The organism is Prevotella sp. P5-92 (assembly GCF_002251245.1).
GTDB lineage: Bacteria > Bacteroidota > Bacteroidia > Bacteroidales > Bacteroidaceae > Prevotella.
In genome coordinates this window covers 1-47,000 of record NZ_NPJG01000115.1, presented here as the reverse complement: position 1 = coordinate 47,000, position 47,000 = coordinate 1, and the positions used below count along the sequence as shown (strand labels likewise).

General features: G+C 50.6%; 42 protein-coding genes, 1 tRNA gene, 2 pseudogenes and 1 riboswitch. Of the genes and pseudogenes, 17 read left to right on the top strand and 28 right to left on the bottom strand.

Annotated elements, in window-relative coordinates; all coding sequences use genetic code 11:
* Both CIK99_RS15450 and CIK99_RS15445 read left to right on the top strand, forming a co-directional pair.
* Positions 1–224 (top strand): annotated as a pseudogene (locus tag CIK99_RS15450) (DNA-binding protein); the annotation flags it as partial.
* Between the two features lie 123 nt (positions 225–347).
* Positions 348–470 (top strand): smalltalk protein, encoded by a 123-nt coding sequence (locus CIK99_RS15445; protein WP_158215874.1) that lies wholly within the window; start codon positions 348–350, stop codon positions 468–470.
* A 260-nt stretch (positions 471–730) separates the two neighbouring features.
* On the opposite strand, the gene CIK99_RS11925 is transcribed toward CIK99_RS15445, so the two are convergent.
* From CIK99_RS11925 to CIK99_RS11840, 19 genes are all read right to left on the bottom strand, one after another.
* Positions 731–3,163, bottom strand: a complete 2,433-nt coding sequence (locus tag CIK99_RS11925) for a DUF4982 domain-containing protein (protein ID WP_094381729.1) — start codon at positions 3,161–3,163, stop codon at positions 731–733.
* A gap of 181 nt (positions 3,164–3,344) precedes the next feature.
* The gene (locus CIK99_RS11920; protein WP_094381723.1) at positions 3,345–5,891 is read right to left on the bottom strand and encodes a transglycosylase domain-containing protein; all 2,547 of its coding nucleotides are present in this window, start codon (positions 5,889–5,891) and stop codon (positions 3,345–3,347) included.
* Positions 5,888–6,793 (bottom strand): tRNA (adenosine(37)-N6)-dimethylallyltransferase MiaA, encoded by a 906-nt coding sequence (gene miaA, locus CIK99_RS11915; protein WP_094381722.1) that lies wholly within the window; start codon positions 6,791–6,793, stop codon positions 5,888–5,890. Before miaA ends, CIK99_RS11920 begins: the two co-directional genes overlap by 4 nt.
* 47 nt (positions 6,794–6,840) lie before the next feature.
* Entirely contained in the window at positions 6,841–7,611 is a 771-nt protein-coding gene (gene lpxA / locus CIK99_RS11910; RefSeq protein WP_094381721.1) for an acyl-ACP--UDP-N-acetylglucosamine O-acyltransferase, read from the bottom strand.
* A gap of 30 nt (positions 7,612–7,641) precedes the next feature.
* Positions 7,642–9,027, bottom strand: coding sequence for a bifunctional UDP-3-O-[3-hydroxymyristoyl] N-acetylglucosamine deacetylase/3-hydroxyacyl-ACP dehydratase (locus tag CIK99_RS11905; RefSeq protein ID WP_094381720.1), 1,386 nt, complete (start codon positions 9,025–9,027; stop codon positions 7,642–7,644).
* A gap of 3 nt (positions 9,028–9,030) precedes the next feature.
* Positions 9,031–10,062 carry a UDP-3-O-(3-hydroxymyristoyl)glucosamine N-acyltransferase gene (gene lpxD / locus CIK99_RS11900; RefSeq protein WP_094381719.1) on the bottom strand — a complete coding sequence of 344 codons (1,032 nt, stop codon included), beginning with the start codon at positions 10,060–10,062 and terminating at the stop codon, positions 9,031–9,033.
* Positions 10,063–10,089: 27 nt separating this feature from the next.
* Positions 10,090–10,917, bottom strand: coding sequence for an orotidine-5'-phosphate decarboxylase (gene pyrF / locus CIK99_RS11895; RefSeq protein WP_094381718.1), 828 nt, complete (start codon positions 10,915–10,917; stop codon positions 10,090–10,092).
* A gap of 1 nt (position 10,918) precedes the next feature.
* The gene (locus CIK99_RS15540) at positions 10,919–11,065 is read right to left on the bottom strand and encodes a hypothetical protein (RefSeq protein ID WP_173805363.1); all 147 of its coding nucleotides are present in this window, start codon (positions 11,063–11,065) and stop codon (positions 10,919–10,921) included.
* Between the two features lie 9 nt (positions 11,066–11,074).
* A complete protein-coding gene (gene prfA, locus CIK99_RS11890; RefSeq protein ID WP_094381717.1) occupies positions 11,075–12,187 on the bottom strand; it encodes a peptide chain release factor 1 in 1,113 nt (370 codons plus the stop codon).
* 50 nt (positions 12,188–12,237) lie between these two features.
* Positions 12,238–13,407 (bottom strand): AIR synthase-related protein, encoded by a 1,170-nt coding sequence (locus CIK99_RS11885; RefSeq protein WP_094381716.1) that lies wholly within the window; start codon positions 13,405–13,407, stop codon positions 12,238–12,240.
* Between the two features lie 107 nt (positions 13,408–13,514).
* Entirely contained in the window at positions 13,515–14,252 is a 738-nt protein-coding gene (locus CIK99_RS11880; protein WP_094381715.1) for a shikimate dehydrogenase, read from the bottom strand.
* Between the two features lie 18 nt (positions 14,253–14,270).
* The gene (ubiE, locus tag CIK99_RS11875) at positions 14,271–15,005 is read right to left on the bottom strand and encodes a bifunctional demethylmenaquinone methyltransferase/2-methoxy-6-polyprenyl-1,4-benzoquinol methylase UbiE (protein WP_094381714.1); all 735 of its coding nucleotides are present in this window, start codon (positions 15,003–15,005) and stop codon (positions 14,271–14,273) included.
* Positions 15,006–15,124: 119 nt separating this feature from the next.
* Entirely contained in the window at positions 15,125–15,898 is a 774-nt protein-coding gene (gene trmB, locus CIK99_RS11870) for a tRNA (guanosine(46)-N7)-methyltransferase TrmB (RefSeq protein ID WP_094381713.1), read from the bottom strand.
* Between the two features lie 59 nt (positions 15,899–15,957).
* Positions 15,958–16,476, bottom strand: a complete 519-nt coding sequence (locus tag CIK99_RS11865; RefSeq protein WP_094381712.1) for a ferritin — start codon at positions 16,474–16,476, stop codon at positions 15,958–15,960.
* A gap of 34 nt (positions 16,477–16,510) precedes the next feature.
* Positions 16,511–17,548 carry a branched-chain amino acid aminotransferase gene (locus CIK99_RS11860; RefSeq protein WP_256387406.1) on the bottom strand — a complete coding sequence of 346 codons (1,038 nt, stop codon included), beginning with the start codon at positions 17,546–17,548 and terminating at the stop codon, positions 16,511–16,513.
* Positions 17,549–17,653: 105 nt separating this feature from the next.
* Positions 17,654–17,833, bottom strand: a complete 180-nt coding sequence (gene xseB / locus CIK99_RS11855; RefSeq protein ID WP_254047799.1) for an exodeoxyribonuclease VII small subunit — start codon at positions 17,831–17,833, stop codon at positions 17,654–17,656.
* A 20-nt stretch (positions 17,834–17,853) separates the two neighbouring features.
* Positions 17,854–19,146 carry an exodeoxyribonuclease VII large subunit gene (gene xseA / locus CIK99_RS11850; RefSeq protein WP_094381709.1) on the bottom strand — a complete coding sequence of 431 codons (1,293 nt, stop codon included), beginning with the start codon at positions 19,144–19,146 and terminating at the stop codon, positions 17,854–17,856.
* Positions 19,147–19,191: 45 nt separating this feature from the next.
* Entirely contained in the window at positions 19,192–20,631 is a 1,440-nt protein-coding gene (locus CIK99_RS11845) for a S8 family serine peptidase (RefSeq protein ID WP_254047798.1), read from the bottom strand.
* 225 nt (positions 20,632–20,856) lie between these two features.
* Positions 20,857–21,071: riboswitch (cobalamin riboswitch) on the bottom strand.
* 302 nt (positions 21,072–21,373) lie between these two features.
* Positions 21,374–22,354 carry an ROK family protein gene (locus CIK99_RS11840; RefSeq protein WP_094381708.1) on the bottom strand — a complete coding sequence of 327 codons (981 nt, stop codon included), beginning with the start codon at positions 22,352–22,354 and terminating at the stop codon, positions 21,374–21,376.
* A gap of 129 nt (positions 22,355–22,483) precedes the next feature.
* Here CIK99_RS11840 and CIK99_RS11835 point away from each other — a divergent pair, with 129 nt between their 5' ends.
* The 8 genes from CIK99_RS11835 to rpe all read left to right on the top strand — a co-directional run bounded on the left by CIK99_RS11835 (position 22,484) and on the right by rpe (position 30,512).
* Entirely contained in the window at positions 22,484–23,152 is a 669-nt protein-coding gene (locus tag CIK99_RS11835) for a LysE family translocator (protein ID WP_094381707.1), read from the top strand.
* 18 nt (positions 23,153–23,170) lie between these two features.
* Positions 23,171–23,713 (top strand): DUF4924 family protein, encoded by a 543-nt coding sequence (locus tag CIK99_RS11830; RefSeq protein ID WP_094381706.1) that lies wholly within the window; start codon positions 23,171–23,173, stop codon positions 23,711–23,713.
* A 50-nt stretch (positions 23,714–23,763) separates the two neighbouring features.
* Positions 23,764–24,612, top strand: coding sequence for a dTDP-4-dehydrorhamnose reductase (rfbD, locus tag CIK99_RS11825; protein WP_094381705.1), 849 nt, complete (start codon positions 23,764–23,766; stop codon positions 24,610–24,612).
* Positions 24,613–24,705: 93 nt separating this feature from the next.
* On the top strand, positions 24,706–26,274 hold the full coding sequence (locus tag CIK99_RS11820) for a peptide chain release factor 3 (RefSeq protein WP_094381704.1): 1,569 nt from the start codon (positions 24,706–24,708) through the stop codon (positions 26,272–26,274).
* Between the two features lie 11 nt (positions 26,275–26,285).
* Entirely contained in the window at positions 26,286–26,855 is a 570-nt protein-coding gene (locus CIK99_RS11815; RefSeq protein ID WP_094381703.1) for an L-threonylcarbamoyladenylate synthase, read from the top strand.
* A gap of 2 nt (positions 26,856–26,857) precedes the next feature.
* Complete coding sequence (locus tag CIK99_RS11810; RefSeq protein ID WP_094381727.1) at positions 26,858–28,660, top strand: chloride channel protein; 1,803 nt, start codon at positions 26,858–26,860, stop codon at positions 28,658–28,660.
* A gap of 16 nt (positions 28,661–28,676) precedes the next feature.
* Entirely contained in the window at positions 28,677–29,657 is a 981-nt protein-coding gene (gene fmt, locus CIK99_RS11805) for a methionyl-tRNA formyltransferase (protein WP_094381702.1), read from the top strand.
* A 207-nt stretch (positions 29,658–29,864) separates the two neighbouring features.
* Positions 29,865–30,512 (top strand): ribulose-phosphate 3-epimerase, encoded by a 648-nt coding sequence (gene rpe, locus CIK99_RS11800; RefSeq protein ID WP_094381701.1) that lies wholly within the window; start codon positions 29,865–29,867, stop codon positions 30,510–30,512.
* 27 nt (positions 30,513–30,539) lie between these two features.
* Here the strand turns inward: rpe and CIK99_RS11795 are convergent, their stop codons facing one another.
* Entirely contained in the window at positions 30,540–31,127 is a 588-nt protein-coding gene (locus CIK99_RS11795; RefSeq protein WP_094381700.1) for an RNA polymerase sigma factor, read from the bottom strand.
* A 376-nt stretch (positions 31,128–31,503) separates the two neighbouring features.
* Here CIK99_RS11795 and CIK99_RS11790 point away from each other — a divergent pair, with 376 nt between their 5' ends.
* The 5 genes and pseudogenes from CIK99_RS11790 to CIK99_RS11770 all read left to right on the top strand — a co-directional run bounded on the left by CIK99_RS11790 (position 31,504) and on the right by CIK99_RS11770 (position 37,222).
* On the top strand, positions 31,504–32,376 hold the full coding sequence (locus tag CIK99_RS11790) for a hypothetical protein (RefSeq protein WP_094381726.1): 873 nt from the start codon (positions 31,504–31,506) through the stop codon (positions 32,374–32,376).
* A 21-nt stretch (positions 32,377–32,397) separates the two neighbouring features.
* Positions 32,398–33,844 (top strand): annotated as a pseudogene (locus CIK99_RS11785) (TolC family protein).
* Between the two features lie 5 nt (positions 33,845–33,849).
* A complete protein-coding gene (locus tag CIK99_RS11780; protein WP_094381699.1) occupies positions 33,850–34,836 on the top strand; it encodes an HlyD family secretion protein in 987 nt (328 codons plus the stop codon).
* 4 nt (positions 34,837–34,840) lie between these two features.
* Positions 34,841–36,022, top strand: coding sequence for an ABC transporter permease (locus tag CIK99_RS11775; protein WP_173805361.1), 1,182 nt, complete (start codon positions 34,841–34,843; stop codon positions 36,020–36,022).
* 18 nt (positions 36,023–36,040) lie between these two features.
* Positions 36,041–37,222 (top strand): ABC transporter permease, encoded by a 1,182-nt coding sequence (locus CIK99_RS11770; protein ID WP_094381698.1) that lies wholly within the window; start codon positions 36,041–36,043, stop codon positions 37,220–37,222.
* On the opposite strand, the gene CIK99_RS11765 is transcribed toward CIK99_RS11770, so the two are convergent.
* The 8 genes from CIK99_RS11765 to mazG form a co-directional block, all read right to left on the bottom strand.
* Positions 37,167–37,640, bottom strand: coding sequence for a hypothetical protein (locus CIK99_RS11765; RefSeq protein ID WP_254047797.1), 474 nt, complete (start codon positions 37,638–37,640; stop codon positions 37,167–37,169). The two genes, CIK99_RS11770 and CIK99_RS11765, sit on opposite strands and share 56 nt — an antisense overlap.
* A gap of 53 nt (positions 37,641–37,693) precedes the next feature.
* Entirely contained in the window at positions 37,694–38,104 is a 411-nt protein-coding gene (locus CIK99_RS11760) for a hypothetical protein (RefSeq protein ID WP_094381697.1), read from the bottom strand.
* Positions 38,105–38,147: 43 nt separating this feature from the next.
* Positions 38,148–38,708, bottom strand: coding sequence for an RNA polymerase sigma factor (locus CIK99_RS11755; protein WP_094381696.1), 561 nt, complete (start codon positions 38,706–38,708; stop codon positions 38,148–38,150).
* Positions 38,709–38,726: 18 nt separating this feature from the next.
* Positions 38,727–40,322: a L,D-transpeptidase family protein gene (locus tag CIK99_RS11750; RefSeq protein ID WP_094381695.1), complete on the bottom strand. Its 1,596-nt coding sequence runs from the start codon at positions 40,320–40,322 to the stop codon at positions 38,727–38,729.
* Positions 40,322–40,636, bottom strand: a complete 315-nt coding sequence (locus tag CIK99_RS11745) for a T9SS type A sorting domain-containing protein (protein ID WP_094381694.1) — start codon at positions 40,634–40,636, stop codon at positions 40,322–40,324. Before CIK99_RS11745 ends, CIK99_RS11750 begins: the two co-directional genes overlap by 1 nt.
* 95 nt (positions 40,637–40,731) lie before the next feature.
* On the bottom strand, positions 40,732–41,652 hold the full coding sequence (locus tag CIK99_RS11740; protein WP_094381693.1) for a ribonuclease Z: 921 nt from the start codon (positions 41,650–41,652) through the stop codon (positions 40,732–40,734).
* 9 nt (positions 41,653–41,661) lie between these two features.
* Positions 41,662–42,270, bottom strand: coding sequence for a lipocalin family protein (locus CIK99_RS11735; protein WP_158215980.1), 609 nt, complete (start codon positions 42,268–42,270; stop codon positions 41,662–41,664).
* 13 nt (positions 42,271–42,283) lie between these two features.
* Positions 42,284–43,159, bottom strand: a complete 876-nt coding sequence (mazG, locus tag CIK99_RS11730; protein WP_094381691.1) for a nucleoside triphosphate pyrophosphohydrolase — start codon at positions 43,157–43,159, stop codon at positions 42,284–42,286.
* A gap of 97 nt (positions 43,160–43,256) precedes the next feature.
* On the opposite strand from mazG, the gene CIK99_RS11725 reads away from it, so the two are divergent.
* Both CIK99_RS11725 and CIK99_RS11720 read left to right on the top strand, forming a co-directional pair.
* Positions 43,257–45,947 (top strand): valine--tRNA ligase, encoded by a 2,691-nt coding sequence (locus CIK99_RS11725; protein WP_094381690.1) that lies wholly within the window; start codon positions 43,257–43,259, stop codon positions 45,945–45,947.
* A gap of 86 nt (positions 45,948–46,033) precedes the next feature.
* Positions 46,034–46,108, top strand: a tRNA-Arg gene (locus tag CIK99_RS11720).
* Positions 46,109–47,000 lie beyond the last annotated feature (892 nt).

Genomic DNA, 47,000 nt, shown 5'->3' with positions numbered 1-47,000 from the left:
GTTCGCTCATCACCTCCCGAAAGATTGTGTTCACCCCGTCGGTGGATGTGAAGGCGGCCCTCAAGGCATCGCAGGTCACCATCACCTGCTACGACCGCAACGGCAAGGAGGTGAAGCGTGTGAACTCGAGCGATCCGGGTACGGAGAGTCCTGACGAGAGCGGAAGCGGCAGCGAGAGCGGCGGCGGAAGCGGCAATGAGGACGGCGGCGGCAGCTTGATCTAAGCTGAGGGCAGGGGTGCGCAAGCGCCCTTGCCCTAACAAAACCGGAGAGCGTCAGCAGAACCCCGCCGCAATCGGGGCGCAAATCATTAATCAATTATCATTAATCAGTAATCATTAATCATCATGAGTTCTACATCTAAATCAAGCACTTGGAAGCTGGTATTGCAGCTTATTGTGGCAGCACTGTCTGCTATTGCTACAACTCTCGGAGTGACGAGTTGTATGGGAGTGAATCAGTACGTGTGACGACAACTGGTTGAACGGAAACTAAGAGGGAGCGACGCCTTGGCGCCGCTCCCTCTTACTGATTATGGATGTTAATTTGTATTCCGCTGAAAATCGGGGTACAAATCTTCAACTATGTTATTTACTCGAGTTTCGGAAGTAATTTTGAACCACAGAGTTTAAGAGATTAAGAGTATTTATAAATCTCTTTTCCTCTTTATCTCTGTGGTTTAAATAAACCCCTTAACATTGGGAATTATCACTTCAGAAAGTTGAGTTATTTACTTTGTTGTAATGCTAATGCTGCGCTTTAGTCGGCGGAGCTTGTCGGTGGCGGTGACTTGTATGGTGCCGCTCTGGGTGGTGCTGCGCACCACGAAGACGGCCTTGCCGCTGAAGAGTTTCATTGTGGGCTGACGCATCGACTGCAGCGAGGTGGCGTCGCCATTGCATGCCGCCTCAAACACACCCTCGCCAGTGACCTCGATGGTGATGTCGTCAGAGAGGGTGGGGCAGAAGGTGCCGTTGGCGTCTTCGAGACTCACGGTGATGAAGGCAAGGTCGGCGCCGTCAGCTTTGAGTGTGGCGTGGTCAGCTTTGAGTGTGGCGCCGTCAGCTTTGAATGTGGTGTGGTCAGAGGAAGGACATTCCACGTCCATCCTCAGGGCAACTGGTTTGCCGGCTGTCAATACCTTCTGTTCGCCCATGACGCTGCCATCGGCATTATACGCCACTACACGCAGTTCGCCTGGCTGATATGTCACGTCGTTCCAGCGCAGACGGTAGCGGTCGAGACGTGAGTCCTGACGCTTGCTGATGCGGCCCTGGCTCTTGCCGTTGACAAAGAGCTCGGCTTCAGGAGCGTCGGTGTAGCAATAGACGGGGGTGAGCTCGCCTTCGCGTCCAGGCCATGTCCAGTGGGGCAGGAGATGGATGGTGTGGGTGGCGGTGTTCCAACGGCTGCGGTAGAGATAATAGCGGTCCTTGGGCAATCCGGCAAGGTCGCAGATGCCGAAATAGCTGCTTCGGCTGGGCCAGTAGGTGTCGTATGGGGTGGGCTCGCCGAGATAGTCGTAGCCAGTCCACACAAACTCGCCGATGACCCACGGATAGTCGTCCTGACAGCGCCAGTCGTCGTCGGGGAGGTTGCTCCACGAACAGTATTCGGTGTCGTAGCTCGAGCATTGTCCGTCGTCATATACGGCATTGTCGCTCACCACCACTGGAAACTTATACACGCCGCGAGAGCTGACCGTAGAGGCGGTCTCGGAACCGAGGAGGAAGCCCTGTGGCAGCTGGGCGATGTTTTTCTCATATTTATGTACACGATAGTTGAAGCCAGGCACATCCATCACCTGGGCAAAGCCCGACTTCAGTGCAGCCTCGGCACGGTCCATGCCTTGGGTGACGGGGCGCGAGGGGTCGAGACGATGGCAGAGTGACTGCAGATGGCGTGAGATCTCCACGCCCTCCTTGCTCCACTGTTCGGGTATCTCGTTGCCAATGCTCCACATGACGATCGACGGATGGTTGCGGTGATGGAGCACGAGGTTCTCGATGTCGCGGTCGGCCCACTCCTTGAAAAACTTTGCGTATCCGTTCTTGCACTTAGGATAGATCCACATGTCGAAGCTCTCGGCCATGACCATCATGCCGAGCGAGTCGCACACCTCCATCTGGAGTGTTGACGGCATGTTGTGGGCGGTGCGGATGGCATCGCAGCCCATGGCCTTCATCATCTTTATCTGACGGATGACGGCAGCCTTGTTTTCCGCCGCACCGAGCGGTCCGAGGTCGTGATGAAGGCATACGCCCTTTATCTTTCGGCTGACGCCATTAAGACGGAAGCCGCCGTCCTTGCTCACGCTGATGGTGCGTATGCCCACCTTATGGCTCTCCTCGTCCACCTTCTTTCCGCCTACAAGACGCGAGAGGGTGAGGGTGTAGAGATAAGGCGACTCTGGCGACCATAGACGCGGATTGGCCACGGCGAGCTGCAGAACAGCGTCGTTGACGTCATCCTCGCTTGCCTCTGCCACCACACGTCCGTCGTGGTCTCTCAGCACAGCAATGGTATTGCCTTTCTCGCCCTGAGCCTTTGCCACCACCTCTACGATGGCTTTCTCTGTTGATGCCGTCAAGGTGCGGATATAGGTCTGCCAAACGGGGAAGTGGTTTTCGCCGGTGAGCAGCAGGCGAACAGGGCGGTAGATGCCGCCGCCTGGATACCAGCGGCTGCTCTCCTCCACATTGTCGAGCGACACCTCAATGTCGAGTGTGTTGCCAGTCTGACTGACAGGAATATCCACATTGAACGCATTGTAGCCGTAGGGCCAGTAGGCGAGTTGCTTGCCGCCCACCTTCACGCGGGCGTTGCTCATGGCTCCGTCTATCATCAGCGTGGCTCTCGAGTAGCCGTCGGGGATGGTGACCGTGGTGCGGTAGAAGCCTTGTCCTATCCAGGGCAGTGCTCCCGAACGTCCCGACTTCTCCGACTTCTCTGTCTCGCCGTTTTGTTCTATCGCCACATACTGAAGGTCCCATTTCTTGTCGAACGGTCCGGCAATGGCCCAGTCGTGTGGTACTGATACCGATTCCCAGTGGTTGTTGTCTCTTGAAAACTGCCAGCCGTCGGTGAGGTTGATCACTCGTCGGGGCTGTGAGTTGGCGAGGGCAGCAACGGCCAGCGCCATGAGGGTCATTTTATTTCGCATAAGTATATTCTTTTTTTCGCTTCGCTCAAGGAAACTTCTTCCTTTTTTCGCTTCGCTCAAGGAAACTTCTTCCTTTTTTCGCTTCGCTCAAGGAAACTTCTTCTTTTTTTCGCTTCGCTCAAGGAAACTTCTTCCTTAACTTCTTTAACTTCTTTAACTTCTTTAACTTCTTTAACTTCCTTTATAGATACACATCCTCGTATTGAGGTTGTTTCTTCTTCTTTTTCTCAGTGGCTTCAGTCTTCTTCTTCTCAGTGGCTTCAGCCTTCTTTCCTTCCTGTTCGCCTACGGTGGGTTCGTTGCCCACAACGCCTTCCTCCGTCTCTTGGTCTTCGCCGTCGATGGTGACGGGGATGTCGGTGGCTACCTCGGTGCTATCGACGAGTGTGGAATCCTCCACCTTGTTGTGCCAGTAGCTCGAGCAGTTGTATTCCTCGTAGTCGATATCGTCTTTCGGTTTGGCGAATTTTCCGTGATACTGTTTCATGTCAGGGTCGTTGAGCACCGACTGGAAGAAATAGCCGCAGATGGGGAGAGCTGTTCGGCTGCCTTGTCCGAGAGCTCCGGTACGGAAGTGGATGCAGCGGTATTCGCCGCCTACCCATGCTCCAGCCACTAGGTTTGGACTCACGCCCACAAACCATGCGTCGGAGTGATTGTTTGACGTTCCGGTCTTGCCTCCAAACTCCGTGTCGGGATGGTTGCCGACATATCCCCACAGACTCTGGCTGGTGCCTCCCGGCTCACGCATGCCGCCCATGAGCATCTGCTGCATGAGGAATGCGCTGCGATAGGGGATGGCCTGACGCTGCTCTGTAGGGGCGGTATAGACCTCGTTGCCGTCGCTGTCGAGGATGCGAGTGACAAGCACTGCCTCATGCATCTTTCCGTCGTTGACCACGGTGCTATAGGCGTTGACCAGTTCGAGGAGGTTGACGTCGCTTGCGCCGAGAGCCAAGGCAGGCGCATTGTCGAGTTTGCTCTTGATACCCATGGCGTTAGCCGTCTCGATGATGTTGCTGATGCCCATTTCCTGTCCTAACTTCACGGCGATGGAGTTGATGCTCTGTGCGAAGGCACCTTTCAGTGGAATGGTGTCGCCGGTGAAGTATCCGTTGGCGTTGGTAGGACACCAGTTGACCTCCTTATTCTTCTGAGCGTCCCACACCTTCATGCTGATGAATTCGTCGCGACGGCGGTCGCAGGGCGAGAGGCCTTGGTTCATGGCTTCGGTATAGACGAAGAGCTTGAATGTGGAGCCTGGTTGTCTCATGGCCGTCACCTTGTCGTATTTCCACGACTTGAAGTCGATGTCGCCCACCCATGCCTTCACATGTCCGTTATGCGGGTCCATGGCACAGAAGCCACAGTGCATGAACCTCACCATATACCTTATTGAGTCCATCGACGACATCTCCATCTCCACCGAGCCTTTCTCGTAGTCGAAGAGTCGCACCTTATGCGGACGGTTCATGTAGTATTCCACCGAGTCGGGGTCGTTGGGGAAGCGCTGTTGCAGCTCCTTGTAGCAAGGCTGACGTTTGGCTATGCCCTCGATAAATCCAGCAATCTCCTGATGCTTCTCGTCCTGCCATGGGTTGGTTTTTCCCCAGTGGTTGTTGAAGTTACGCTGCACCACTTTCATCTGCTTTATGGCAGCCTCTTCGGCATATTTCTGCATGCGAGTGTCGATGGTGGTGTATATCTTCAGTCCTGAGGCGTCGAGGTCGAAGCCGTTATCCTTGCACCAGTCGTCGAGATATGCCGCCACAGCCTCGCGGAAGTATTGTGCCTGTCCGTCGTAGCGACTCTCTACGCTGTAGTTGAGCTTGATGGGTTTCTGCTTGAGCGAGTCGTATGCCTCGGCGGTGAGATGTCCTCGTGTGCGCATGTTGTTGAGCACGGTGTTGCGTCGGCGAAGGCTGTTATCGGGATTGATGCGCGGATTATAGAACGTGGTGGCCTTGAGCATTCCCACGAGGACGGCAGCCTGGTCGGTGGTCATTGCCTTGGGAGTGGTGCCGAAATAGGTCTTGCACGCTGTCTTTATGCCGAAGGCGTTTGAACCGAAGTCAACGGTGTTGGCATACATGGTGAGTATCTCTTGCTTGTCGAAGATCATCTCGAGCTTCACGGCGGTGATCCATTCCTTGCTCTTCATGATGAGGATCTTCAGTCCGGGGATGTTGCCGAGCACACCGGTGGAGTAGTTGGTGCGAACGCGGAAGAGGTTCTTCGCCAACTGCTGTGTGATGGTCGATGCGCCGCGTGCGTCGTGGTGCAGCACATAGTCTTTCAGGGCGGCAAAGAGACCGATGGGGTCGATGCCCTTATGATTGAAGAAACGCTCGTCCTCGGTGTCGATGAGGGCACGCCAAAACTCGGGGTTCACCTCCTCGTACTTCACCGGTTGGCGGTTTTCGTTGAAGAACTTTCCGAGGAGCACTCCGTCGGCGCTATATATCTCTGAAGCCTGGTTGCTGACGGGGTTCTTGATCTGCGAGAAGCCTGGCGACTTGCCGAAGAGCCATAGGAAGTTGATATCCACGGCACCGAGATACAACACCAGCATCACGATGGCCGACACCATGGCCACGGCGGTCTTGGTGTACCATTTCCTACCTTTATACATACCGATATACCACGAACCGAAACGTCGGGTCGCTCTCCATGCAGAGCTTGCCACTCGGGCTATGGCTCCTTGCTTTCTCTCTTCGTTGTTACTCATTTTACTGTATCTGAAATGAAATTCAAAATGTGTTCTCTCTCAGCGGCATCAAACCAAACGATGTCGTCGTCTTTCTTATACCATGTCTGTTGTTTGCGGGCATACCTCCGTGTGTTGCCCTTGATCCTCTCCACCGCCTCGTCGAGCGTCCATTCACCGTCGATATATTTGAACATCTCCTTGTATCCCACGGTGTTGAGTGCATTGAGATGGCGCAAAGGGTAGAGTCGTCGTGCCTCTTCTTCCAAGCCTTCAGCAATCATCATATCGACGCGGCTGTTGATGCGCTTGTAGAGGATGTCACGAGGCCTGTTGAGTGCTATCTTCACGATACGGAAAGGTCGTTGTTTCCGCTCTCTTATCCTGAATGAGGTGTAGGTTGTCCCCGTCTGTCGGCATATCTCGAGGCCGTGTACCACTCGTCGTGGATTGCATTTATCGACTATGTCGTAATACTCCGGGTCGAGAGTCTTCAGTTCGGCGAGCAGAGGGTCGAGTCCTTCCGTGGCGAGGCGGTCTTTGTAGAGCTGCCTTATGTCGTCGCGGATGGTGGGTATGTCGTCGATGCCGTTGCACACGGCGTCGATATACATCATGCTGCCTCCGGTCATCATTGCGAGGGCGTTGTCCTTACCCTCGAACATCTGTGATAGCAGAGTCATCACGTCTTGCTCATACATCGACGCATTGTAATATTCGTCGAGAGCCAAGGTGCCGACGAAATAGTGTTTCACCCTCTGCATTTGCTCAGCCGTGGGAGCGGCGGTGCCTATCGGCATGTCGCGGTAGATCTGCCTTGAGTCGGCGTTGATGACTGGTATGCCACGGCTTTCGGCAATCTCAAGACAGATGTCTGTCTTGCCCACTGCCGTCGGTCCGGTGATGACGAGGAGTGTATTCATTTATCTTAAATGATTAACTGAAGCAAAGCATGATGACACACTGACAATCAGCGCACTACGCCACGCTTTGAATCCTCGATAAACCTACATATATATTCCACTTCCTTGACGTCGGGATATTTTGAACGAGCCTCGGCGATACCGTCCTTGATGATGCCATTGGCATAGATGGTGCGGTAAGTGTCGTGGATGATGTCTATCTGTTCGTTGGTATATCCGCGGCGACGCAGGCCGATGATGTTGATGCCACAGTAGCGGGTGGGTTCTTTGCCGGCGATGATAAACGGAGGGATGTCGAGACTGAAACGGCAGCCGCCCTGAATCATCACATATCCGCCGATGCGGCAGAACTGGTGACAGAGCACCGTGGCGCTGATGATGGCGTTGTCGTCTATCTCCACCTCGCCGGCAATCTTCGTCGAGTTGCCGATGATACATCCGCTGCCAATGATACAGTCGTGGGCTATGTGCATGTTCTCCATGAGCAGGTTGTTTGAACCAACGACGGTCTTCGCACGGCTGGCGGTGCCTCGGCTGATGGTGACATTCTCGCGTATTGAGTTGTTGTCGCCAATCTCGCATGTGGTGACCTCGCCTTTGAACTTCAGGTCTTGCGGCTTGGTGCTGATGCTTGCTCCGGGAAAAAACTCATTGCCGTTGCCAATGCGTGCTCCCTGATGCAGTGTGACGCTGTTGTAGAGCTTGTTGTTGTCGCCCAGCACCACGTCGGCGTCGATATAGCAGAATGGCCCTATCTCGTTGTTGTCGCCCAACTTTGCGTCGGGATGAACGAAGGCCATAGGACTGATGTTGTTCATGTTTTCTTAATTTTTCGTTTATGTTTTTGACTACTTATTCTTCACTATCTGTGCCGTAAAGGTGGCTTCAGACACCACATGGTCGCCCACGAAGACATATCCCTTCATCGAAGAGATGCCGTGGCGGATAGGTGCGAGGAGATCGACCTTGAAGAGGAGTGTGTCGCCAGGCACCACCTTCTGACGGAACTTCACGTCGTCGATACGCAGGAAGTAAGTTGACCAGCGTTCGGGCTCTTCCACAGAGTTGAGAACGAGCAGACCGCCACACTGTGCCATGGCCTCTATCTGAAGCACGCCTGGCATGACAGGTTCCTGAGGGAAGTGGCCCTGGAAGAACGGCTCGTTGCTGGTGACGTTTTTCACGCCTACTATGCTTGTGGCACCGATGGCTATCACCTTGTCAACCAGCTGCATAGGATAGCGGTGGGGAAGGAGTTCGCGGATGCGGTTCACGTCCATCAGTGGCTCTTCGTTGGGGTCGTAGATAGGAGCTTGTATCTCATGCTTGCGTATCTCCTTGCGCATCTGACGGGCAAACTTGTTGTTGATGGTGTGACCTGGACGAGTGGCAATGATTCTGCCCTTGATGGGCTTGCCGATGAGAGCCATGTCGCCGATGACGTCGAGGAGCTTGTGGCGAGTACACTCATTTTCCCATACGAGAGGCTTGTGCTGGATATAGCCGAGGTTGTTGGCGTCTCGATGCTCAGCGTGGAGCATGTCGGCGAGTTTGTCGAGCTGTTCCTGCGAGATCTGACGCTCGTAGATCACGATGGCGTTGTCGAGGTCGCCGCCCTTGATGAGGTTGGCGTTGAGCAGCGGCTGTATGTCGCGAACGAAGACGAAGGTGCGGGCGGGAGAGATCTCCTGGCTGAAGTCTTCCATGCGTTCGAGTGTGGCAAACTGGCTGTCGATATACTTCGAGTTGAACGAACACATTGTGGTGATGCTGAACTCCTCGTCGGGGAGGATGGTGATGCACGAACCAGTGTTATTGTCCTTCACCTCTATCTTCTTCCTGATGATGTAGTAGTCTTTCGGAGCATTCTGTTCCTCGATGCCCACCTCGTTGATCTTTTCAACATATTTGATGGCGCTGCCGTCGAGGATAGGGAACTCAGGACCGTTGACCTGTATGAGACAGTTGTCGATGCCGAGGGCGTAGAGAGCAGCCAGTCCGTGTTCTACGGTAGAGATGCGGAGGTCGCCCTTGCCGAGCACTGTTCCGCGCTGTGTGTCGATGACATTCTCCGCCACGGCGTCTATCTTAGGTTCCCCTTCCATGTCGATACGTTGAATCTTATATCCATGATTCTCGGGTGCAGGATTGAAGGTCACCGTGAGACTCAGTCCTGTATGAAGTCCCTTGCCACAGAGCGAGAAACTTCCCTTTAGCGTTGTTTGCTTCGTCATATACTATTTCTTTTTTAATTCTTCTACTTGTTTCTGAAGTTCGTTGAGTTGCTTGTAGATGTCGGGCAGACGGCGGAAGATGGCCTGCGACTTGAAGTATGCCTTCGGCTCCATCGGCGGTGTGCCGATGAGCGTCTGGTCGCCCTTGATGTTGCCTGGCACTCCCGACTGTGCGCCGAGGAAGGTCTTGTCGCCGATGCTGATATGTCCGGCTATGCCTACCTGTCCGCCAAACATACACCACGACCCGATCTTAGTGCTTCCGGCGATGCCCACCTGAGCCGACATCACCGTGTTTTCGCCCACCTCCACGTTGTGAGCCACCTGAACGAGGTTGTCGAGTTTCACACCCTTGTGTATTATGGTGCTGCCCATGGTGGAACGATCGACGCAAGTGTTGGCACCTATCTCTACATTATCCTCGATCACGACGTTGCCTATCTGTGGAATCTTGTCGTAGCCCTCGGTGTTTGGGGCAAAGCCGAAGCCGTCAGCACCAATCACACAGCCGGCATGAAGAACGCAGTTGTTGCCCACCTTACAGTGGTGATACACAACGGCATTGCTGTAAATCTCGGTATTGTTGCCCACTGAAGCCTCCTCGCCGACGGTGACATGGGGATGCAGCACACAGCCGTCGCCGATGGTGACGTTAGGGCCGATGGCCACAAACGGACCGATATAGCAGTCCTTGCCCACCTTGGCTGAGGGGTGGATGAAAGCCAACGAGTCGATGCCCACCTTCTTGGGTTTCATCGAGGCATATAGCTGCAGGAGCTTTGCCACACACTCGTAGGCGTCCTTCACGCGGATGAGCGTAGCCTTCGTCTCGCGTTCGAGTTTCACGTCTTCGTTAATGAGTACTATCGACGACTCGGTGTCGTAGATATAATGCAGATATTTCAGGTTGGAGAGGAACGAGATGGCACCTTTCTTGCCTTCTTCAATCTTGGCAAAGGTGTTGACACTCGCCTGGCTGTCGCCTTCCACCTTTCCACCTACGTAGTCCGCTATCTGTTTTGCTGTAAATTCCATGATCGGATACCTTTTTTTGTGTGTGTATTACAAGTTGTGCCCCTTCAGCAGGACGTCCATCTGCTCCTTGAGCTCTTTAGCCTTCTCGCCAGCCACCTCGGCGTAGTCCTCGCCATCGCTGGCGTAGATGATGCCTCGCGAACTGTTGACAAGCAGGCCGCAGTCGTCGTTCATGCCATATTTGCATACCTCCTCGAGGCTGCCTCCCTGTGCGCCCACGCCGGGGACGAGGAGGAAGTGGCGGGGAGCGATGCGGCGTATGTCCTCAAACATCTTTCCCTGTGTGGCTCCGACGACAAACATCAGGTTCTCTTCCGTTCCCCACTGCTGGGCCTTGCGCATCACCTTCTCGTAGAGAGGCATGCCTTCGGGGTCGGTGGTGAGCTGGAAGTCGTGACTGCCCTTGTTGCTTGTCAGGGCGAGCAGGATGACCCATTTGCCCTCGTAGCCGAGGAACGGAGTCACGCTGTCCTCTCCCATATAAGGAGCTACGGTGAGCGAGTCAACGTCATATTCGCCGAAGAAAGTGCGGGCATACATTGCCGATGTATTGCCGATGTCGCCACGTTTTGCGTCGGCCACGATGAAGTGGTTGGGGTAATATTTCTTCAGGTAGTTGACGGTCTTCTCGAAAGCCATCAGTCCCTTCACGCCGAAAGCCTCGTAGAAAGCGAGGTTGGGCTTGTAAGCCACGCAGTAAGGTGCGGTGGGGTCGATGATGGCCTTGTTGAAGGTGAAGATGGGGTCTGGACCGTCGAGCAGGTGTTGTGGCACCTTTTTGAGGTCTGTATCGAGACCTACGCAGAGAAACGAGCGCTTGGTCTTAATCTGTTCTATCAGTTGTTGTCTATCCATGTTATTTCTTTATTTCTGTCTTTGGCAATTCGTTAAAAGTCTCTATCGTTTTTTGTTTCATCGAGATCATTCGATGTATGAACTCCTCAGCCTGAACGGTCTTTTCACGCTGTTCGTCGTCTTTCTTCTTGGTGTAGATGAGTCCCATAACGCACTATTACAGTTCGGCTTCTTTCATTCTCTCGGCATTCTCGGCCACGGTAAGTGCGTCGATCATGTCCTGAATGTCGCCGCCGAGGAATCCCTGCAGGTCGTGGGTAGTGTAACCTATGCGGTGGTCGGTGACGCGGCCCTGTGGGAAGTTGTAGGTGCGTATCTTTGCACTGCGGTCGCCGGTGGAGACGAGGGTCTTGCGGCGGTTGGCAATGTCATCTACATACTTCTGATGCTCTTTGTCATAAATAAAGGTACGCAGGCGTGCGAGCGCACGTTCCTTATTCTTGGGTTGGTCGCGAGTCTCGGTACACTCGATGAGTATCTCTTCGGTCTCGCCGGTATTGGGGTTCTTCCACATGTAACGCAGACGCACACCGGATTCCACCTTGTTGACGTTCTGTCCGCCAGCTCCCGACGAGCGGAAAGTGTCCCACTTTATCTCGCCCTCGTTGATGTTCACCTCAAACTTGTCTGCCTCAGGCAGTACGGCCACGGTGGCGGCGCTGGTCTGCATGCGGCCGTTGCTCTCGGTGACAGGCACTCGCTGGACGCGGTGTACTCCCGACTCATATTTCAGCACGCCATACACTCCGTCGCCGCTGACGGCAAAGTCTATCTCCTTGAATCCGCCCACAGCACCTTCGCTGACGCTGGTGATGGCGAGGTTCCAGCCTTTCGACTCGCAGAACTTCTTATACATGGCGAAGAGGTCGCCGGCAAAGAGGCAAGCCTCGTCGCCGCCAGTGCCAGCGCGGATCTCCATCTCCACGTTCTTTGCGTCTTCTGGGTCTTTCGGCACAAGGGCAATCTTTATCTCCTCTTCGATTTTCGGCTGTAGTTCTTCGTTGACAGACAGTTCCTCTCGAGCCATCTCCTTCATCTCTGGGTCGCTCTCGTTGGCGAGTATGTCCTTTGCCTCGGCGATGGCGTTAAGGCAAGCTATGTAGCGTTTGCGGGCATCGATGATGTCGCCCAGGTCTTTGTATTCGCGTGTGAGTTTCACGAAACGCTGTTGGTCGGCTATGACCGAAGGGTCGGTAATCAGTGTCGATACCTCCTCAAAACGGCTTACCAGTCCGTCGAGCTTTTGCAGTATGCTATTGTTTTCTATCATTAATTATATATTGTTCGATTTTTACTCCTCTTCCTTCCTTTCTCCTTCGTTTAATACTCAAATGTTCCGTACTCCGACTTAATGGTGAGGCTCTTCTTTCCTTCCTCGATATGTCCCACCACTTGTGCGTCGATGTTGAAGCTGCGGCTGAGCTCGATCACCTTGTCTGCATTTTCGGGGCTGACATATATCTCCATTCTGTGTCCCATATTAAACACTTTGTACATCTCTTTCCAGTCAGTGCCGCTCTCGTCGTGGATGACGCGGAAGAGTGGAGGAATAGGGAACATGTTGTCCTTCACCACGCGGCAGTTGTCGCCCACGAAGTGCAGCACCTTGGTCTGAGCTCCTCCGGTGCAGTGTACCATGCCGTGGATGTCTTTTCTCATCAGGTCGAGAAGTTGCTTTATTACCGGAGCGTAGGTTCGGGTGGGAGAGAGGACGAGTTGTCCGGCGTTGACGTTGACGCCTTCGACCGTCTGGTCGAGGCGGTAGCTGCCGCTATATACGAGGTCGTCGGGCACTGCATGGTCGAAGGTCTCGGGATATTTCTCCGCGATATACTTGTTAAACACGTCGTGGCGGGCTGAGGTCAGTCCGTTGCTGCCCATACCGCCGTTGTAGCGGTCCTCGTAGGTGGCTTGTCCGCACGACGACAGTCCGACGATGACGTCTCCCGGACGGATATTGGCATTGTCGATGACGTCGCTACGTTTCATTCGGCATGTCACTGTAGAATCGACGATGATGGTGCGGACGAGGTCGCCCACGTCTGCTGTCTCGCCGCCAGTGGCATAGATGCCGATGCCCATATCGCGCATTTGCTTGAGCAGTTCGTCGGTGCCGTTGATGATGGCCGAGATCACCTCTCCCGGAACGAGCATCTTGTTGCGTCCAATGGTGCTTGACACGAGGATATTATCCACGGCTCCCACGCAGAGCAGGTCGTCGGTATTCATGATGAGTGCATCCTGTGCTATGCCTTTCCATACGCTCAGGTCGCCGGTCTCTTTCCAGTAGGCGTAAGCCAACGACGATTTTGTTCCTGCTCCGTCGGCGTGCATGATGTTGCAATACTCTGGGTCGCCGCCGAGAATGTCGGGTATTATCTTACAGAATGCCTGTGGGAAGATGCCTTTGTCGATGTTTTTTATTGCGTTGTGGACATCTTCTTTTGCGGCACTCACGCCGCGAAGCATATAACGGTTGTCTTTATTCATGTCTGTTCTATTATATTTCTATTCTCAGTTGTCTATTTTGTCGAAAAAACGTTCATTCACTACATTGTCGTGAAAGAATGTTGCGTTCACTATATTGCGTCCGCAGCTTATTGCCAGAAGTCCCAGCTGACGAAAGCCTGGAGAAGTAGCATCTCGAGTCCGTTTTGCACCGTGGCTCCATATTGGGCGCCCTTCTTCATAAACAAGGTCTCGTTGGGATTGTAGATGAGGTCGTAGAGGATGGTTTTGTGGTCCATGGCCTCGTATGGCAGGTCGGGACATTCGTCAACATGCGGATACATGCCTGACGGCGTGCAGTTGACGATGACGTTATACTCCTTGATTATCTCAGGAGTGATCTCCTTGTATTGTATGGTGTTTGGGCGGTCGTAACGGCTTACAAACACTGTTTCGAGGCCAAGGCTTTTCAGTCCGTATTGCACGGCTTTCGATGCGCCGCCGGTGCCGAGGATGAGAGCTTTCTTGTGATAACTTTGCAAGAGAGACTTTATGCTGTCGGTGAAGCCAACGACGTCAGAGTTGAATCCCTTCAGTTTGATGTCGCCTCCCTCGCGGGTTACTTTTATCACGTTTACTGCTCCAATGGCCCTTGCCTCAGGACTTATGGAGTCGAGGAACGGGATGACCTTCTCCTTGTATGGAATGGTGACGTTGAGTCCGCGGAGGGTGGGGTTGGTTTCCAGCACTTCCGTCAGAGCGTCGATTGATTGTATCTCAAAATTCTCATATACAGCGTCGATGCCTTCGTCGTCAAACTTCTGATTGAAGTAGCTTTTTGAGAAGGAGTGTCCCAAGGGGTATCCTATAAGTCCGTACTTGTCCATGTCGTTATGTATTATTTGTTATTTTGTTGCTATTAATAGTGTGCATATTCCGAAGGTGAGTCTTCTGAACGAAGTCTTCCTGAAGCCTGCCTGCTGTAGTATTGTCATCATCTCCTCTCCCTGGGGAAATGCCTCGATGGTAGCGGTGAGGTAGGAGTAAGCCCTGTCGTCTTTCGATATCATCCTGCCCCATACGGGGAGGACGGTGTGAGAGTAGATGTTGAAGAGAGTCTTCATTGGGTTGTGTGCTGGCTGTGTCAGTTCGATGACGCAAAGATGTCCGCCAGGTTTCAGCACTCGGCACATCTCTTTCAGTCCCTTGTCGAGATTAGGGAAGTTTCTTATGCCGAAGGCGGCGGTGACGGCGTCGAAGGTGTTGTCGGCGAACGACAGTGCCATGCAGTCTTCTTTTGCAAACGAGATGATGCCGTCGAGTCTCTCTGCCTTCACCTTCTGTCTTCCTATCTCCATCATACCTTCTGAGATGTCGGAGCCAACGAGTTTTTGCGGACACAGCTTTTTGGCTGCAAGAATGGCGAAGTCGCCTGTTCCTGTAGCCACGTCAAGGATTGTCTTCGGGTTGTATGGTGCCAATGTTTCTATAGCCTTCATACGCCATCCCTTGTCGATGTTCCACGACAGGCGATGGTTGAGTTTGTCGTATGAGTGGGCGATGTTGTCAAACATCTCTTCCACCTGTTTTCCTTTGTCATCCTTGTCGTTGTAAGGCTTGATTTTCTCTTGTTTGTACATATAATATTGCAATATCAGCCGCAAAGGTAGTAAAAGTTGTGGAAATTACAAAATTATTTCATAATTTATTCTCGTTTTTCATGCAGTTTTAGACTATTTGAACACGAAAAAAGCGCGGTTCACTTGCTTTTTTCCAGTGAACTGCGCTTTGTGCGTTTATAGCTGCGGTATTCGTCGAGTGGTATTTCGACGTCCGATTCCTCCAGTTGGATACCTTTGGGGAGATGGAATTTCATGTACTTTATGTTCAGACCGCGCTCAATCCATTGCGACTCGTAATAGGTCTTGATGCCTAATATCTGTTGAGTCGCCTCGTCGATACCTTCGGTGTGATAAAGATCGTCTGTGCGGAACTCCATGGGCAGCTTGTTGTGCTCCACCATCAGTGTGGTGTAGGTAAAGAGGAAGTTGCTGTCGGTCTTCAGATGTATCAGACCGCCGTCGGTGAGAAAGCGGCGGTAGCGTTCGAGGAAAAAAGTGCTCGTGAGGCGTTTCCTCGGGTTTTTCATCTGTGGGTCGCTAAACGTGAGCCATATCTCCTGCACCTCTCCTTCGCCGAAGAAGCGGTCGATGATCTCGATGTTGGTACGGAGAAAGGCTACGTTTGGCAGTCGTTCTTCCACAGCCTGTTTGGCGCCAGCGTGCATTCGAGCTCCTTTGATATCGACTCCAATGAAGTTGATGTTGGGAAATAGCTTCGCCAAGCCCACCGTATATTCACCCTTGCCGCAGCCGAGCTCAAGTACTATGGGGTTGTCGTTATGAAAAAAGTCGCTCCGCCAACGGCCTTGCATGGCGAAGGGCTTGTTGTCTGTCATTGCTGAATATGGAAACTGGAACACGTTGGGAAACGTCTCCATCTCAGCGAATTTCTGCAGTTTTCCTTTGGACATAATTATATAGAAGTTGACGAGTTAACTTTTTAACTCGTCAACTTGTCAACTATTAATATTTACTTTCCAGCCAGTGGTGATGCCTGTGTGTAGGTGCGGGTGCCGAGCTCTTTGTCGAGCATATAGAGTCCGTAGCCGTTGTCTTTGATCATCTTCAGGTTGTCGATGATATTCTGCGCATTCTCCTCTTCCTCCACCTGCTCGTCGATAAACCACTGCAACATGCTTGATGTGGCGTAGTCTTTCTCCTCCTGAGCTATGGCATAGAGATTGTTGATAAGGCTTGTCACCTTTTGCTCGTGTGCGAGAGTGCTTTCGAGGACGTCGAGGAGGTTGTTCCACTGTGTGGGCACTTCGTCGATGGCCTTCAGTTCCACAGCTCCGGCACGAGAGATGATATAGTTAAACAAGATCTTGGCGTGATCCTGCTCCTCCTGGAATTGCACTTCAAACCACTTGCCGAAGCCTGGGTTGCCGTTGGCGTGGCACCAAGCCGACATTGACAAGTAAAGGTATGCTGACCACATCTCAGCATTAATCTGGGCGTTGATAGCCTCTTCTACTCTTTTGTTTAGCATAGCAATAAATGTTTATTTGGTTAAAAAAATTACTTTATTCAATCACTACTGTAGTCCATCCGTGCTTGTCTTCCTCTATGCCATACTGTATGTTGCGCAGGTGGGTATAGAGTTTCTCGCTGATAGGACCTGGCTTTTCGCCGAAGACATAGCTCTTGCCAGTCTCAACATCGTCGATGCGTGAGATGGGCGAGATGACGGCAGCTGTGCCGCATGCGCCAGCCTCCTCGAATGTCTCCAATTCTTCTTCGGGTATCTGACGTTGCTCCACCTTCAGTCCGAGGTCTTCCGCCAGCTGCATCAGCGACTTGTTGGTGATCGACGGCAGTATCGACGTTGACTTTGGTGTGACGTAAGTGTTGTTTTTGATGCCAAAGAAGTTGGCTGCTCCGGCCTCGTCGATATATTTCTTCTCCTTTGCGTCGAGATAGAACTCGCAGGCATAACCCAAGTCGTGGGCTTTCTTGTTGGCGGTGAGCGATGCAGCATAGTTGCCTCCCACCTTATATATACCTGTGCCGAGAGGGGCAGAACGGTCGTGGTCGCGAATGATGACGTATGGGTTGGCATAGAAGCCGCCCTTGAAATACGGTCCTACTGGAGTGACGAAGATAAGGAAGAGATACTCGTCGGCGGGATGAACGCCTACCTGTGCGCCAGTGCCTACGAGGAGTGGACGGATGTATAGTGTTGCTCCGCTCTCGTACGTAGGAATCCACTCTTGGTTAAGCACAACGACCTTCTTCACCATCTCTTCAAAGAGCTCTGTCGGCACTTCTGGCATGAGGATGCCGCGTGAGGTGCTCTGCAGACGCTTGGCGTTTTCGTCCATACGGAAGACACGCACCTTGCCGTCGGGACAGCGGTATGCCTTAAGGCCCTCAAACGCCTCTTGTCCATAGTGCAGACAAGTGGCGGCCATGTGCATGTTGATGTACTCGTCGGAGCAAACTTCTATTTCGCCCCATTGGCCGTTGCGATAATAACAGCGTACGTTGTAGTCAGTCTTTCTGTATCCGAAAGAGAGGCTTGACCAATCCAAATCTTTCATAATAGTATGTTTTGATGTTATTTTGTCCTTTTTTCGTAAAAATCAGTTGCAAAAGTACTAAGAATTATTTTATCCCGCAACTTTTTTCACTCTTTTTTTATATAATGATGTTGAAAAGATAGCATATCAATTATTCTTCAGCACTTTCTTCACCTCTTCGTCGGCCTTTGTGAGCTTGTCTTCGCAGAGTCGCAGCAGTTCCTGTGCGCGTTTGAGTTCGGTGCTTAGTGTGTCGATATCGAGTTCGTTTGCTTCCATACGTCTCACTATCGTCTCGAGTTCCTTTACGGCTTCTTCATATTTCATTGTCGTTTCCATAATTGTTGTCAGTTTATTGTAGATCGTATTATTCCTTCTTTAAGTCTCGTCTCGATGATGTCGCCTCGTCTTACCTGAGAGGGGTCGGTGAGTGCTTTGCCATTATGTAGTGTGATGCTGTATCCTCTTTTCAGCAGCTGTTGTGGGTCGAGGTTGGCAGTGCGGTTTTGTAGCATTTCGAGTTGATGTCGTGCCGTGAGCAGTGTGTGTTCAATGGCCGGCGGCATGCGCTGTTCGAGTTGCGCCACTCTTTCGCGCTGTGTGCTTATGGCGAGGATGGCATGTCTTGACAGTCGTTCGTTGATAATGTCCAAGCGTGCCTTCTGTCTCTCTGTTGCCATGGTCATCATCGTTGGTATGCGGTCAGTGAGGCGTTGAAGGCGTTGTCGTTCAGTGTCCATGATGCGTGTGGCGCAGTTGGCGAGGCGTTGGCTGTAGTCGTTGATCCTCATGTCGATGGCATGCAGATGGTCGATGAGGAGAGTTGCTGCGGCTGTCGGTGTTTTCACCCTTGTGTGCGACACCATGTCGAGTATGCATTCGTCGCGGTCGTGTCCTATTCCTGTGATGACAGGCAGAGGGAAGTTGGCCACGTTCTCTGCCAGTTCCAGTGTGTCGAATCCGCTCATGTCGCTTGTCGCTCCTCCGCCTCTTGTTATCACTACGCAGTCGTAGTCGTCATAGTTGTCGTTGATGATGTCTAAGGCTTTGATGATGCTTTTCTCAATGCCTTCTCCCTGCATTATGGTGGGGAAGAGTGTCACCTTGAAGTGATATCCATAGCTGTTGTTGGCGAGTTGTGAGAGGAAGTCGCCATAGCCTGCTGCTGTCTCGCTCGAGATTACGGCTATCCGTTGTGTGAAGAGTGGCAGCGGTAGTTGTTTGTTGAGGTCAAACACGCCTTCTTCTTTCAGTCGGCGTATTATCTCTTGTCGGCGTCGTGCCATGTCGCCGAGCGAGAACTGCGGGTCGATGTCGGTGATGATCCACGAGAATCCATATGCTTCATGAAACTGTGCCGTCACTTCGACGAGTATCTTCATGCCTGTCCTCAGGTGTTGACCAGTCTCACGTTCGAAGTATGGCTTTACGGCTCCCCATGTCTGTCTCCAGCATTTTGCCGACGCTCGTGCTATGGGAGTGTTGTAACGAGGGTCTTTCTCGATGAGTTCCATGTAACAATGGCCGCTGTTCTCCCTCATTTCCGCCACCTCTGCCTCCACCCAGTATGCCCTTGGCAGACCGAGGTCGATGGTCTGTCTGACAAGGTTGTTAAGTTCGAAGAGTGAGAGATGTTGCATATTGTTCGAGTGATTTTGGGGTTATCATTGTCTTTTCGCTCTTTTTCAGCGGGTTATGTTGTCTGTCAAAGCCTTGATAAAGTCGGGCGTTCCATATCCGTAGATATTGTCGGGATGTGTGATGTTATTGCCCGATAGCCTCACTATTTCTATCATCTCAAGAGCAGTCTTTTCGGGCATTGCCTGCCATAGGCAAGCAATGAGTCCGCAGACGAGTGGGGTGGAGAAGGAGGTGCCCATATCTTCTATCACCGTACCTCTCCTTGAGATGAGCGACGACGGACTGCCAATGGCCATGAGGTCGGGTTTTACGCGTCCGTCTTGTGTCGGTCCTACGCCGCTGAATGGTGCGTTGACGAGTTCTGGTGTCAATGCTCCCACGGTGATGATGTCTTTTGCGTCAGCCGGGAAGGTGATTTTTTTCCATTGTCCCATGCCATAGTTGCCGGCACTGTTGACGAGTATGATGCCTTTCCTCGCCAGCATCGAGGCGGTGTGGGAGATGAGTGCTGTCTTGCCGTCGAGTTCCCAGTAGTGGTGGTCGCCATAGTGGTTGTCGTATTCGTGATAGCCTAAGCTGCTGCTTATCATATCCACACCTGCCGAGTCGGCATATTCGGCTGCCATGGCCCAGTAGTCTTCTTCCACTGGCTGTTCGCTTTGCTGGTCCTCGCATCTCAGTAGAAGGTAATTTGCTTCAGGCGCTGTTCCTATATATACCATCGGAGCGTTGACAGCCATGGCAGAGAGGACCTTTGTGCCGTGGTCGGTCTCGTTGAAGATATCTCGCGACTGCGGGAATACGAAATCCTTCCATCCTGTTATCCTCACATTCTTAAAGGCGTTGAGTCTATCCACATTGGCGAAGCCGCCGTCGAGCACCGCTATTGTCATTCCCTGTCCTCTGTAACCTTTGTCGTGGAGCTTGTCGCCTTGCATATTCGACACCTGGAGGTAGGCTGAGCCGTATCTCACGTTTTGAAGTGTGTCCCAGGGGTTGAAGTGGTCTGACAGTTTTTTTCTTTTCACTGTTGGTATTATGGAGTCGGGCGATGTCCACACCTTGTAGCACCCTCTGACGAAGTTCATCTTCAAGATGTTCTTGGTAATGGTTGTGTCAGTGGTGTTGATAAGAACGGTGTTGTTCCATTTGCTCTTTCCTACCACAAGCATCTCGTCCGAGAGTTCCATAATCCTTTTGATATATGCGTTGTTGACAGGAAGGTCTGTGGAATCGATGGCGAGTCGTTGTCTATTCCGTCTGTCTATGGCTTTTTGCGAGAGAAACTGTCGTGGTTTGTCGATAGAATAGCCGCATCCCCGTTTGTCGCTGAGGACTATTCTATAAGTATAGCTTTTCTTCCCAGGATATTTCATCCGTGGGACGTATTCCTGGGTCTTTGCCTGTGCCAACATCGCAATGAGCAGGGTGATATATATGGTGAACAGTCGTTTCATGGCGCAAAGGTATAAGTTATTTTTCAAACTGCCAAATATTTTTTCCGTTTTCTTGTCAAACGAAGAAAGCCCAGTCTCACGACTGGGCAATTTCTACATAACTTATATAATAATACACGTACGGTCCGCATCATCAACGACAATACGAACATCGCTCCGTGCATTTCACTTCACTCTGCATTCCCAAGCGCCATACTGCGCCATAGGTAAGTATCGTGGGGTGCTTACAATCCTTACACCGAGGATGTTCGCCGATTGTCATTTACGTGAGGCAGGTCTTCTGACTTCGTTCCGTCCATATGCTCCTTCCCGCCTTCCTCTCGTTTGGTGTTTCCAAACGAGGGTAACAGTGGCAGTGGATTGTTGCATATAGATGAAAAAGGAACTTACAGCTGCGGGACAGTTGTGGATTTTCACCACATTCCCTATTAATCGCTGTTACGCGAACCTCATCTGGCGGCAAAGGTAAGAATATTATTTCAAACAGAGAAAGGAATGGTAAGGTAATATTAAGAAGATAACATTATTTAACTCATTTTGAGGAGAGGGGAGTATGAGAAGAATGGGAAGTTAAAGAAGAAGTTTCCTTGAGCGAAGCGAAAAAAGGAAGTTAAAGAAGTTAAGGAAGTTAAAGAAGTTAAAGACGTATGTGTAAGCCAAGAAAACTCCCGAACGGAAGCGAAAAGACTATTGTCTTTAACTTCCTTAACTTCTTTAACTTCTTTAACTTCCTTAACTTCTTTAACTTCCTTAACTTCCTAAATTGAAGTTACTGTATGTCCCATCCTATGGCACTTGCGCCGAGCACGGCAGCCGAAGCACCATCGAGACCGCTTACGAGGAACTGAGCCTTGCCTTTGAAGATTGGCAACACATGTTCGTCGTATGCTTTCTTGATAGGATTCATTATCAGGTCGCCAGCTTTGACAAGACCGCCGAAGAAGATGAAAGCCTCGGGACTGCTGAATGCAGCAAAGTCGCAGCATGCCTCACCAAGCATCTTACCGGTAAACTCAAATATCTCGTTAGCCACCTTGTCGCCCTTGCCAGCTGCAATGCTCACGTCGAGCGAGGTAATCTTCTCTGGGTCGAGCTCACGCAGCAGCGACGGCTCTTCTGTCTGCTGGAGTATCTCGCGAGCAGTGCGTGCCACACCTGTTGCAGAACAGTATGCCTCAAGGCAACCAGTACGACCGCATCCGCAGGCTCGGCCCTCTTTGCCACGAACCATGGTGACATGACCAAGCTCACCAGCCATACCGTCAGAACCATATACAAGCTGACCGTTGACGACAACACCTGAACCCACTCCAGTACCAAGAGTGATGACGATAAAGTTCTTCATACCCCTCGCCACGCCATAAGCCATCTCGCCGATAGCAGCCGCATTGGCGTCGTTGGTCATGGCTACAGGAACGCCGAGACGGTCGCTGAACATCTTTGCCAACGGTACGATACCCTTACCCCATACGAGGTTCGGAGCATGTTCAATGCATCCTGTGTAGTAGTTGGCATTAGGAGCACCAATGCCCATCGCCTTAATCTTCTCTATGCCTCCTACCTGGTCGATGATAATCTGCAAAGCGTCAATCGATGCGTTGACATAGTCTTCCACATTATTGTATCCCTGTGTCTTGATAGCAGTGGTTGCCTTAATGTCTCCTCGACTATCTACGATTCCAAAAACTGAGTTAGTTCCACCCAGATCCAAGCCGATGACATACGGCTTCATTAAAGGTTGTGCGTTCATTATTTTATCAATATTTTTATTATAGTTATCTGATTTTGATGGCAAAGTTAGAAAAAATATGCGAAGAAACAAAGATTTTGCCAAAAAAACTTGTGTGTTTACCAAAAAATTTGCAATTTTGCACTCGTTATGCCGTTTCAAATACATATAGACATACTTAATTTCATCTATAAGGGGATGTTAATTGGGTTGATTGCATCGGCACCGATGGGGCCGGTGGGAGTGCTTTGCGTCCAGCGAACATTGAATAAAGGTCGTTGGTATGGATTCATTACGGGCATAGGTGCTGTGGTCAGCGATCTCATCTACGCTGCCATCACTGCCTATGGCATGAGCTATGTGATGGACGTGTTGAACAACCAGCAGACAAGAATGTATCTGCAGATTGTCGGAAGCGTACTGCTTCTCGTCTTCGGACTTTATACCTACAAGTCCGACCCCACAAAGAAGATACACAACTCGGGCAACGGGCGTGGCACATTATGGCATAATGGAGTCACCGCCTTCCTCGTCACCTTCTCCAATCCTCTCATCATCTTCCTCTTCCTGGCAAGCTATGCCCAGTTTGCCTTCGTCATGCCCAACCACCCGTTTGAGATGGTGGTGGGATTCCTCAGCATCATCTTCGGTGCCTTGCTGTGGTGGTATGGACTCACATGGCTCATCGACAAGATACGCGGTAAGTTTGACGCCAACGGCATACGACTCATCAATCAGGTGATAGGTTCAGTGGTGGTGTTGTGCTCCATCATTATGTTCTTCGGTACGGTGACCAACCTTTACCGTTTTTTCAAGTAATCATTTTATATATAAATAATGTATATAGCTCAAGAACTAAGAAAGAAAAACATTGCCGAATACATCTTGTACATGTGGCAGGTGGAAGATACCATACGCGCCTTCGGCTGTCAGCTGTCGAGAATAAGAAGGGAATATATCGAGCAGTTTGACTATACCGACGAGCAGAAGGAAGAAGAGACCGACTGGTTTGGCAATCTCATCAGGATGATGAACGAGGAGGGATGCCGCGAGCGTGGACATCTTCAGATAAACAAAACAACGCTGATGATGCTCGAAGACCTCCATCGCCAACTCATCGACAGCACCAAGTTCCCGTTCTATACCTCAGAATATTACAAGGTGTTGCCCTATATAGTGGAACTGCGCAACCGCGGTGCCAACAAAAAGGAAAACGAGATTGAGACTTGCTTCAACTCCCTCTATGGCGTGATGATGCTGAAACTACAGAAGAAAGACATCAGTCCCGACACGGCTCATGCCGTCAAGGAGATAACCACTCTGATAGGTATGCTCAACGACTACTATTTCAAAGACAAGAGCGAAGGACTCGAATTTTAGTGCCTTAAACTCTCGTAAAACCATAAAGTAAAACTCAAATATCTTTAAATATGAATATTCTTATCACAGGTTGCAACGGACAACTCGGCAATGAGATGCAGTTGCTCGAAAAAAACTACCATGAGTATAAATTCTTTAATACCGATGTCGCCGAACTCGACATCACCGACCAGGCTGCCATAGATCGTTTTGTCAGCGACAACTGTATCGACGGCATCGTCAACTGTGCCGCCTTCACTGCTGTTGACAAGGCAGAGACGAGCAAGGAACTATGCACCGCTCTCAATACAGTGGCTCCGGCATACCTCGCCGCTGCTGTAGAGAAACGTGGAGGATGGATCATTCAGATCTCTACCGACTATGTGTTTAACGGAAAAGGACATGTGCCTTATAAAGAAGATGATACGCCATCGCCCGACAGTGTCTATGGTAGCACAAAGCTCGCCGGCGAACTCGGCGTTGAGAAGTTCTGCCAACGCGCTATGATCATTCGAACAGCATGGCTCTATAGCACCTTCGGCAACAACTTCGTCAAGACCATGATACGCCTCGGACGTGAGCGCACAGAACTCGGTGTCATCTTCGACCAGATAGGCACTCCTACCTATGCTGCCGCCCTCGCACAGGCCATCATGACCGCCATAACAAAAGGCATACAGCCAGGAGTATATCATTTCTCTAACGAGGGCGTCATCAGCTGGTATGACTTCACCAAGGCCATACACCGCATAGCAGGCATCACCACTTGCCATGTAAAACCTCTCCACACAAGCGAATATCCTACTCCTGCCAACCGTCCCGCTTACAGTGTGCTCGACAAGACGAAGATTAAGCAGACTTACGGCATAGAGATTCCATACTGGGAAGAGTCTTTGGAGAAGTGCATCAAGAATTTGTGATGTGAGTGGTTTGGGGTAATAGAAACATTATTCTGTGGACAATAAAAAAACATCTATTGAAATAGGACTATTTCTGTAGATAAATAATGATATATGAATAAGGAAATAGAAAGAAGAAGGACATTTGCGATTATTTCGCACCCCGATGCGGGAAAAACAACACTGACAGAGAAATTCCTGCTCTTCGGCGGACAGATACAGGTGGCCGGAGCAGTGAAAAGCAACAAAATCAGAAAAACTGCCACTTCAGACTGGATGGACATCGAGAAGCAACGTGGTATCTCGGTTTCTACATCTGTCATGGAGTTTGATTATAACGACTATAAGGTAAACATACTCGACACACCCGGACACCAGGACTTTGCCGAGGACACCTTCCGAACGCTCACCGCCGTTGACTCGGCTATCATCGTGGTCGATGGAGCCAAAGGTGTGGAGACGCAGACGCGTAAGCTGATGACTGTCTGCCGAATGAGAAAGACTCCCGTCATCATCTTCATCAACAAGATGGACCGTGAGGGACGAGACCCCTTCGACCTCCTCGACGAACTCGAACAGGAACTGGAAATCAAGGTGCGACCTCTCAGCTGGCCTATCAATCAGGGGGCAAAGTTCAAGGGCGTGTATAACATCTATGAAAACAAACTCGACCTCTTCACACCCGACAAACAACGTGTAACAGAGAAGGTTGAGGTGGATATTAACAGCGACCAACTGGAGGCGCATGTGGGCGATGCCGATGCAGCCAAACTGCGCGACGACCTCGAACTCGTCGATGGCGTCTATCCCGCGTTTGACATAGAGACATATCGCGAAGCTGAAGTGGCACCGGTGTTCTTTGGTTCGGCACTCAACAACTTCGGCGTACAGGAACTTCTTAACTGCTTCGTCGAGATAGCTCCAAGTCCACGACCCACAAAGGCTGAGGAACGTATGGTGGAACCCGAAGAACCAAAGTTCACTGGTTTCATCTTCAAGATCACAGCCAATATCGACCCCAACCACCGCTCTTGTATCGCCTTCTGTAAGGTGTGCAGCGGAAAGTTTGAACGCAACAAACCCTATCTGCATGTACGTCAGGGCAAGACCGTGCGCTTCTCTTCTCCCACACAGTTTATGGCGCAGCGTAAGAGCACCATCGACGAGGCCTGGCCAGGCGATATCGTTGGCTTGCCCGACAATGGCATGTTTAAGATTGGTGACACTCTCACCGATGGCGAACAGCTCCACTTCCGCGGTTTGCCAAGCTTCTCTCCCGAGATGTTCAAGTACATAGAGAACGCCGACCCCATGAAGGCTAAACAGCTGCAGAAAGGCATCGACCAACTCATGGACGAGGGAGTGGCACAGCTCTTTGTCAATCAGTTCAACGGACGTAAGATAGTGGGCACCGTGGGTCAGCTGCAGTTTGAGGTGATACAGTATCGCCTTGAAAACGAGTATAACGCAAAGTGCCGCTGGGAACCAGTACATCTCTATAAGGCTTGCTGGATAGAGAGCGACGACGAGGCAGAACTCGAGAATTTCAAGAAACGCAAATACCAGTATATGGCAAAGGACAAGGACGGCCGCGACGTCTTCCTTGCCGACAGTGGCTATGTGCTCAGCATGGCACAAGAGGATTTCAAACATATTAAATTCCATTTTACAAGTGAGTTTTAAAGGATAACACAATGAAAGTAGAAGAGGATATAAAAAATGCTGTCGAGGTACTGAGAAAGGGTGGGGTGATACTCTATCCCACAGATACCGTCTGGGGCATAGGCTGTGATGCAACCAACGCAGAGGCAGTGGCAAGGGTATATGAGATTAAACATCGCGAAGACTCCAAGGCTCTCATCTGCCTTGTGGATAGCGACAACCGTCTCCAACGATACGTGAGACAGGTGCCACAGGTGGCATGGCAACTGTTTGACTGTGCCGACAAGCCCACTACGGTAATCCTCGACGGAGCCGTCAACCTCGCACCAAATCTCATAGCCAAAGACGGCAGCATAGCATTGAGAATAACACAAGAGGCGTTCTCCAAGGAGCTGTGCTACAGGTTCCAAAAAGCCATCGTTTCCACATCGGCGAATATATCAGGCGAACCGGCAGCGCAGAACTATCGCGACATATCGCAGGAGATTCTCGACGCTGTGGATTACGTGTGCTGGACACGACGACAGGAACACAAACCGCACAAACCGTCGAGCATCATTCGTCTCGGACAAGGTGGTGAAGTGGAGATAATCAGGAAATGAGCATGGAAGAAGTAAGACAAGAAGACATGGGAGTATTCAGACGGTTCTGCCGCTGGCGTGAGGAAAACGTCAGCGAACGGGCTTTCGTGCTCTTTCTCGCCTTCCTCGTTGGTCTGTTCTCCGCGGTCGCTGCCTTTGTGCTGCATAGCGTCATCAACCAGATTGTGGCTCTTCTCACCAGCTCTTTCGACAAGGCCAATGCCAACTGGCTCTATCTTGTCTATCCCGTCATAGGCATCTACCTCACGTCGCTCTTCGTGCGATATATCGTGAAGGATAACATCAGCCATGGCATCACACGCATCTTGTATGCCATAAGCAGCAAGAGAAGCCGCCTAAGGGGACACAACTGCTGGTCGTCGGTCGTGGCATCGGGCATCACCATCGGCTTCGGTGGTTCTGTGGGTGCCGAGGCACCTATCGTACTCACTGGTTCAGCCATCGGATCTAATCTCGGCAAGCTGTTCAATATGGACAACAAGACGCTCATGCTCCTCGTGGGCTGCGGAGCGGCTGGTGCTATAGCAGGCATCTTCAAGGCTCCTATTGCCGGTTTGGTCTTTACTCTCGAAGTGCTGATGATCGACCTTACCATGGCGTCACTCCTGCCCATACTCATCTCGTGTGTCACCGCCACCTGTTTCACCTATATCTTCAGCGGTTCCACCTCGTTGTTCATCTTCCATATCGATGGCGATTGGCCAGTGGGTCGTGTCCCTGCCAACATCCTTCTTGGTGTGTTCTGCGGATTGGTGAGTCTTTATTTCATACGCACGATGACGTTTTGTGAGAATATCTTCGCCAAGTTCAAGGACAAGCCTTACGCTAAACTCGCACTCGGCGGCACTACCCTCAGCTTGCTCATCTTCCTCTTCCCCTCACTCTTCGGCGAGGGATATAACTCCATCAACCTCCTCCTCAACGGACGCACACAAGCCGACTGGGACGGTATCATGAGCAACTCGCTGTTTGCCGGCGAGAGTCATTTCCTTATTCTCTATGTGGCATTGGTGATGCTCTCGAAGGTGTTTGCCACCTCTGCCACAAATGGCGGCGGCGGATGTGGCGGTACGTTTGCGCCCAGTCTGTTTATAGGCTGTTTCAGCGGATTCCTCTTCGCACGCCTATGGAATATATATAATGTGGGCATCTACGTACCTGAAAAGAACTTTGCTCTCCTCGGCATGGCTGGAGTGATGTCGGGCGTGATGCATGCTCCCCTTACGGGCATCTTCCTGATCGCCGAGATCACCGGTGGCTACAGCATGTTCATGCCGCTGATGATAGTCAGTGTGTGCTCTTATCTAACCATCTATATCTTCGAGCCTCATAGCATCTATGGTATGCGTCTGGCAAAGAAGGGACAGCTCATCACTCACCACACCGACCATGCCATACTCACACTGATGAGTCTTGACAGCGTCATCGACCGTAACTATATGGCTGTCGATCCTGACCTTAAACTTGGTGCCATAGTGCATAAGATAAGTCGCAGCCGTAACAGCTTCTTGCCTGTGCTTGACGCTGCTGGCGGTCTGCTCGGCGAGATCGACATCACGAAGATTCGCCATGTGGTGTTCCGTACTGAGCTCTATCATCATTTCAAGGCACGACAACTTATGACCCAACCCCCAGCCATACTCAACGATGATGATCCTATGACAGAGGTGATGAAGAAGTTCGACAACACTCGTGCCGACTGGCTACCTGTGCTCGACCACGAACAGCATCTAAAGGGTTACATCTCCCGCCAGCGCATGTATGGCATGTACCGTAAGATGGTGGCTGATATGAGTGAAGACTAATTTTTTTTATTTTGCAATGAAGAAAGAAGATCTACGTATCGTGTTCATGGGAACACCTGAGTTTGCCGTTGAGACTCTCGACGCTCTCGTAAGTAACGACTATAATGTAGTGGCCGTGGTGACACAACCCGATAAGCCCGTCGGACGGCATGGCAGCGTGTTGCAGCCGTCGGCAGTAAAACAGTATGCCGTAGCTCACGGCCTGCCCGTCCTTCAGCCTGAGAAGATGAAGGATGAGTCTTTTGTCAGTCAGCTCAAAGCCTTTGACGCCAACCTTCAGGTGGTGGTGGCCTTCCGTATGCTGCCCGAAGTGGTGTGGGCCATGCCTGAATACGGCACTTTTAATGTCCATGCCGCCTTGCTCCCACAGTATCGTGGGGCGGCTCCTATCAACTGGGCGGTCATCAACGGCGAGACACAAACTGGCGTCACCACCTTCTTCCTCGACCATGATATCGATACCGGTCGTGTTATCATGCAGTTGCCCTTCGATATCCACGACGACTATAACGTGGAGAATGTCTATGACGGACTAATGCACTTGGGAGCGGAGATATGCCTGAAGACCCTCGAACGCATTGTCGAGGCAGACGGACATCCTGCCTCTATGCCACAGGAAGAGATGATCGCCACCGGCTACCAACTGAAGGCAGCACCGAAGATATTCAAGGACACTTGCCGTATCGACTTCAATCAGTCTGCAAAGAAAGTCTATGACTTTGTCCGAGGACTGAGTCCTTATCCAGGCTCATGGACCATGCTGCGTACTGCTGAGGGGAAAGAAAGCGTACTGAAGGTGTATGCCACACGAAAGACCGACAAGGATATTGCCTCTGCTGCTGGTTCGCTCGTCGTCGATGGGCGTCGCCTTCTCGCCGTCTGTGGCGATGGAAAAGCCGTAGAACTGGTAGAAGTGCAGATGGCAGGAAAGAAACGTATGGCCGCCTCCGACTTCCTCAATGGCATGAAAACACTCGATAGCTGTAAATTAGTATAAAAAATTCTTCTTCGATACAATAAAACACATGTCTTCTGCGTTTATCTAAAAAACATCATTTATAAATCAAATAAATAAGTAAACGCCTATGAAGAAAGTTTTTACACGAGAAGAAATTCATCCCAGCGAGAGAGTGCTTGAGGTCATAAGGCTAATAGCCCGTATGTATAACATTTCAACAGTATAATAACAAGCCAAATTAAAGTAATGACAATAGTATCTCCATCGTTATTGGCGGCCGACTTCCTGCATCTCGACCGCGACATTGAAATGATTAACGCCAGCGAGGCAGAGTGGCTGCATCTCGACGTCATGGACGGCGTCTTTGTGCCAAACATCTCGTTCGGATTCCCAGTTCTCGAAGCTGTTGCGTCAAAGTGCAAGAAAGCTCTCGACGTGCATTTCATGATCGTTCATCCTGAGCAGTATATCAAACAGACTGCTAAGTTGGGAGCTATGATGATGAATGTACATTACGAGACTTGTACCCACCTTCACCGCACCATTCAGGAAATACATGATGCTGGCATGAAAGCAGGTGTTACACTCAATCCCGCCACACCAGTGTCTGTGCTTGAAGACATCATTGCCGATGTCGATATGGTACTGCTCATGAGCGTCAATCCGGGATTCGGAGGACAGAAGTTCATTGAGAACACTATTTCCAAGGTGAAACGTCTCCGTCAACTCATCGAAAGCAGTTCTTCGTCAGCTCTTATCGAGGTGGATGGGGGAGTGCAAGCCGACACAGCGCCGCGTCTTGTCGAGGTTGGTGTCGATGTGCTTGTCAGCGGCAGTTATGTGTTTAAGGCCGCCGACCCACTTGCCACCATAAGCAGCTTGCGTAATCTGTAAGTGTTGGGGTAATTGGTGTTCTTCTGATTATATCGAGAGGATATCGTATTTCTTTGCCATGCGTCTCATGTTGATGATGGCATAGTGCATCCTGCCAAGCGACGTGTTGATGCTGACCTTCGTCTGTTCGGCAATCTCCTTGAACGACTTGTCCTCGAAGAATTTCATATACACCACTTCCCTCTGTCTCTCCGGCAGTCTGTTCATCAGCTTGACGGCGTCAGCCCTCAACTGAACATCTATCATTTGAGTCTCATGGCTTTTGTCCGTGAGACTCTCTTCGTATAACATACAGAGATCGTTGTCTTTGTTGGGTTCTGAAAACAATATTCTGTTCTTGCGGAAGTAGTCGATGAGAATGTTGCGTGTTATCCTCATGATCCAATATTTGAAACATCCTAAGTTGGTATATTTCCCTTCTTTAAGACCGACAATGACCTTGTAGAAGATCTCCTGCAGAAGATCCTCAGCCTGATTCCTGTCGTTAACAACAGAGAAGATATACGAAAAAATCTTCGTATTATAGCGTTGCAGCAACTCGTCGAATGACGAATTGTTACCGTTGACATATTCGAAGACCAACTGTTCGTCGGTCTTAACACTGTCTTTATTCATTCACTTAATTTTTTATAGTTAAGTAGAATTTCTATCAATAGGCGATGTCCTTATTATACAATTAATACTATATTTCGGTGCAAAATTATATATTTATGGGCAAATGGCCAAAAACAAACGACTAAACACCACCTTATTTAACTTTTTTTATTCTTTTATTCCCTCTCTGTTCACTATCCTTCCCATGTTGTTTGCCCTTTTAAATACTTTACATTTTGGTCAATATTTCCGAAATACTCTTAATTTTAATAATGATTAGGATAAAAAATAAGACATAACGTTCGAAGAACCAATAAAATTGATTAACTTTGCACCGAAATTGGAATATTTCACAAAAAAAACAATAATAACATACGAAAATACACGAAAAAACAAAATGAACAAAAAGATTGTGTTGCCACTCGTGGCGGTCATTGTACTGCTCGTGGCAGGTGTGGCTTACCTTGCATTCAACCTCGACAAGCAAAAGAAAGCCAACCAGGAAATGCAGGAACTCGCTGACCTCGACAAAAAGGAAATGGAAAACGAGTACGAGCAGTTCGCAAGACAGTATAGTGAGATGAAGACACAAATCAACAACGACTCTATCATCGCACAACTCACACAAGAACAGATGCGCACGCAGGAACTGCTTGAGGAACTCAAACAAGTGAAGGCTTCTGACGCTCGAGAGATAGCACGTCTGAAGAAAGAACTCGCCACCGTTCGTGCAGTGCTACGCACCTATGTGCTGGAGATTGACTCGCTCAACCGTCTCAACGAAAACCTCACCGCAGAAAACACACGCGTCAAAGGACAGTATGCTGAAGCAACACGGCAGATTGAGGGACTAAGCAATGAGCGTGCCTCGCTATCGCAGAAGGTGGCTATCGCCGCACAGCTCGACGCTACTGGCATAACGATGACCCTCAAAAAGAAGAACGGCAAGGTAGCTAAGAAGATAAAGGACTGCAAGAGCATTCAGGTTGATTTCACTGTTGCAAAGAATGTTACGGCATCAAACGGCATGCGTACCTTCTATGTCCGCATCACTGCTCCTAACGGCAACACCCTCTCTGGCGGAGGCTCTTTCCAATACGAGAACCGCTCCATCGAGTGCACTATGAAGCGACAGGTGGAATACACCGGCGAGGCTCTCACCCTTTCTACCTTCCGTCAGGTTTCTGAATTTCTTGAAGCAGGAAACTATACCGTCAGCATCTTCGCCGACGGCAATATGATAGGCTCAAGGACGTTTAGCTTTAAATAAAAATACATTATCTCAACAATCATGATTTCCAAAAAGTGTCTTGTCCCAACTCTTTTGGCGGCGTGCTTCATATCTACGGCTGCCGAGGCTCAAAACATACTCTGCCTCGACAGTTGCCGACAAATGGCGCTTCGCAACAATAAGCAGATGGGAGTGGCAAGGGTGAAGATCGACATGGCAAAAAACGTGAAGAAGTCTGCACGTACTAAACTCTTGCCACAGGTCAACGCCATCGGTGGATATATGTACACGAGCAAGGAATTCTCGCTACTCAGCGACGAACAGAAAGACAATCTCGGCAACCTCGGTACCAACACCTTGACTCATGCCAGTCAGACCATTCCCGGACTCTCGCAACTGCTGCCGCAGGAGACCGCAGGTGCTCTTGCCAATATGCTCAACATGACTGGACAGGGACTTGTCGATGCGCTCCATACCGACACACGCAACATGTTTGCTGCCACTGTCCAAAGTCACACAACCGTTGTTTATGGGTGGAGCCATCATCGCCATGAACAAGATGGCAGACATTGGAGAAGTCATGGCCGCCAACTCTGCCGAAGCTCAAAAACAACTCACACTCTATAATATCGACCAGGCTTACTGGACCGTCGTCTCGCTCAAACATAAGAAGACACTGGCTGAGAGCTTCCTCTCTCTTGTCAAGAAGCTCGACAGCGACGTGAAGAAGATGATACGCGAGGGAGTGGCTACCAAGGCCGACGGACTGAAGGTCGGCGTAAAGGTCAACGAGGCTGAGATGGCCCTCACCCAGGTCGATAATGGCTTGTCGTTGGCAAAGATGTATCTATGCCAACTATGCGGATTGCCTGCTAAGTATGTCTTTGATGTTGACGACAATGTGGGCAATGTCACTTATTCTAACACACCCCAGCAGACTGCCGAGCTCAACGCCGACGCTCGTCCCGAACTGCGTGTGTTGCAGAACTCTATAGATATCAGCCGACAGACCACCAATCTTCTCAAGGCTGGACAACTGCCTAAGGTGGCGCTTGCAGGCGGATATACCGTCAGCAACCCAAATGTCACCAACAGCTTTGAAAAGAAGTTCGCCGGGCTGTGGAATGTAGGAGTCATCGTCAGCGTGCCTGTATGGAACTGGGGCGACGTGGCATATAAGGTAAGGGCTTCGAAAAATGCCACTACCATCGCCACCCTCGAGTATAACGAGGCATGCGAGAAGGTTGAACTGCAGGTCAACCAGAGCCAGTTCCGTGTTGACGAGGCGTATAAACGCCTCTCCATGGCTCAGTCTAACACTGCAAAGGCTGAAGAGAATCTACGCTGTGCAAATATTGGCTTCCGCGAAGGCGTGATGGAATCCACTGCCGTCATCGAGGCACAGACAGCATGGCTGCAGGCACAGTCGCAGAAGATAGATGCAGAAATAGATGTCAAACTTAGTCAGGTAGCTTTGTCAAAGGCTCTTGGCACTTTACACGAATAACGATTATGTCACAAGAAAAATCACAACATAGTAGCATATTACTCGCCGTCATCGGCTTTACCGCTGTGGTGGCTGTAGTGGGTGTAATAGGATTCTTTGTCCTTGGAAAGACCGACGAGTCTATTCAGGGACAGGTAGAGGTGACTGAATACAGAGTGTCGAGCAAGGTGCCCGGACGCATCCTCGAACTGAGGGTCAAGGAGGGCGACTATGTGAAGGTTGGCGACACTCTCGCCATTCTCGACGCTCCAGAGGTGAGGGCGAAGATGTCGCAAGCCATGGGTGCTGAGGATGCCGCTGCCGCCATGAGCGAGATGGCCCGCAACGGCGCTCGTCAGGAACAGGTGCGCGGCGCTTACGAACTGCTCCAGCAGGCAAAGGCTGGATTCGAGATTGCAGAGAAGTCTTACCATCGCGTACAACGTCTCTTCGACGAGGGCGTGATGAGTGAGCAGAAGCGCGACGAGGCTTTTGCCAACTATAAGGCCATGGAGGCTCAGGTCAAGGCGGCTCAGAGTCAGTACGACATGGCTCGCAACGGTGCTCGCCGTGAGGAGAGGATAGCCGCTGCCGCACAGGTTGAGAGGGCCAAGGGTGCTGTCGCTGAGGTCAGTTCGTATATCAACGAGACTGTCCAGGTGGCGCAGATGGAAGGCGAGGTGAGCGAGGTCTATCCTCGTGTAGGCGAGCTCGTCGGCACCGGAGCTCCCATCATGAGCATCTCACTCATGAACGATGTGTGGGGTACATTCAACGTGCGTGAAGACCAACTCAAGGATATCTCTATCGGAAAGACTATAAAGGCCTTCGTCCCCGCCTTCAACAAAGAGATCGACATGAAAGTGTATTATATGAAAGACCAAGGCAGCTATGCCGTTTGGAAAGCTACGAAGGCTAACGGCCAGTACGACCTTAAGACCTTCGAGGTGAAGGCGCGTCCGGTCACAAAGTTTGAGGGTCTTCGTCCAGGCATGTCGCTCGTCATCAGATAAGATTATGAAAAGTCTTCGAAGATGGCTGGTGGCTGTCTATGCCACGGCAACACGTGAGGCGCGACTATTCTCACACAATGCCATGTATGTGGTCTCGCTTGTTCTCTTCCCTGTTTTGGTGACGTTGTTTTTCACCTCTCTCATGGGCGAGGGACAGCCAGAGAATATGCCTGTCGGTGTGGTTGATCTCGACCGTTCAACCACGTCGCGTAGTCTGACCCGTCGCCTCGATGCCTTCCAGACCAGTCGTGTGGTGGCTCATTACGAGAGCGTAGAGTCGGCACGAAAGGCTATGCAGAAGGGTGAGATATATGGTTTCCTCTATATACCTTCCGGCACTGCCGACGCCCTTCTGGCCAGTCGTCAGCCAAAGATCTCGTTCTATTATACTATGACGTCGCTCACGGCCGGTTCTCTTGTCTTCCGCGACCTCAAGACCATCTCTACCCTTGGCTCGGCTGCCGTCGGACAGGCCACGCTGCGCGCCAAGGGAGCCACCGACGGTCAGACCATGGCTTTCCTCCTGCCCATCCAGGTAGATCTACACCAGGTCTCCAATCCCTACACCAACTATAATGTCTATCTCTCTACGATGTTGGCTCCTGGTGTCATCATGCTCTTTATCTTCATCTTCACCGCCTATTCCTTCGGCACCGAACTGAAGTTTGGAACGTCGCGTCAGTATCTGGCTACAGCCGATAACAATATCTTTGCAGCAGTGACGGGAAAACTTCTTCCGCAGACACTCATCAGCCTTGCCGTTGTGTATGGATATATGGCTTATGTCTATGGCGTACTGCATTTCCCGTGCGAGGGTGGGGTGGCAGTGTTGTTGCTCACAGGCCTTCTTATGGTGCTGTCGGCAGAAGGCTTCGGACTGTTTGTCTTCGGTCTCATACCGTCGCTGCGCATGTCAATGAGTATATGTTCATTGTGGGGAGTGCTCAGCTTTTCAATGGTAGGCACAGCATTTCCCGTCCCTGCTATGGACCCTTCCCTGCAGGCATTATCGTGGCTCTTCCCCTTGCGTCATTATTTTGTCATCTACCAGACATCCATCTTCAACGACTATCCCCTGTCTGACGCATGGTGGCACATTGCCTCGTTGGTCGTTTTTGCAGCTTTGCCGCTGCTTATACTTCCGCGTCTGCACCATGCCATGAAACACTATGTATATTTACCCTAACTACAGCACTTGGTCACTATGAGGATTATCGACAATATCATAAAAGGTCTTAACGATATATGTGCCGTATGGCGCGACGAGATGAAGAGCGTCTTACGCGACGAGGGCGTGCTCATCTTCTTCGTTCTCGTACCCTTGGCTTATCCGTTGCTCTATTCTTGGATCTACAACAACGAGACGGTGCGTGAGGTGCCTGTCGTAGTGGTCGATCAGTCAAACAGTGTCGAGAGTCGCCAGTTTGTGCGCATGGCAGACGCCTCGCCCGACGTGTGTGTGGCCTACCGTGCTGGCAGTATCGACGAGGCACGCCGCATTATTGCCCTTGGCGATGCCAATGGTATCTATGTCATTCCCTCTGACTTCGGCTTGCGGGTCAACCGTGGCGAGCAGACTGCCGTAGCCGTCTATTGCGACATGAGTCTCATGCTCACCTACAAAGCCATATTCCAGACCGCCACTGCAGTCACCTCGTCTATGAATGCCGACATACAGATACGTCTCTCTGGCAATACCACAGCTCGTCAGGACGAGATCACCACCAGTCCGTTATCGTTCGACGAGGTCACCCTGTTTAATCCCACGTCAGGCTACGGCTCGTTCATCCTTCCCGCTGTGCTGATGCTCATCATCCAGCAGACCCTTGTCCTTGGCATCGGCTTGTCTGCAGGCACTCGTCGCGAGGGTAGGGCCGTGTTGCCTTCTGGTCGTGCTTATGAAGGCAGCTGCCGCATAGTGTTGGGCAAGTCGTTGTGCTATTTCATGATCTACGCAGTCGTGGCGGCCTATCTCACTCTTATTGTCCCCATGCTTTTCAGCTTCACGTCGTTGCCCAATCCATGGTCGTTGGCATGGCTCATGCTTCCTTATATCCTTGCCGCCATCTTCTTCGGCATCACAGTGTCGAGCATAGTCCGCTACCGCGAGAATGTGATACTGCTTGTGGTGTTCATGTCGGTACCACTTCTGTTTGTGTCAGGAGTGTCGTGGCCACAAAGCAATATACCGAAGGTGTGGGAATGTATCTCTTGGATATTCCCGTCCACCTTCGGCATAAGGGCGTATGTAAGGCTCAACACCATGGGAGCCTCATTGTCTGATGTGCTTGTAGAATACAGGGCTTTGTGTATTCAGGTTGTGGCGTATTTCATCTTGGCATGTGTCGTTTGTCGCCATCGTTACCGTTCCTGCTCCACTTCCTGAGCATCTGTCGATGGAACTTGTCTTCCGCCATGATCACCTTAAACACCTTTGTAGCTGGCAGTATCTTCAGAAATTTCTCGTGATACTGTTGCTCTATCTTCTTTTGCTCAATGTCCATCTTGTCTTTCATCCTGATGGCATTGGCGCAGGCTTTCTCGTTGTTCATTGGAGTACGGTGAGTGCCCTTCATCGCTTCGAAAGCCTTGCGTTGCTTTTTCTTCATCTCGAGATACACGGGGAAGAACTCGGCCTCTTCTTTCTTTGTCAGCCTTGCCTCGTTAGAGATAAACTCTTTCAGATCCTTTGTGTATTTTTCTATCGAGAGGGGCGGACGCTGTTGCCCGCCACGATCGTGTTGTTGTGCCATTGCTCCAATCATTACGGAGACCAGCATTATTGAGATTATCAGTCGTTTCATATTTACACCTTATTATATATATACACGTTTCTTGGTTTGTCTGGGATCGGGTTTCACTCTTCGCTCATGCAGGCTATGATGTCTGTATTGTCGAGCATGGCAAAGTCAGCCACCTCGTCAACATAGTCGTCGTAATACTGCTCCTCCGTTGTAGTGGTGTTCGCCATCTCGTCGGCAGCCGGTTTGTTGTCTTGCTGTGCAAGATAGGCGGTGGTGCCAATGCCAATTACAGCTACGCATGCTGCCACGGCTGCCACCCTTTTCCAGAGTTTTCTCACGGTGGTGGTTTTTCTTGCCGCGCTGTGTGTCAATGTCGTCGTCATGTCTTCGGCATTGCTGTCAGCCTGGCTGTTGGGCAGTTGTGCCATCATCCTTTCGGTGAAGTTCTCGAAGTATCCTTCAGGCACTCGGAAATGATTTTCCCTTCCTGCTTTCCTGCTTATTATGTCTTCTTTATTGTTCATAATTGTTATTTTTAGGTATTTGACGAATGTATATTGAAAAGGTTTAATCTAAAGAGTGAAAATATTCTGATATTTTCTTTACGGCTATATGGTACGAGGCTTTCAGTGCTCCTACCGACGTGCCGAGTATGTCGCTGATGTCTGAGTATTTCATCTCGTCGAAATATCTCATGTTGAATATCGCCCGTTGTTTTTCGGGCAGTTGTGCTATTGCCTCTTGCAGTGCAGCCTGTATCTCGTTGCCGTCGAAGTATTCGTCTGCCGTCAGTCGGTCGGCTATCGAGAGTCCGTTGTTCACTGCGTCAGCATTGACCATGTCTATTGCTTTTTTATGTCTCACGAAGTCGATGCTGATGTTTATGGCTATGCGGTGCAGCCATGTTGACAGTTTTGAGTCTGAGCGGAAGGTGTCGAGACTGTTCCATGCTTTCAGGAACACTTCCTGCAGAAGGTCGTCGGCATCGTCGTGTACCAGCACTATACGACGTATCTGCCAATACAGTTGTTCGCTGTATAGGTTCACCATCTGTCCAAACGCCTCTCTCCTTGTCTCGGGTGCTGCGAGGCGTGTGCATAGTTGTTTCTCGTCGTATATCTCAGTCATTTGAATCTTTTGTTGGGTTTATCTTTTAGTAAATGGTCTCAGTTCTCTTCTCATCACTGCGTCGAAGCCGTATATGTCGGCATATTCCTTCCATCTGCCGTCGGCGTTTTTGTCCAGTGTCTGATATACTATAAATACTGGCACCTTGGGGTTGATCGTCTTTGAGTTTATCAGCTTTCGTGTCCTTGTGGTGTCGCGCACGTATGCCTTCCCTTTATTAGTTTGTGGTTCGAGGTCCATCGATATCCTTATGCGGTCGAGTGTCCATTCGTCGGCATCGTCGCCGAGCAAGAAACAAGCCAGGTCGAATGGCCGCTCCACTCTTACGCATCCGTGCGACACGCTTCTCACCGTCTGGTTGAAGAATCGTCGGCTCGACGTGTCGTGCAGATATACCGAGAACTTATTGTCGAAGCGGAAGATGATACGTCCCAATGAGTTGCCCTCGCCGCCTTCCTGCGACACTCTGTAAGCTCCGCTGCGCAGCATCTGTGCCGTCACGATGCTTGGGTCGAGGCGTTTGCCAGTCTCGCGTTCCACAATGAAGTATCGTCGAGCGTTGAAGTACCTTGGGTCTCCGGCATGTGGAGCCACGTCTTTCTTTATGATGCTCATCGGTATGTTCCACAGAGGGTTGAGGTCCATACGGCTTATCTCGCTTGTGAGCAGCGGTGTCTTGGTCTTTTTCGATCCGCATCCTATCTTCATCGTCATCACCGAGTCGGCCGAGTAGGCGTAGAGCATGAAGGCAGGTATGTTCACCACCACCTTCTTGCCGTTGGTGTCTTCTGCCTTCTTCGTGCGCCACCGGTGGCGCTCCATATTACTGAGCAACAGCCATCTGCGGTGTTCTGATGTCGTTTCGCCTAACTGTCTCTGCAGTTCTTCGAGTGTGGCATCATGTGGTTGTACCAAGCGCAGAAAGCGTCCGAGGCTCTCGCCGTCTCTCAGTGCCAAGGCGTTGGCGTAGAAGGCGTCGTCGGGTCGTTCTATGGGTATGTCGAAGAGGTGACGGTATTCGGTCACCCGTTTTGTACTGTCGTCGTGTGCCGGGTCGAGGCGGTTAAGGTAGTGAAAGGGATTGGTATATCCGTAACGTTGTCCCGTGGCGTATCTCAGCAAGGCTTTTGTGGCGAGATATTCCAGTCTTGCGGCAGTGTGGTTTATGTCGTTGCCTTTGTCTGCGAAGTCGAGGCTTTTCATCCGTGTGGCGTCGGTCTCTATGGTATTTACAAAGAAGGCATCGGTAGTGAATCCTATTTCTTCCACCGTCTTCAGGTAGCTGAGCAGCGTGTCTATACGGCTGTCAATGCCATAGCGGTCTATCCATACTGGACGGAACGTGTCGCGGTAGAGCCTACGTGTGGTGCGGTCGGTCTGTGTCGTGTCGTGGTCGGCGCGAGCCATTTGGCTTGTCAGCTGCGCTACCTTCTCTATGTCGAGCGTATAGCGGCTGTCTCTGAAGTTTGAAAATGCCTCAAGTGATATGTCCTTATATGGGTTTGTGCTATTGTCTTTACATGACGAGAGAGCATAAGGTACTAAAACAGAGAAAGCCATGCCGTGGAGCATGGCTATAATAAAATGCCTTATATACCTTGGTCGTGTTCTCATTAAGAGACAGATACTTTTCTAACGACTTTATCGACCTTAAGGATGTAGCAGCCCTTAGGCAAGTTGAGCTCTACACGCTGCACGTCGTTATCCACCCTTACCTTCATCACCGGGCGTCCTGTCAGCGAGGTCACTTCGAGAGTCTTTCCCGCTGCTCCCTCAATGGTGGCGGCGTTGTGAACGACAGTAATCTTCACCTCGCGTTCGTCAATGTTCGACGCTACGTGTGCTTCTGCTGTCATAGCGTCTGCTACAACAGGAACGGCAAAGGTGGCGGCAGCTGCCAATAAAATGGTATATAGTTTTCTGTTCATTTCTTTCTTTTATTGTATATTGTTTCTGCAAAGATAGGGATTTTTTTGTTTATAACAAAATATTTCGTCAGTAAAAATGCAATATTTTACATATTTTAATTAAATATCTCTATCACCATCCCCTCATTTGCAAGAATCGTGTTTGAGAACACTTCTTTTGCTTCTTTCAGCATCTGTGTCTCGTTGTCGTATCGTGCCGAGTAGTGGCCTAATACGAGCTGTTTTGCCTTTGCTTCCTTGGCTATGGTAGCTGCTTCTGAGGCGGTGCTGTGGAAGTGTTTGCGTGCCCTGGCCCGTTCGCTGTCGGCATACGTTGACTCGTGATATATCGTGTCGGTTCCTTCCACCATTGGCACTATGTCGGGCTTGAACGTGGTGTCGCTGAGGTAGGCGTACGACCGTGGCGGTTCGGCTGCTTCGGTCAGTCGGCTGGCTGGTATCACCTCTCCGTCGGGCGATGTCCAGTCCATGCCGTTCTTAATGTTGTTTATCTGACTCACTGGAATGCCATACATGTCTATCATGTCGCGCCTTATATGCGGCAGCGACTGTTTCTCGGCAAAGATAAAGCCGCAGCAGGGTACACGGTGCTCAAGGGGTACGGTGGTCACGGTGAGACTGCGGTCTTCGTATATCACCTCGTGGCGTGTAGGGTCGATGGCATGCATCACCACCTCATACTCTAATCCCTGGCAGAAGTAGTCTATCTGACTCTGTAGCAATGGCTTTAGGTCGGCATGTGCATAGATGTGGAGTGGGGCGGTGCGTCCTAACATGCCGAAGGTGGAGATCATGCCAATCAGTCCGAAGCAATGGTCGCCGTGAAGGTGTGAGATAAACACGTGTCCTATCTTCGTGAATCTAATCTTCGAGCGTCGTAGCTGTGCCTGCGTGCCCTCGCCGCAGTCAATCATAAACTGCTTGTCGCGTATCTCCACAATCTGCGACGAGGGGTTGTGCCGCAGTGTGGGTAGCGCACTGCCGCATCCTAAGATATATACCTTGAAAGGAGTCATGTCAAAATTTTATTTTTTCCTCCCGTATTCGAATCGGTCTTCGGGTCCGAAGAAGATGAGCGAGTCGGCGTCGAGCTTGTCCAGGGTGTAGGTGTTGGTCTCCTGTTCGTCGCCGCCTCCTTCACGCACGAGTGTTATCTCCAGCTTGCCGTCGATTATTCTCCATGTCTTGAAGATTATCACGGGCTGGTTGATGCTCTCTGCTATACCGCCGTCTTTTATCGAGATGCCGAGTATCGAACTGCCGTCTATAGGGTTGGGCATGAGCCAGTTGCCCATCAGTGTCGATTCGTTTATCACCACTTCTGGGTTCATGGTCTTCTTGTCGAGATAAACGGCCATGCGGTCGCCCACGCTATATCCTCCAAACACCTTGTTGTCTTCTTTTGCCTTCTCGAGAGCGATGTTCAGGGTGTCGCCGGTGTCGGTGTATAGCTCGAGTGTGTTCATTGCCGATCCGTCACCGCAGATGCCATATACCATGGCAAGTGTATTCTGCTCCACTGCGATGGTGTCGCCCTCGTCAGCGGGTGCGGTGTTGGTCTTGTTGTTGTTGCCACACTGTGTCATCATGCCTGCCATTACGGCCACGACAGCAAAATTAAGTATTCTTTTCATAATGTTCATTATTTTATTGGTTTCTGATTTCTTCTTCTTTCTCTTTGCTCTTTGCTTCATTCCACAGCTGGTCCATTTCGCCGAGAGTCATGTCTTTCAGCGGCTTCCCCATTTTTATGCTGTGCTCCTCGATATAGTTGAAGCGGCTTATAAACTTCCTGTTCGAGAGTTCAAGGGCAGTGTCGGGGTTGAGATGATAGAGTCTGCCGGCGTTGATCACACTGAAGAGGAAGTCGCCAAACTCGCGAAGGGCATTCTCCTTATCGCCTTTCTCCAGTTCCACCTCCAGTTCGCCGAGTTCTTCCCTCACCTTGTCCCACACGTCGCCGGCATCCTCCCAGTCGAAGCCCACATTGCGTGCCTTGTCCTGTATGCGGTATGCTTTTATCAGCGAGGGTAGGGCGTCAGGCACTCCGGCGAGGACGCTCTTGTTGCCGTCCTTCTCCTTCAGCTTTATCTGTTCCCAGTTTTCTATCACCTGCTGCGCCGTGGTGGCACCCTGCATGTCGCTGTCGCTGCTGCCCTCGGGCTGGTATGGCAATGGGCGGGGCTCAGGAGCTCCCACCTGCGAGGGGTGGTAGATGTGTGGATGACGGAAGATGAGCTTGTCGGTGAGCTTGTCGCACACGTCGGCAATGTCAAACTCCCCCTTCTCGCTGCCTATCCTCGCATAGAAACACACATGCAACAGTACGTCGCCAAGTTCCTTACATATATTGGGCTGGTCGGCCTTCATCAGGGCATCGGCAAGTTCAAAGGTCTCCTCAATGGTGTTGGGACGAAGACTCTCGTTAGTCTGCTTCTTGTCCCACGGACATTTCTCTCTAAGATTGTCTAAAACGTCCAATAAACGGCCAAAAGCCGCCATTTTTTCTTCTCTTGTGTGCATAATATTAAAATTTCCGTGCAAATATAATAATTTTCCGCGGAAATTTAGTAATTTTGCCACGTTTTTTAAAACGAATTATTAAATAAGCTATATATAAATGGAAATTCAGAGCAAATATGACCCACAATCGGTGGAGTCGAAATGGTATCAGTATTGGCTTGACAACAAGCTCTTCAGCAGCAAGCCCGACGGACGCGAACCATACACTATCGTCATTCCGCCGCCAAATGTCACAGGTGTGCTGCACATGGGACACATGCTTAACAACACTATTCAGGACATCCTCGTGCGCAGAGCACGCATGGAGGGTAAAAACGCATGCTGGGTGCCTGGCACCGACCATGCTTCCATAGCCACCGAGGCTAAGGTGGTGAAACGTCTTGCCGAAAAGGGAATAAAGAAACACGACCTCTCGCGCGACGAGTTCCTCAAGCACGCTTGGGACTGGACTCACGAGCATGGCGGCATCATCCTCAAGCAGCTGCGCCGTCTTGGTGCATCGTGCGACTGGGACCGCACGGCATTCACCATGGACGAGAAGCGTTCGGAGAGTGTCATCAAGGTTTTTGTCGATCTCTACAACAAGGGATATATCTACCGCGGACTGCGCATGGTGAACTGGGATCCGAAGGCACAGACTGCCCTCAGCAACGAAGAGGTAGTATATAAAGACGAGCAGTCGAAACTCTACAACCTCAAGTATTACCTCTCTCCTGAGTTCCAGGGCGAGATAATTGAACCTAAGGAGGGCGAAGTGGTGCATAAGGACGAGCGCGGATACTACGCCGTGGTGGCTACCACACGACCTGAGACCATCATGGGCGACACCGCCATGTGTATCAATCCCAAGGATCCAAAGAACCAGTGGCTCAAGGGCAAGAAGGTCATTGTGCCTCTCGTGGGACGTGTCATCCCGGTCATCGAGGACCGTTATGTGGATATCGAGTTCGGTACAGGATGTCTGAAAGTCACTCCTGCTCACGACACCAACGACTATATGCTTGGCAAGACCCACAACCTCGAGACTATCGACATCTTCAATCCCGACGCAACCATCTCTAAGCAGTCGCCACTATATGTGGGAATGGACCGCTTCGACTGCCGCCGACAGATAGCCATCGACCTCCAGGAGGCAGGACTCATGGAGCGTGTGGAGGATTATAATAATAAGGTGGGATATTCTGAGCGTAATGCCGATACGGCCATCGAACCGCGTCTCTCGCTCCAGTGGTTCCTTAAGATGCAGCACTTTGCCGATATAGCCCTGCCTCCAGTCATGGAGGGTGAGATGAACTTCTATCCCGCAAAATACAAGACCACATACAAGAACTGGCTTGAGAACATTCAAGACTGGTGTATCTCGCGTCAGCTGTGGTGGGGACACCGCATCCCAGCATATTTCTATGGCGACAACGACGAGTATGTTGTTGCCGAGACTGCCGAGAAGGCTCTCGAGTTGGCCCGTGAGAAGAGCGGCAATGCTGCACTCCAGCTCTCCGACCTCCGTCAGGATGAGGACGCCCTCGACACATGGTTCTCTTCTTGGCTCTGGCCTATCTCTCTCTTCGATGGCATCAACAATCCCGGCAACGAGGAGATTAACTATTATTATCCCACCAGCGATCTTGTCACCGGGCCCGACATAATCTTCTTCTGGGTGGCTCGTATGATCATGGCAGGCGAGGAGTATATGGGCAAGTTCCCGTTCAAGAACGTGTATTTCACTGGTATCGTCCGCGACAAGTTAGGACGAAAGATGTCTAAGTCGCTCGGCAACTCTCCTGACCCTATCGAGCTCATTGAGAAGTTTGGTGCCGACGGCGTGCGTATGGGTATGATGCTCTCAGCTCCAGCCGGCAACGACATCCTCTTCGACGAGAGCTTGTGCGAGCAGGGACGAAACTTCAACAACAAGATTTGGAACGCCTTCCGTCTCGTAAAGGGGTGGGCCACTACCGACGCTCCTCAGCCCGAGGCAAACAAGATTGCCGTTGAGTGGTTTGAGGCAAAGCTCAAGGAGACCAATGCCGAGATCGACGACCTGTTCAAGAAGTACCGCATCTCCGAGGCACTCATGGCTGTCTATCGCCTGTTCTGGGACGAGTTCTCAAGCTGGTATCTCGAAATGGTGAAGCCAGAATATCAGAAGCCTCTCGACCAGGCCACCTACGATGCCACTCTCCGTTTCTTCGAGGTGCTGTTGAAGATGCTCCATCCGTTCATGCCGTTCATCACCGAGGAGTTGTGGCAGAACATCTACGACCGTCAGCCAGGCGAGTCCATCATGCGCGACAAGCTCACAGTGGCAGTTCCCGCAGAGTCTGACATTCGTCTCTGTGCCGACATCGAGTTGCTGAAGCAGGTAGTTGGCGGTGTGCGCACCGTTCGCAACCAGAAGAACATCTCTCCACGTGAGGCCCTTTCGCTTCAGGTGGTAGGTAGCGAAGTGCTCTCTGCCTACGACAGTGTCATCACCAAGATGGCAAATCTCTCTGCCATCAATGTGGTGAGTGAGAAAGACTCCACAGCAGCCGCCTTCATGGTAGGTACCACAGAGTATGCCGTTCCTCTTGGCGACAAGATTGATGTAGCCGCAGAGATAGAGAAGGCCAAGGCTCAGCTGAAGCATCTTGAAGGCTTCCTCGCCGGCGTGCGCAAGAAGCTCTCCAACGAGAAGTTTGTAGCTCATGCTCCCGAGGCTGTCGTTGCCCTTGAACGCAAGAAAGAGAGCGACTCTCTCGAGAAAATTGCTGCCTTAAAGGAGACAATAGCGTCTCTTAAAGGATAAAATATCAACAAATGGTAAAAAAATGGCGAAATAATTTGCATATCTCGCCATTTTTTACTACCTTTGCACCCGCAAATATTTAAAGGGGTTCCGTAGCTCAGTTGGATTAGAGCAACGCCCTTCTAAGGCGTGGGTCTAGGGTTCGAATCCCTACGGAATCACTTGGGGGTCATTTACGACCCCCTTTTTTTGTATCTATTAGTCAACGAATTGTTGTATAAGATGTTACCAGTTAACCGGTAACAAGTTAACTATTTCACGGTTGTTAACATTCGAATTTTCTCACCCACACACTGCTTCCACTCTCAAAGGCCATAAGAGGAAGGGATGGCGGCAGGGTGGCGTTTTGCTACCACGTGAGGAAAAAATAAATTCCACGCGTGGTAGCAATATTTTAGTCGTGAGAGAGGGGGAACGGGGAAAGTTACCAGTTAACCGTTAATAAGTTAACTTGTAAGCTTCTTCTGCAATTTAGTTGAAGAGCACATGTTCCAGTATAAGTCAGGTAATCAGTTGCTAACTGAATAGGGTAATCAGTTGCTAACAGAATAGGGCAATCACTTGTCAACTGAATAGGGCAATCAGTTGTCAACTGAATAGGGCAATCAGTTGTCAACTGAATAGGGCAATCAGTTGTCAACTGAATAGGGCAATCAGTTGTCAACTGAATAGGGCAATCAGTTGTCAACTGAATAGGGCAATCAGTTGCTAACTGAATAGGGCAATCAGTTGTCAACTGAATAGGGTATTAAAGTTTCCCACACCTAAAAGAAGTGGTTGAAATTGCTACTAAGCCTTTATCCCATTTATTGGGAACAGACTTCTCGTTCTTTGAAAATATTGAAAAAAATCTGAGGATAAATAACAGATTGTCAATTATTTGTTGTATCTTTGTAAGGGTCAAAAACAAGATATTAAACAAAAAATCAACAATCTGTTATGAATGCAAAATTAAGTCATTTTTCTGAATTATCCAACTTTTTGAGTGAAAAATCTTCTATCTGCAATGATTTTCTGTCATTATTGGACAGATTCAAGCTTGGACAGTCACTT

Coding starts and splice junctions, on each gene's coding strand:
- CIK99_RS11735 (WP_158215980.1), bottom strand. CDS start 42,270: ATGAAAAGAATACTTAATTTTGCTGTCGTGGCCGTAATGGCAGGCATG.
- CIK99_RS11835 (WP_094381707.1), top strand. CDS start 22,484: ATGCCGTTTCAAATACATATAGACATACTTAATTTCATCTATAAGGGG.
- fmt (WP_094381702.1), top strand. CDS start 28,677: ATGAAGAAAGAAGATCTACGTATCGTGTTCATGGGAACACCTGAGTTT.
- CIK99_RS11885 (WP_094381716.1), bottom strand. CDS start 13,407: ATGAATAAAGACAACCGTTATATGCTTCGCGGCGTGAGTGCCGCAAAA.
- CIK99_RS11765 (WP_254047797.1), bottom strand. CDS start 37,640: ATGAAACGACTGATAATCTCAATAATGCTGGTCTCCGTAATGATTGGA.
- rfbD (WP_094381705.1), top strand. CDS start 23,764: ATGAATATTCTTATCACAGGTTGCAACGGACAACTCGGCAATGAGATG.
- CIK99_RS11755 (WP_094381696.1), bottom strand. CDS start 38,708: ATGACTGAGATATACGACGAGAAACAACTATGCACACGCCTCGCAGCA.
- CIK99_RS11920 (WP_094381723.1), bottom strand. CDS start 5,891: ATGAGTAACAACGAAGAGAGAAAGCAAGGAGCCATAGCCCGAGTGGCA.
- mazG (WP_094381691.1), bottom strand. CDS start 43,159: ATGCACACAAGAGAAGAAAAAATGGCGGCTTTTGGCCGTTTATTGGAC.
- ubiE (WP_094381714.1), bottom strand. CDS start 15,005: ATGTACAAACAAGAGAAAATCAAGCCTTACAACGACAAGGATGACAAA.
- pyrF (WP_094381718.1), bottom strand. CDS start 10,917: ATGGATAGACAACAACTGATAGAACAGATTAAGACCAAGCGCTCGTTT.
- CIK99_RS15540 (WP_173805363.1), bottom strand. CDS start 11,065: ATGGGACTCATCTACACCAAGAAGAAAGACGACGAACAGCGTGAAAAG.
- prfA (WP_094381717.1), bottom strand. CDS start 12,187: ATGATAGAAAACAATAGCATACTGCAAAAGCTCGACGGACTGGTAAGC.
- CIK99_RS11880 (WP_094381715.1), bottom strand. CDS start 14,252: ATGGACAAGTACGGACTTATAGGATACCCCTTGGGACACTCCTTCTCA.
- xseB (WP_254047799.1), bottom strand. CDS start 17,833: ATGAAATATGAAGAAGCCGTAAAGGAACTCGAGACGATAGTGAGACGT.
- CIK99_RS11750 (WP_094381695.1), bottom strand. CDS start 40,322: ATGAGAACACGACCAAGGTATATAAGGCATTTTATTATAGCCATGCTC.
- CIK99_RS15445 (WP_158215874.1), top strand. CDS start 348: ATGAGTTCTACATCTAAATCAAGCACTTGGAAGCTGGTATTGCAGCTT.
- CIK99_RS11830 (WP_094381706.1), top strand. CDS start 23,171: ATGTATATAGCTCAAGAACTAAGAAAGAAAAACATTGCCGAATACATC.
- CIK99_RS11725 (WP_094381690.1), top strand. CDS start 43,257: ATGGAAATTCAGAGCAAATATGACCCACAATCGGTGGAGTCGAAATGG.
- lpxD (WP_094381719.1), bottom strand. CDS start 10,062: ATGGAATTTACAGCAAAACAGATAGCGGACTACGTAGGTGGAAAGGTG.
- CIK99_RS11770 (WP_094381698.1), top strand. CDS start 36,041: ATGAGGATTATCGACAATATCATAAAAGGTCTTAACGATATATGTGCC.
- CIK99_RS11925 (WP_094381729.1), bottom strand. CDS start 3,163: ATGCGAAATAAAATGACCCTCATGGCGCTGGCCGTTGCTGCCCTCGCC.
- CIK99_RS11745 (WP_094381694.1), bottom strand. CDS start 40,636: ATGAACAGAAAACTATATACCATTTTATTGGCAGCTGCCGCCACCTTT.
- trmB (WP_094381713.1), bottom strand. CDS start 15,898: ATGTCCAAAGGAAAACTGCAGAAATTCGCTGAGATGGAGACGTTTCCC.
- CIK99_RS11905 (WP_094381720.1), bottom strand. CDS start 9,027: ATGACGAAGCAAACAACGCTAAAGGGAAGTTTCTCGCTCTGTGGCAAG.
- CIK99_RS11840 (WP_094381708.1), bottom strand. CDS start 22,354: ATGAACGCACAACCTTTAATGAAGCCGTATGTCATCGGCTTGGATCTG.
- rpe (WP_094381701.1), top strand. CDS start 29,865: ATGACAATAGTATCTCCATCGTTATTGGCGGCCGACTTCCTGCATCTC.
- CIK99_RS11740 (WP_094381693.1), bottom strand. CDS start 41,652: ATGACTCCTTTCAAGGTATATATCTTAGGATGCGGCAGTGCGCTACCC.
- CIK99_RS11865 (WP_094381712.1), bottom strand. CDS start 16,476: ATGCTAAACAAAAGAGTAGAAGAGGCTATCAACGCCCAGATTAATGCT.
- miaA (WP_094381722.1), bottom strand. CDS start 6,793: ATGAATACACTCCTCGTCATCACCGGACCGACGGCAGTGGGCAAGACA.
- CIK99_RS11810 (WP_094381727.1), top strand. CDS start 26,858: ATGGAAGAAGTAAGACAAGAAGACATGGGAGTATTCAGACGGTTCTGC.
- CIK99_RS11795 (WP_094381700.1), bottom strand. CDS start 31,127: ATGAATAAAGACAGTGTTAAGACCGACGAACAGTTGGTCTTCGAATAT.
- CIK99_RS11780 (WP_094381699.1), top strand. CDS start 33,850: ATGTCACAAGAAAAATCACAACATAGTAGCATATTACTCGCCGTCATC.
- xseA (WP_094381709.1), bottom strand. CDS start 19,146: ATGCAACATCTCTCACTCTTCGAACTTAACAACCTTGTCAGACAGACC.
- CIK99_RS11815 (WP_094381703.1), top strand. CDS start 26,286: ATGAAAGTAGAAGAGGATATAAAAAATGCTGTCGAGGTACTGAGAAAG.
- CIK99_RS11760 (WP_094381697.1), bottom strand. CDS start 38,104: ATGAACAATAAAGAAGACATAATAAGCAGGAAAGCAGGAAGGGAAAAT.
- CIK99_RS11775 (WP_173805361.1), top strand. CDS start 34,841: ATGAAAAGTCTTCGAAGATGGCTGGTGGCTGTCTATGCCACGGCAACA.
- CIK99_RS11790 (WP_094381726.1), top strand. CDS start 31,504: ATGAACAAAAAGATTGTGTTGCCACTCGTGGCGGTCATTGTACTGCTC.
- lpxA (WP_094381721.1), bottom strand. CDS start 7,611: ATGAACAACATCAGTCCTATGGCCTTCGTTCATCCCGACGCAAAGTTG.
- CIK99_RS11820 (WP_094381704.1), top strand. CDS start 24,706: ATGAATAAGGAAATAGAAAGAAGAAGGACATTTGCGATTATTTCGCAC.